Raw genomic sequence first — 57671 nt, 5'->3', positions numbered from 1 at the left:
CAGCAATACCGGAATCTGCTCCTGCCCATTGCCCGATTCCCTTGATACGTTAACGGTGTCAATTGCCAGTACCTCTGCCAGGTCGTCCTCAATACGCCAGGCGGCTGTAGCACGCAGACGTCGCCATTCGTCGCTCTTGCGCGTCCCCTGTTGAAGGCCACCAACAGGCGCCACGTAGAGCATGCTTTGCTGTACCGAGGGGTCTGGCTGAGGGTCTTCCTGCAATGAGCCCTTGGCATCGGAAGGGAGGGTAAACGTGACCTTTTCTCCATCGAGGGTCGCCGCCGATAACTTGAACTTGCCACCTGCAGCGGCTTGCATGACCATAGGTGCTACCGCAATGCTGCGAGAGGTGATACTGACCAAAGCTTTGCTGTAACTCGTTCCACGGGTGGCGGTGACAATGACCTTCTTGCCGCTGCGCAGCACGGCGCTGGCGGCCGGTGCGGTGTACTCGTTGGACGTGAACGACCCACAATCTTCACCCTCGTCACCGGGTAGATTCGCCACGCTCCATGTCACTGACGCGCCTGCACCAAGCGTGGTCTCGAACGTCCTCTTGCCTCCGGCCTCCACCAAGGTTTCGTTTGGCTCGATTTCGAACTCTGTGCGTGCCGGCGCAAGGTAACCAGGCAATGTCAGATCACCCGGAAAGCGCACAACCGATGGCTGGGCAGACTCCTTGCCACTGCGGAACAACAGGCCATTAAGGCGGAATGCATCGATTTCCGTTGCCACACCAACAATGGTTTCGATCGTCTTTTCGAGGTGCTCGGCCAAGGCTTGCTCGCCGAAGTTGATGAAGAGCTCCAATGCAAAAGGGTGGCCTGCATTAGCCGCCAACGCTTGATCGGGCCACATTTTGCTGCGAAGGCTTGGCTTCGCCCTCAACTTGAGCGTCAACTGGCCAACGTTGTCGCCGGCCGTTTCCAGATGAAACGCGTACGAGGCCTTGTATTCCCAACGGTAGGACACCATGCCCGAGCGCGTCTGCTGGCTCCCGGATCTCACCTTGAAGGTGGCGGGCGCCTTCGCTAGGCCAAACCACTCAAAGTCCAACGTTTCGTCACTGGCCTTGACTTTGAAGTTTGTAAAGTCGTCTTCGTCGCTGCTGCTGGAAAAATTCAATAGCAGCCCCTGCGGGAATTCAATTATTTCAAGTACATCAGTATCACCTTCAACGGGAATACTCAAAAGCCCCGCTGTCGCCTGAATACCGGTGACGAACGTTTCACCCTCACCGCCTGTATACGTGGCCTTGAATGGTTCAATCACGCGTTCCAACCTTTCAAACCCAAAAGACACCAGCCGTTTGATCAGAAACTTGTTCCCGAGCAACAGGTTCATCGTGTAAGGGGTTACCGCATCAGGCAGCAGATAATGCATGTTTTCATCATCTGCAGGGATGCCAGCATCGGAGTTATTGCTACCTTTCATTGTGACGAAAAGCAGAACTTCCCCTTCGCCGTACTGGTCGGAGGCTCGTACTTTAGCAAGCGGCGCAGCATGGGTTCTGACCCAAAATTTCTCCGGCTGCAAGAAGTCGCTATCCTTCATCGGCATCTCAGTGAGGACGAAAATCCTTTTGGCAGGCTCCCAGCTGTCGAAAATAGCTTTGTATCGCTGGCCACCGATCAGGTTTTCCTCATCGGTGTCGGCAAAACTCAGATAAAAGTGCTCAGCTTTCTGCAAATCCAGAGACACCGTCCCGGCCTGGGACACTGACCCTGGGCTGGCGTCCAGTGAAATCCTCACGTGCAAGGCTGGGCCATCGAGTGAATCGGCCTCTTTTACCCGAATCAGCTTCTTGACTTTGGCTCCAATGGACCTGGTCAGGGTCAATTGCTTACCGGCCGTGATACGCATGGTCAAGTCCGCGCGTGAATGCGCAATACTTGAGTTTTCAAACGATAACCGCGGCACATCCAGCGTATGATCAACTACCGCTTCCCACTGCGCCCCCGGGGTAATCGTGGTGGTAAATGACAGCGGTTCAAAATAGCTGTTATTGTCAAAACGATCGATGTACTCCTGAAGCAATAACCGGTTGGCGCGAAAACGATCGTACGCCAGAATGGCATCATACCCATACGTGCTCGGTTTATTTTTCAGATACGTGACAAATTCTTCCAGCGTTTCTTTGTTTTTCATGATTCCACCTATGGCTTTTAGCGGCATACGTGCGCGCCCCGTCACTTTCGCAATGTCATTGACGTCGGCGTGAAGAGTGTCCAGTTATCACTCCCCCCTTGGCCCTCGAAATCAACACTGACGTTGAATTCAAGTGGCGAGTTATCATCCAGATTCTCAAGGGTCTCTTTCAGCAAGATCGCGTTGATGACACCCTTGTCCACCTCCTCTTGAGTCACGGGGGAATTACGAATGGGATAAGGCCTGGGTGAGCCACCGGCGACGCCCAGCAAGGTAATGACCAGGTGTTGCCCCGGACTCATGAATGGCCAATTGGGCAGTGTCAGGTCCGCGTGAGTACCTTTGATATCTTCTACGTACAGGTCGGTGTCCCTGCGCGGGCTGCACTGCACCGTGGGGTATTTATCCCGGGCCAGGGGAAGAATGCGCAAATTTAACTTCTTGGACTCATGCCCCACGGGCGCTATCCTGTAGTAAACCGGAAACCGCTTTACACTGGTTTCACCCTGTTCCATGTTGGCTGCCACCGCCGCCGGGGGTATGTTCAAAGGTTCTGCGGGCACCGTCCCAAAAGGGAAAACAAATGTTTTATTGCCTAATTCGGAGCGCCCCTGCCAATAAACTTCCAGGGTTTCGCCCTCCCTCAAGGTGACACCGGACAGGTCGATATAAGCTCCCGCCGTTGCGTTGCCCGCAGGCAGCCTTGCATTGAACTCACCCTCGCCACCCTCACTTTCCGCGAAAAATACTTTCAAAGGGGCATCCTCACGGCGAACAACCAATTCAACCTCTCGCACGGTCGCGCTGTAGGCAACACCTTCGCGAGCGACCTGATAGCCCAGCCTGATGCGGCCCAGCCCCTTCAACTTGTCTTTTGCCAGATTGAATACAATCACCCCGCTTTCCAGGCTGCTCAAGTCAACGCGCAGTTGCTGTTCACCCCATTCATCATTGAAGTGCAGCAACAACCAATCACTCACCATGAGCTCTGCATTGGGGGGCACGCGCAATGTCAAACCGTCGGGGAACAGTTCCGGGTCGAGCAGGCCGCTTTCATAATTATCGATGTCCAGCGCCGGCAGCAGGGGCGGCGTATCAGGCACCTTATCGACCTGGAATGTCTGGGTCGGCGACTTCAAACGTTTCGGGGGGGCGGCAAATTGGATCTCATAATAAACTTCGGCGTACCCCTTTTTTATGAAATCGAAATAAGAGGATGGTACATTCCAACTCAAGACCTGCCCGACGTGCTGTGCCTGCACGTCGATAAGTTTTGACCATGTATCATCTTGCGTGCCGTCACTTTCATATCCCACGAATGTCAGCGTCACTTTGTCTGCCACTTGCATGGCTTGATACGCAGGTACCAGGAAAGTGGCACCCGCACTGCCCAGCGAGTCCGGGTCAATAAACAGATTGTGTGACTTCGGCGCCTGGGCCACCGGCATATGCTCAAGGCGGTGCGGGCGCACCCCCACGAAGCAAAAAGCGCGCATCGACTCCTCCAGCGCCGGAAACGTAGGCTGAAAAGACGCAAATGCGTAGCCGTCGGCAGCCGCCACGACAAATGCATTGGACAAACTCACTGTTGCCCGTTTTGTCCTGGGGTCGAAGTTGTGATCGGCGATATCCACATCCCCGGAAAAACCGACTGCGTTACCGAGTTTGTCGGCACCTGTCCAGTTAAAGACTATCAGTTGACCTACGGCGATACCGTCATAGGTTATAAAAACGTTCAGGGCCTCCCCGCCCAACTCATCAAGGTCAATTTCGTCATAGGGTGTGAGGCCTTCGATTATCGGGCGGGGTGGGCGATCTGCGCTGTCGCGTTCACTAGCAGTATTCTCGGTCATGGCTTCGACTCGGCATCCGATTTACGTTTGCCCACACGCTATCGCCTACCTAGCACACTGCCTACTAGCAGAAATAACAGGTCGGCATCGTCGGTCGTGTTGTGTCACCTCGCACTTACGCACCCCACCTCCCTATTATTTTTGCCAGGTGTTGCAGGCGCTGGCGCTCGCTAGACTCGATCTGCACGCAGGGCGCCATCAGCGAGGTGACGTTAATAACACTACAAAACACGTAGGCGCGAGCCATGCTCATACGGGCTGCGGCTCAAGACTGACAAGCACGCGGCCGCGAGGGTGATGAGCGCTCAGACCAGTGGTTCTATTGCACATAAGTCGGGGCAGCTGGAACAAGCCATCAATTCCCATGCATCCCACCGCCCGTAGATACCGCGAGCATCAACACGTCGCGAAGTGCGATAACCATGAAGTATTTGTGGCATGTCTCATTCCGGCAACAACCAGTACTACTGAAGCCTACTCTTCTGAGCAAAACCACGAGATTTCATCATGTCGAACCCACTCAAATACGGAATCATCGCTTTACCCCTGTTGCTGTCCTGCCTGCCTCAAGCGGTACAGGCAGCGACGCAGAACGGCACAATCCTTATACGGAACAAAGACTATGAGCAATGCTCACTGACTGTGCCCGGTGAAGGCTCAGGCAAGCTTACACAATATGAATTCAATCTTCCGGACTCGAGCTGCAAGAATATAAAACCACGCACAATACAATTTGATGGCCTCCCCAGCGCCGCGACAATCCTGATTACCGATGGCCTTGGTTGCGACTTGGAAGATGCCAAGTTCCGACTAAAACTTCGCACTACCCGCCGCGTAACATCCATGCCCGCCTTCGAATTCGAAGACTTGGTTTCATTCGAAAACTACATCGCACCCGGTGTGCTAGTGCTTGAAAAAGACTTCACGCAAGACAGCGACGCCCGGGACAGCACTGCTTGTATCCGTATAACGACCTCGCCAGCCACCAAGCGCCCTGATCCTATACCCGCAACGCAGGTTAAAGAAGCCGCATACTTCGTGGATCCAAGGGAGCGATTCACATGCGGCTTACACGAGGTGATCACGGCGCGCTTACATCGGGGCGACGAAACGGATGGCCGGACCGCCTACATATGCGCGACCTTCAAGCAGGCTTCAACTGATCTCTTGAGAGGGCCTCTCTCCTGGTCCAACAAAATCATCGAAAGCAGTGGCACTTATTATATGTGCCCTCCAGGAAAGGTCATGGTTGGCCGCGATCACTGGAATGACGAGAATGGTTCCACGACTTATGCCTGTGCCTCACTGAAAAACGGGAGTAAAGATCTGGAAATTATATGGTCTGACGGGTGGTCCGCACCACAAGGAGAGCATGAGAGCGGTTTTGCCTGCCCCACCGATAGCTTTCTGGTAGGGCGCTATCACGATGGCGATGAAGAAGGCCCTACCCGCTACCGATGTGCAACTGCACAGTGAATATTGAACTGAACTATCAAGACCATCACCCCCAACATGGAACTTCTGGGTGAGGGACTTCAACCGCCCCGGCAGATCAGAAAATTGAATTTCATGATAAATTCAGCGCCCCCCTTTTCGCTTAGCATACGCACTGGATACTAGCAAAAAAACAATAAGTCGGCATCGGCAGTCTTGTTGTGTTACCTCGAGGCCGCCCACCCCACCTACCTAGTATTTTTGCCAGGTGTTCCACGCGCTGGAACTGGCTAGACTCGACGTGCACTCTTTTTTTCTAGCCAATGAGGACCCGCTCATGAACAGTAAATGGCCCGCACCTGCGGCCGCAGCGTTGCTGCTACTGCTGTGCAACTCTGCCGTTGCAGAACTTGCAATCATCGATCCTAATGAAATTTCGCCCCCTCCGCTAGTGGAGTTTCACCATGACTTCAAGTGTAAACCCGGCAATGTAATGGTGGGGCGTGTTCGCTTGGAAGACAAAGTTGGGTACGTATGCGGAAGTGTTACTCAAAGCGGGGAGGTGCTCAATACCTACAATGAAATCAAAATTATTGCAACAGGCGCTCTCGCCGACTGCCAGAGTCCGAAGATCATGACCGGGCGTGGCCGAGACATACTTGACGCCTCAAACTACTGGATACATTGCGCTGAAGTCAGAGACATCTGGGGCCAACCATTGACCCCCTCTCATACCAGCACCCGGAAATTCAAAGAGCCTGACCACGGCATGCAATGCGCTGCAAATGAAGTACTTTCGGGCATGGCGCTTTCCAGTGACAAGGAAATGGAGACCGAGTACTACTGCAGCAAACTGTTCTGACCAAACATCCGAGGTTTCATCATGTCAAGCGCACTCAGACTCAGCATCATTGCTTTACCCCTACTGCTGGCCAGCCTGCATCAAGCGGTGCAGGCAGCCACACAAAACGGCACAATCCTTATCCGGGACAAAGACAATGCGCAATGTTCACTGACTGTTCCCGGCGAAGGCTCAGGCGAACAGGTAAACTATGAATTCAACTCTCCCAACACCTGGTGCAAAGATATAAAGCGACGCACCATACAGTTCGATAACCTCCCATCTTCCGTGAACATCCTGATTACCGATGGCATTGGTTGCAACACAGAGGATGGCAAGTTTTCGATGGAACTTCGCACCACGAGGCGCGTGACGTCCACCCCCGCCTTCGAATTCGAAGACTTGGTTTCCTACGAAGACAATACGATCATCGCCCCGGGTTTGATGATGGTTAAAAAAAGAAAAACTCAAGACAGCGACGCCAGGGACAGCACTGCTTGCATCCGTTTAATTACATCGTCACGCACCCGTCCTACCCCCCCGAATAAATATAGAGTAAAGGTAAGTGAAAACGTAGGCACCACAACTAAATTCACATGCGGGCTTCACGAGGTGATGCTGGGGCGCAAGGTAGAGGGCGGAATGCAAACTTATACCTGTGCGACTTTCCAGCTAGATTCAAAAACTCTCGGGGTAACAGATATATCTTGGTCCGATAACATCCCTGAAATGACGGGGGTTTACTTTATGTGCCCACCCGGGAAGGTCATGGTTGGCCGCCATCAATTGATTCCGGTTTTCGGAATCACCACTTACGCCTGCGGCGCACTCACACACAACGACAACAATCTGAACATTCGATGGTTCGACGGTTGGTCTGCACCACAAAATGAGAATAAGAGCAACTTTACCTGCCCAGACGATAGCTTCTTGGTAGGGCGCTATCACGATGGCGATGATGAAGGCCCTACCCGCTACCGCTGTGCAACTGCACTTTGAACCTGGAGCTGAATTGTCATGACCATCACCTCAAACACAGCGTCCAACGCCTTCAACTTCCTGAGTTTCGTCAATAACAGCGTCGACCCCCGCACCGGCCAATACACGCTGGGCATCGAGTTGCCGGAGCTCGCCGCCAACAATCTCAGCGGCCCGTCGTTGCCCCTGCACATCGGCTTCAACCCGATGAACACCCAGGACTCGGGCTTCGGCATGGGCTGGACGCTCAACCTCACCCAGTACGACCCCGCCAGCAACCTGCTGCACCTGCACACCGGCGAAAGCTATAAGGTCACAGGCAGCGACGCCAGTGACGGCACCGGCAAGGTATTCAAGGAACGCAAGCTCAGAAGCTTCCACTTCCACGACCACGGCAGCGGCTGGCGCGTAGAGCACAAGGCCGGCCTGATCGAGCTGCTGGAACTGCAAGGCCCCAGCGACAACCGCGTTGCTCTGCCCACCCGGGTCGAGGCGCCTTCGGGCCATGGCATCACCCTTAGCTACAGTAATTTCCAGGGGGCCCCTTGCCTGACCGGCATCAAGGACGACACTGGGCTCGAGCTGCTGGCCATCAACTACACCAGCGCTGAAATCATCCTTGCCCTGCACCCCAGATCCGGCCCAGGCGGCACCGCCCTGGCGACCTACACGCTCCAGCTCGACCAGCGTTTCACCCCGGCGGTTCGCCTGCCCCATACCATCGTCCTGCCCAGCGACGACAAGGCCAGCTGGGGGCTCACTTACGACAAGGTGCGTGGTGTGGTGTGCCTGAAAACCGTGCGCACACCCGTCGGCGGCACCGAAACCATCGACTACAACGATGCCGGCCACCGCTTCCCCGGCGATGCGCACGACCCGTTGCCCCGGGTTACCAGGCACACCATCAAGCCTGGCTTCGACCAGCCCGACATGGTCACCACCTACAACTACACCAGCAACAACTTCCTCGGCATGGGCAGTGGCATTTCCTGGCGCGACAATGGCGAGGACAACCTCTACCAATTCACCGGTACTAGCTTCAGCTACGGCTCGACTGCCACCTACCTCGTCGGCGACACACCGCTGCGCAGCATCGAGCGCAGCTTCAACCGCTTCCACCTGCTGACCCTGCAACGTACCGAGCAAGCCCATGAGGTATACGACGAAGGCGCCGAGCAGCCCCGTCGCGAGACCTGTATCGAAGAAGTCGAGACCATTTACCACGAAACCAATGCCAGTTTCGAGCAGCAACCGGCTTACTTCCAGATGCCCAGGCATCAGTTCAAGCGCTGGAAGATCAAGGAGCTTCCCACCCGGCTGCGTGAGGAAGTGCTCATTACCGACTACGACGATCATGGCAACCTGAAGCTGGAGTCCCAGGCCGCAGCACCGGTCTATCAAGGCGATGCGATCGACGAGCTCGCCACCCTGGCCGGCACGATCCACACCCGGCACACTTACTACCCGCACACCGGCGAAGGCAGCGATTGCCCGGCCGACCCGCAGCTGTTCACCCGTAGCCGCAAGACCAGCACCGTGCACCCGGCCACCACCGGCGAAGGCCAGGCGCAGACCCTGCGCACCCGTTTCCGTTACCAGCACCTGCCAGCGCTGAGTGGGGCAAGTGCGGCCAAGGGCTTCCTAGCGACTGGTGGCGAAGACGTGTTGCAGGTAGACGACGAGGGTGAGAAGGTCTTGCGCACCACCACAAGCCGCTTCCTCAAGGAGAGCGAGCACAATGCTTTCCTGCATGGCCGCCTGGACCAACAGACGGTGACACTGAAAGACTTGAGCGACCCTGACAGGGAAAAAACTGCGACTTCAACGTTTTTCCATTCGCTGATCAACGATGACAACCAGCAAAAGACGTTGCTGCAGGTGCGCGAGACCTTCAAAGGTCATGACCTGGCGGAACGGGCGGTTGCCCGTGCCGTGTCGATCCATACCGGCCTGCTGCACCGCGCCCAGGATTTCAACAAGGTTGAAACTCACTACCACTACGATGCCCTCAACCGCCTGACGGTCGAAACCATCGCGCCCGGAACATCTCATGAAGCAGTCCGTAGATACACCTATGAGCTTGGCGCAAAGCCAAACCAAACGGTAAAGGATGTAAACGGGGTGGTCAGCCGAACATGGTTCGATGGTTACAATCGAGCTATCCGCGAAGAACGAGAAACCGAGGATGAGAAAACCGGTAAGCGCACCTGGCACGATGTGCAAACCACGCACTACGACAGCGCAGGCCGGGTCGAGTCGCAGACCAGCTACGATTACCTGGAGAGCGAGACACGCACCCTCACCAGTACCTTCGGCTACGACGGCTGGGGCAACCGCACCAGCACCCTGATGCCAGACGGCGTGGTGGCATGCACTGAACGCTCGCCCTTCGGCAAGGAAGGGTTCATTGTCCAGCAGTGGCAGGAGCGCTTCACAGAAGCCAGACCACGCATGCGGCGGCAGTGCGTCAGCACTGAATTCAACCGTTTCGACAAACCGCTCGAAGACCGGCGCCTGGACCTGAGCGGCCAGATGGTGGGCAGCACGCGCTACCATTATGACGGTGGCGGCCGCTGCGTGCGCCAGGTGCAGCAACTGCGTGACCCACTGGACAAGGATGCAGCGCCACTGGAGCAGACCACAAGGTTCAGCTACGACGTGTGGAACCGCATGGCCAGCACCGAGCGCCCGGATGGCAGCAGCCTGCTACGCCGCTTCGCCAGCCATAGCATCAATGAGCTCACCACCGAACTGGAGCTTGCGCCAACCGAAGGCGAGGCAGGCACCATCATCTGTAAGCGTACGTTCGATGGCCTGGAACGGCTCACCCATCTAACGGTCGGCAACAGGACAGAAAGCTTCCGCTATCAAGGCCAAATGACACTGGTCGATGAACATGAGAAGCAATCGGGGCGCATCCTCAAATATGCTTACACACCGGAGCTGTCCCACCAGCCCGTCTCGATCACAATGACCCCCAAGGGTGCAACAGCCGCCAACGAAGAGTCCATCTTCGGTTACACAAGGCCCGACGCAGCGATCACTTCGGCTGGCAACGGCGCGGGTACTCGGGACTATGAGTATACCGACCAAGGCTACCTGCTGAAGGAAACCTGGACGGACAAGCAATCGGCGGGAAGCTATTTCATCGAGCATCTAGCGTCGCTGCAGGGTCGCCCGCTCACCCGCAGCAGCAGCGACGGCCCGTTGACCCGTTACGAATACGATGACAAGGGACGGCTTGAGTCCACGACACAAGGCAACCTCACCGCCACTTTCACCTATGACGACGACGGTCGCCTGCACACCACCACCACCGTTGACCGCACCAGCAAACGGCAGAGCATCAGCGCCGTTGTCTACGACGACCTGGGACGTGAATGCGAACGCAGCGTGACCCTCGATGGCGGCAGCACGCGAACGATGAAACTGGTGTGGAGAGACGACGACCTGTTGCATAGCCGGGCGACACTGCGAGACGGCCAGCAGCGCCTGCTCGAAACATTCCGCTACGATGCATTGAACCGGCTGGACAAGGTCACCTACACGGTTGAGGACGAGAACGACGCCGAGACCTACCTGCCGCGTAACCGGGCCGGACGCTCTATCGTGAGCCAGACGTTCCGCTTCGACGCCTTCAACAACCTCACACGCTGCAACACCATGTTCAGTGACGGCAGAGACGACCAAGCCCGCTTCAGCTATGGCAATGCAAGCACAGCCAACGTCCACGACATGTTCCAGTTGCGCGAGCTGACTCATTCACTGCAGCCGGATTACCCGGTAGCGCAGGCGATCTATTATGACGATGACGGCAACCAGACCAACGATGAGTGGGGACGCCGGCTCGAGTACGATGACTTCGGGCGCCTGAAGCAGGTGTCTACCAGCGATGGCACTGCTGCCCTCGTGCGTTACCGCTACGATGGGCACAATCATCTGGTGGGCGTTACCCAGGGTGGAGATACCGAACAACTGCGCCGCTACGAAGACTACCGCCTCAGCACGGTGAGCCAGGACACAGAGCGGGTGGACTACCTGCACGGCGGCGCTCATCCGCTTGGGCTTCAGAACCCGACCAAACCACAGAATACGCGCCTGCTGCTGACCGACAATACCGCCTCGGTCACTGCCGAGTATGGGGCCGCCGGGGTCAACGAAGCGTACTTGAGCCTGTATGGCGAACGCGGTGACGATGACACACTGCAGAGTCTGCTGGCGTTCAATGGTGAAGTGCGAGAACAGCAGCTCGACTGGTACCTGCTAGGGCGCGGTTACCGGGCTTACAACCCCGGGCTGATGCGCTTCCACAGCCCAGACTCGCTGGCCCAGGAAGAGGTCGGCGTGAACCCCTACCTGTACGCCCTGGGTGACCCGGTGAACTGGCGCGACCCAACTGGCCACAGGTCCTCGCCAGTACCGAGCAGGGATCCGAAACCGCCCTACCAGGACCCGCTGCCGGAACCCGAGAAGCCAAGCATTTGGGGGGCGATCTTGCCGGTCATTGCGGGGGTTGTAGGCTTGATGGTCGGCGTTGTACTGACTGCAATTCTCCCCCCTGCGGGTGCGCTGCTTCTTGGGGTTGTGGCCCTGGGCATGGGCATCACGGCAACGGCGTTAGCAGCCAAGGAGGAAGATCCAAAGAAAGCCATGATGTGGAACAGCATAGGGGGTTTCTTCCTGGGTGCCGCTACGCCCTTGATATTTAGTGGGGGGGGCGGGACGTACAAGCAGTGGAAGGCGAACCGGCCTTCAGCGCCAGGGAGCAAACTACCAAACCCAGCCAGTAGAACAAGTTTGACAGAATCGCCTGAAGTGGCAGCGGCAAGCTCAGACTCGCAGATAGGCGCAATGCCCGGGCCGACTAATTCACCACCGGTTCCGGCATCTGCGGCACCTGCGGCACCTCAAGCAGGTCAGGCACCTCAAGCAGGTCAGGCAGGTCAGGCAGGTCAGGCAACTCAAACAGCTGAGACACCCTCGGGGTCGTCAAACTGGCTGCAAGGGATGTACGTGCGTCAAATGCTTAAGAGTGCAAAGCAGGTTGGGCGACAACGCGAAGAAAACGTACAAGGCCGTTTATCGGGCGATCCTACACGCAGCAACATACATAATCAAAGTGGATTCGACTTGCTTTATTAAATCATAGCTAACAGAACTACCAGCATTTCGGGGCCGCAAAGCGGTCCCGATTCATTTCCCCTCAAAATCGTTCTGATGACAAGTTCATCAGATCATGCAGATATATCCTACATATCCCCGCGCACGCATTCCCTATCGTGCCCCTCGTAACTCAGTAGTGCGCAACATAATCGCGCCTCACTACCTGGCCCACGTGGTCTGACCGGACCGCATCGACACGCCCTTGTCAAGGATAAGATCATGCTCCTGCCCCCCACGCGCAGGCTACTGTTATCGCGCCTGCGGATTACGACGCTCGTGGCGCTTGGTTCAGGAAGCTTGCTGATTGCCCCGCAACGCCCGGCGAGCGCCTCCCCACAATTCGACGCCAGTTTCATGCGCCAAGCCCCCGACCAGCCCGCCGACGCCGGTGCCCTAGCACTTCAGGCCCTGGCTGCCGAAACCCCACTCGCCCCTGGCCGCTACCGCCTTGAGGTTTGGGTAAACCTGGTGTTCCTGGCCGAGCAAGATGTACGCCTGCAAAAAATCGACGGCCACCGCACCCTGCGCCCCTGCCTGAACGCCACCCTGCTACGCCAGGCCGGCCTGCGTGAACAAAGCCTGGCACAGCCGCTGCCCGACGATGACAGCTGCATCGACCTCGAAGCCCTCGCCCCTGGCGCCACGACCAAGCTCGACAGCGGGCGGCTGCGCCTGGAGCTGTCCATCCCCCAGGCATTCATGATCCGGCAAGCGGGGCGCATGCCCAGCGCCGAGCAGTGGGACTACGGCATAAATGCCGCCTTTATCAACTACCAGGCCTCGGCACAAATGCGCAGCCTGGCGCACGGTGGCAGCCAGAGCAGCCAGGACCTGAACCTCAGCAGCGGCCTCAACCTCGGCCCCTGGCGCTTGCGCAGCAGCCAGTCGCTGCGGGAGGACGAACACGGCAGCCGGCGCTGGACCCACACCAACACCTATGCCCAGCGCGACCTGCCCGGCAGCTTCGGCACCTTGACCCTGGGCGAAACCTTCAGCAACAGTGACGTGTTCCGCAGCCAGCCGTTCAAGGGCCTGCAGCTGGCCTCCGAGCTGGGCATGCTGCCCGATGTGATGCAAAACTACGCACCGATCATCCGTGGCGTGGCACAGACCCGCGCCAAGCTCGAAGTGCTGCACAACGGCTACCCTATCTACACCACCTATGTGGCCCCAGGCCCTTACGAAATTGATGACCTCGCCGTGGGCGGCGGCAGTGGTGAACTGGAAATCGTCCTGACTGAAGCCGACGGTCAGGTCAGGCGCTTCATCCAGCCCTATTCCAGCCTGAGCAACCTGCTGCGCGAAGGCGTATGGCGCTACAGTGCCACCTTCGGCCGCTACAACGGTGCCGAAGACCTCGACGCGCCGCTCCTGTGGCAGGCGACACTGGCCCGCGGCACCAGCTTGAACACCACCCTGTACGGCGGCGTGCAAGGTGGCGACTACTACCGCGCAGCCACCGTGGGCGCCGCTCGCGACCTAGGCACACTCGGCGCGCTGTCGCTTGATGTAACCCGCGCCGAGACCGACCTGGGCAACACCTTGGGCCAGGTTCACGGGCACAGCTTCGCCGCCCGCTACGGCAAGGCATTCGACACCGGCACCAACCTGCGCTTCGCCGGCTACCGCTACTCTACCGAAGGCTACCGCGACTACGACGAGGCCGTGCGCGAACGCAATGCCTATAGCGCGTACCGGGGGAGCCGTCGCAGCCGCCTGGAAGCCTCTGCCCACCAGCGCCTGGGCAGCCGCAGCTCACTCAGCTTTACCATGACCCAGGACGACTACTGGCAAAGCGGCCAGCAGTTGCGTCAGTACCAACTGCAGCTCAGCACCAGCTGGCACAATGTCTCCTACAACCTGTACGCCTCACAGTCCCTGAACGAGCGCAGCCAAAATGACCGCATGTTTGGCTTGAGCGTTTCGCTACCCCTAGGCTTCGGTCGCGCCTCCAGCGCCAACATCAGCCTTCAGTCACATAACGGCGAACACAGCCAGCGGGCCAGTTTTTCCAGCAGCGCAATGGACCGCCGTCTCAGCTACCTTGCCTCGACCAGCCGCGACGCACGGCGCAACCAGACATCCGCTTTCTCCGCCAACTATCGGGGAGCCAACGCCAGCCTTGGCGCCGGCTACACGCAGAGTGACGATTACCGTACGTTGTCGCTCAACGCCAGCGGCAGCCTGTTGCTGCACGAAAGCGGCTTGACCCTTGGCCGCTATCTTGGCGAAACCAATGCCTTGGTACACGTGCCCGATGTTGCCGGGGTTGGCGTGAAGAACAACCCTGAAAGCCGCAGCGACAGCAGCGGCCACATGGTGGTGCCGTACCTGCGGCCGTACCGCAGCAACTTGCTCGAACTGAACACCGATGACCTCGGCCCACAAGTGCACATCGACAACGGCGCCCAGCACCTGATACCGCGCCGCGGCGCGATCGTGCTGGCCGAATTCCAGGCGCGCAAGGTCAGCCGGCTGATCCTCACCCTGCTCCAGGCCAACGGCAGACCAATGCCTTTCGGCACCCAGGTCAACGATATCAGCGGCACGTCGCTGGGCGTGGTCGGCCAGGCCGGCCAGGCCTTGCTGGCTGTGGAAGACAAACCCCAGACGCTGCACGTGCGCTGGGGCGAAGCCAATGATGAGCAATGTCAGCTGCAGATCGAGCCCGCCAGCATGGAGCAAACCCAGGGCTACCACCAACAGACGCTGAATTGCCCCACGACTTGACCCTCGCCCACCCGGCACTGGAAACCATCACCATGAACGCTTCATTCATCCGCCGCGCGATCCTGCCCCTGGCGTTGACAAGCCTGTTCGCCAGCAGCAACGCGCTTGCCCTCTGCTACTGGAAAGACGCTCCGAGCGGCGAACTGCTGTACGACATTCATCTGGAGCCCCTCTTTGTACCGCGCGATGCACCGGTCGGTACGGTCATCCGCACCGCCAGCCAGATGAGGACGCCGAACGCCACCGGCGACATCCTCCTCTGCTCGGTGCCGGTGGCGGGCGAATATGCCGAAGTCAACCTGCTCAACTCCATGAAGCTCTTCCCGGGGCCTCTGCCCGTTATCCCGGGAATTGAAACCGATCGGGTGCTCGAAACCAACATCCCGGGCATCGGCATACACGTGGGACTCGGACAACAGTACGCTGGTGGAAACCAGACTCGCTGGATACCGCTGACCCCAGTTTCCATTCCCTACAAGGGGTACCAGGACCAGCCGGCAGGGCTGCCGATTACCACAAACTACCTGGACACCCTCATCACGGTCATCAAGACAGGCGACATAGATTCGGGGCCGCAGTACTTTCTCGGAGAGGAGATTTTCACCGGCAATTACACAGACGTGGGCAGGGTGCTGAGGGCCAATTTGCACGGGACAGTGACCCAGGCCGAATGCTCATTGCGAGCCGACGTGGTCAGCGACACCTCGGTAGACCTCGGCGAACACAAGCTGGAAACCTTCAACGACGAAGGTTCGGGCACCAGCCCGAGGCCATTCCATATCAACCTGACCAAGTGCACCGGGGGCAAGGCAGGGGTTTACGTCAAGTTGGAGGTGGCCAAGGGCGCAACCGTGATCGATGCCGACAAGGGCCTGTTCAGCCTGACACCCGACCCTAACAGCGCGTCCGGGATTGGCGTACAAGTGCTTCGAGCCGACGGCGAGACACCCGCCGCACTTGGCCAGGAACTGGAAATGGCCCAGATTTCCCCCGACCCCGACGACATACGCATCGACTTCAGCGCCCGCTACGTAAAGGTGGCACCCGTGGTCACGAGCGGGGACGCCAAGAGCGCACTCAGTTTCACGATCTATTACAAGTAAGGTCGAGAGGGAGCAACGGGCCAGTTCGGTCCGTTGCACGAACAGCAGACCGCTCTGCGGGATGAAAAACAGACGCACAAAACGAAGAAAGGGACTTTCGTCCCTTTCTTCTTTTTTCGATTTGGAGCGGGAAACGAGACTGTCATCCCCGCTCTATCTTCTTGAAATAACTGATCTCATCACGGGGATCCCCCATGATCAGAGCCGCGATCTGCTCTTCAGAGTAGCCACTACCAGCATGCACCACGCTGGGAATGACGTTGAAAGGCAGCGCCCGGAACGTCTTCAACTGCTTGGTGGACACGCCCAGGTCAATTACCCGCTCCCCTGCCAAAAGAATCCAGCGCTGGGTGATCTCCTATCTCCCTCTGCCGATCATCGCGCAACTCATGCACTCAGCTGCAATAGGGATAATCTCGAGACTTCTTTGAACATCTCACGGTTTGAGCTCATCCGACACAGGGAAACGCTCGCATCCGCGCAATCGAGATCCAACCGGCAATAAGCAAACATCTTCTTACATTTCAGTGCTCGACCGAGAGCACTTTCTCAATGCATGGTTTTTCTCTAGTTAGGAATAATTGCCCCAGCATCTTGTTTAACGAGTGAGCATACCGCGGTAACTATTCCTACAGAAATAAACATGCAAGGGGTAAAACTTCTGAATCCTTATTATTTGAGAACTTCACATGGACGATGAATCAGACAAACAGCACGTTCGTCGTGCGGCGGACATTGTGTTGAATGAGGCCTATCAATACTCGTACTTCCAGCTGCTGGAACTGCTGCATCAACTGCACGGCGATGACCTTGAGCAGCGACCGCCCTCTCGTGAAACGCGCCGGCGATTGCGCTTGAACGTAACCCCACGTCTCGCGTTCCCTGTCGCCGATGTGCTGCGTGCGGACCGCATAGCCGATGACCGCTACCGCATTCAGGCCACGTTCCTTGGTCTGCATGGCACCGATTCCCCCCTGCCTAGCTATTACCTTGACGATATTGCTTACGAGCACGCACAGGGCATTGGTCTGCGCCCAGCATTCCTCGACTTCTTCAACCATCGCCTGCATACCCTGCTGCATCAGGGCTGGCGCAAGTACCGCTACTACCGGCGGTTCCAGCCGGGTGCGACAGACGGTTTTTCCCGTTACATCTTCGCCATGATCGGCCTGGAGGATGCAGCGCTGCGTGGCGCCACCCCGCTGCCCTGGAGCCGGTTGCTCAGCTTTGTCGGCATGATCGCCAGCCGCAGCCGCTCACCCAGCATGGTGGCCGGGATGATCGCGCACTGTTTCGACCTGCAGCAGGTCAGCATCCGCGAGTTCGAGAAACGCAGCGTGTCGATTCCACAGTCTCAACGTAATGGCCTGGGCATGCGCAACTGCGCGCTCAACGACAACTTCCTGGTAGGCAGCAGCACCGAGTCACGCAGCAGCAAATTCACCATTGTGATCGCGGGCCTGGACCAGCAGCAGTTCCGCGCATTTCTCCCCAGTGGCGACAACTACCATCGCCTGGCCCGGCTGGTGGATTTTCTGCTTCGCGATGTCGGGGCATACGATCTTGAATTGCGCATGCGCGCCGAGGAAGCACCGCCCTTCAGCCTCAGAGCCGAGCATGGCACCCACCTGGGCTGGACCAGCTTCATTGCCGACCGCAAAGACCCCACACCTCCCCCTATTCGCATCACGGTACGTGCATGAGTACACAGGTTTTGTTACCCAGCATCACCCTCACCGTCCTCAATCCGCAAAGGTTGTTACATGGCAGCGAGCCGTTGCATCGGTTTGATCGTGCTGGCGGCACCATCGGCAGTCAAGGCACTTGGCAACTGCATGATCGCGAGGCGCGTATCCTGCCAGTGCACTGCGAGATCATTTGGCATGAAGGGCACTTCTGCCTCATCGACCACAGCGGCAACAGCTTCATGAATGGCAGTGACACCGTGCTGCTACCAGGCACGCGCATTCGCCTCAGGCACAATGACAGGCTGCAGATCGGTGACTACTACATTGCCATACGCCTGCTCAGCGTGGACGAGCAGGCGCCAGGGCAGTCAGGCGCACATAACCCGCTTTCGCCATTCGAAAGCCCGCCAGCGATGTGCCCACTTCAGGCTCTCGGCGCTCTGGTTACCCAAACAGCGAGCGTTCATCACGCCTCGGCGCCTGAGGCAGAAGATGAGCGCGATCCGCTGGCCTATCTCGACAAGGCCGCACACGCCCGGATTGACCCGGCGATCGCTGAAATCTTCGGCGAGGAGGTGCGATGAACAGGTTCATCGGTTGGCTGCTCGTCTGCCTGGCATTCAGTGGATGCACATCGATCAGCAAGATTTACCAAGTACTGGCGGACCCGACGCTACCTATCGGCGGCCCCAATCAGGACATCAGCCATCTGGGCCTGAGCCTATATGCCGTAGACCTGCCAGCGCCCTTGCCGGCAACACAGGTTGTCGCAAAAGCCCAAACTGCATCGCCAGCCCCTTCAGGGCAGCTCTCGGCAAGCTTGGATGCCACAGATGCACAAGGACTGACTGAGAAGCTGGGTTCACTGGCCGAACAGTTGCAGCAGAACTACCCCGCGTCCGTCGAGGGTGAGCGGGCCATCAACGAGGCGACGGCGCCTACACCCCTGGGTGGCTACACGGCAACTGCGCCCGGCCTGCCCTTGGAGACTAGCCAACGGCCACAGCGGCAACCCCCATCCTCCATCGCCTTCAAAGTCCTGCAACTCAGGGATGACTCGCTGTTGCTGGATGCCACTTATGACCAAGTTGATGAAGATCTGGAAAAAGCCCTGGGTACCACGTTGATCAGCGTCGACGACTACCGCTTGATGCCAGGCCATTTCAAGTTCATCGAACATGAAGCGCTCAACGAACGCACTCGCTACATCGCGGTCATCGCTCGATTGGCCGATGGTCCCCAAGGAAACTGGAAAGACACCATTCGCATCCAGCCGCGCGGTTACAACCATACGGTACATGTTCACTTCGAAAACAACGGCGTTGAGCTTCGGCACGACAGCGAATTACGCCGTGCCCCATAACGCCATCCATTAAAGGTTGAAACTTATGAGCTCCCGCAACGCCGTCCTGTGGAAGGAAGGCCTGTTCGTCAAACCCCAACATTTTCAACAAATGGCCTACGCCGCCGAATCGGCACTGCAACAGCGTGTCTCCAGTTTGAACGATGCGTTCTATGGGTTCAGCGAGCTGGAACTGAACGCCGAATACCTGAGCTTTGGAAAGATTGCGATCACCCGTGCCCGTGGCGTTATGCCCGATGGGACGGTCTTCGACATTCCTGGTGACATGCCTGCGCCTGCACCGCTGGAGATCCCGCCTGGAGTGGCGAACAAGGTCGTGTTCCTTGCCCTGCCCTTGCATGCAACCGGGGCAGCGCAGGTACGCTGGCCCGACAATGACGTGGACGGCCGGTTCATTGCCAAGGGTGTGCCAGTCATGGATAACCACGGTGGCAGTGGCGACTCGACGATACTCGATGTCGCCGTTCCGAACCTGCAGATCAAGCTTCAGGACGATGACAACAGCGCCTACAGCTGCCTGGCCATGACCAAGGTGCTGGACAAACGCCCCGACGGCAGCGTGCTACTCGATCAGCGCTGCTACCCCACCAGCCTCTCACTCAAGGCCGCGCCCGCTCTGTTGGGTTTCCTGGAAGAAGCGTCACAGCTGATGCGTGAACGTGCGCGCAACCTCGCAGAGCGGATTTGTTCACCGGGGCAGTCCGGTATTGCAGATGTCACTGACTTCGCGTTGTTGCAGGCGCTGAATCGGCTGCATCCGTATTTCCATCACCTGGCACGCCGCCGCAACGTGCACCCCGAGCAATTACACATTGCCCTGGAGCAAGCCTGTGGTGAGCTGGCGACCTTCACCGACGATGGCAGGCTGCCGCTGGAATACCCTGCCTACCAACACGATGACCTGGCTGGCTCATTCCATATGCTGGAGCAAACCCTGCGCCGATCGCTGAGCACCATCCTGCAACCACGTGCCGTGTCGCTGCCGATTCAGGAGCAACAGTACGGCGTCCTGACCGCAACCCTGCACGAGCGCAAACTGCTGGAGGCTGCGACCTTCATCCTGGCGGTGCGGGCCGAACTGCCGGTCGAGGAACTGCGCAAGAAGTTCCAGCAGCAAGGCAAGGTCACGTCCATCGAGCAACTACCACAGTTCATCCAACTACAGATGCCCGGCGTACCGCTTATCCCGCAACTGGTCACACCCCGCTACCTGCCCCATCACTCCGGCTTCGTCTACTTCGAGCTCGACCGGCAGCATGAAAGCTGGCAGCAGTTCAAGAACGCCAGCGGCTTCGGTTTTCATATTGCCGGGCAATTCCCGAGCCTGGAAATGCAGTTCTGGGCGATCAGGCCGGACTGAAATTTTGTCATAGCCCAGTAGAAATCCCGATCCAGATCACTGGCATTGGGATTTCTTTGTCCTGCCGACCACCTACCGCTCAGCCACTTCACTGGCAGCGTCTTCCCGCAGTAGCTTTTGCGGCAGGGCGAAGCCTGAGAAAAGCGGCCGCGTGAAGGGATTGTTCGTGCCCGTGGCATGAAACTTATAGCGCGCTGTATCGCCGGCGATTCTGAAGCTCAGGTCCACGCTGGTGGGTGTTCGGGCGTTCAAGCCACCCTGGCTGAGCAAGCGGTAGAACGACCAGGGACCGTGATAGCCCTGGCTGACAGTCGTGCCCGCTGCCTGGACCAAGGTGACACGGCTATGCCCGCTCTCCCCAGCAGGGCCTGGCCACGTCATGCCGATTGGCTCCTTGCCCCGATCTGCGAACGCATGCAGCTGACCATCCAGGCCAAAGACGCTGCCGCGCAGCCCGTTGCTGATGGCCACCGGCTCCAGCCCGAAACTCACATTCAACTCGCCGCGGTTGTCGAAGAACGCGTTACGGATGGCTTCTGCCTGTTTGAGCTGGCTCATGACCTGCGGACGAACCAGATACCCATCGTCGGCACTGGAGTACAGTGCATCGAGGTTGTCCTTCAGGAACACCGTGAGGTACTGATCCTGGAAGCGCTTGAGCTGCCCTTGCGGGCCGAAGAAGGCTTCGAAGTCCTTGAGCGAGACATCCGGCCCGGCCGGCTCGATGGGATAGCGTGATGCCAGACGCTCCTGGTAGACGCTGTACACCTCTGCGTCCCAGCGCTGTTCCAGCTCCCGCAACGCCATGACCATCAACACCTGGGAGGTCTGCTCCGCCAGTTGGCGAACATGCCGGTTTAAAGGCTCGGGCAACCCGGTGGAAATGCGCTGCAGGTTACGGATGGGGTCAGGCTCCTTTTCCGAGAAACGACTCAAGGCCACCGCCAACGCCGCCTTGCCGCGATTTGGATTGTCCTGCACCGCCTTCGCGTAGTCATAGACAGCACTAATAGCTTGCAATGTCTCGTCATAGAACGACGGCTTGTCACCCTGCACATCGAGCATCCCGGACAGGCCAGCGAAAGACCGGTAGATGCCCATGGCCTGGACGCGACCTTGCTGGTCGGCCGCTGACTGTTTCTCGCTATCCGCAACCTGCGGATAGATCAGGGTGTTGTTGCGCACGGTTTCCAGCAATCGGCGCATCGGGGCAGCAGGGCCTGTGACCTGCTCCAGCACACTCAACGCATGGGTAAGGTCGGTAAACTCGCTGACCGAGAACTGGTTCAGTACCCGCCGCCAGCTGTCAATGTAGTCAGCACTGTACAAAGCACGCAGGCGCTCGGTCAGGGCCTGGCGATCCACGTCGGAGTAGTCAAGGCTGCGACGCTCCCCCAGTACCCATTGATCGATCAGGGCCAGGTCGGCCACGTTCTGGCTGTGCTGGTCAAAGTAGTCGCGGAAGCCGCTCGCGGTCAACAACGGAGCCAAGGCCAGGTTGGCATCGACCGCCGCCTGGTGATCGCGCTCGGCCAGCGGCACATAGACAATATCAAAAGCCGGGCCAATCTCGTTACGCAAGTCCAGTTCGCCATGCAGTTGTTCCTGAGCCTGCTGCCTCAGGCTGATGTAGACACGCTGGGCCAGCGGCAACTTGCGCAACTGCTGCTGCGCATCGGCGACGACCTGCCGATAGTCGGGCAGCTCGACATCGGCGTAGGTCAGCGCGTACGTCAGGTGACGCATCAACGCGGCCTGCAGCTGGCCTTGCCCCGGGTAGGCTCTCTGCCATTCACGGGCCATCCACTGCTCGACCAACTCGGGTCGTCGATTGCTGCGCTCCTCGATCATGCGGTAAATGCGCAAAGCCGACAGTTGCGCGTCGCTACCGGGGGCGGCCTGTTTGATGGTCGCGGCCAGCCCACCCGCAATCGCTGGCAGAAAGCGCCGGGCCAAGGCGTTCAGGTAAGCCTGATCCACCTGCGGGCCGATGGCTTTGCCCTGGTACAACCCCATGTCCGTGAACACGGTCCAGCCTGAGCGATAGTCGCCATAGAGGCTGACTGCATCGCGAATTTCATTCAGCGGCAGCAACAGGCTGCGGCCTGTCGAATCGCCCTTGGCGTCTGTGCTGGTGTTGGTGAATGCGTGGCTTTTCTCCAGCACGTGCTGCGCCTTGTCGCGATTGACGCTGTAGAAGTACAGCCAACCACTGACCATGACCAACCCACAGACGCCAGCCGCCACCGCTCCGCCTTTCAACAGCCGCGCCTTATGCTGGGCGACTTTCTGGTTATCACCGGCCAACCCGGCCTCGGGGTACACCACGCGCTGCAACAGCTGCTGCGCGAAGTACACCACCGAAGTGCCCTGCGGTTTGGTCGATAGCGCAGGAGGGGTAAAGGCAAAAGCGCGGGCAGATGCATCTGCGAGCAGGTTGCGTACCTCCCCGCGCTGGTAGACCGAAGAAAAATACAGGCCACGCACCAAGGCTGGGGTGGAGTAGCGATCGCTGCCCAGTACATCGCCTAGAAAACTCAGCAACATCCTCTGCGCACCGCTCAGCTCTTTGAGCAGCGAGTAGGTGTTCTTGCGTGAAATATGAGGCACGTTGGCCGTGGCGCTCATCAGCTGGCTGCCCAGGCGCTCGATATAGCTCAGGTAGGCTGCAGCCAGCTCTTCCAGCCAGGCATCGAAGTCATTCACCGATTCCAGGGTGAACGTGAAGCCTTGCACCTGTTCCCGGTCACGAGCCGACAGCTTGGCGAACAGTTCTTCGAAGCCCTCCAGCAAGTCGAATTTGCTCATCACCACGTACAGCGGCAAGCGTGTCCCCAACTCACCGCCCAGTTCCGTCAGCCGAGCCCGCAATACGAATGCCAGGTCACGTCGCTGTTTGGCTGATTGCCCGAACAGCTTGACCATATCCACCAGCAGGACCACGCCATTAAGTGGTCGCCGACTACGATTTTGCGCAAGCCAGCCGATCATGTGTCGCCATAATCGTCGCTCAATGCCGGCGGGCAAGCCAACAGGCTCGGTAGGTTCGGCCCTTGCTGCTGGTTCTTGAGCACCCTCTGTGGTCTCGGCTTCACTGCTAGCATCACTGACTGGCGCCGACCTTGAGGGCTCGGCAACCGGCATCGGTCGTTCCGGCTGGCTGATGAACTCGCCCGGCGGGTCGATCAGCACCGCGTCATCACCAATCCACCAGTCGATGCCGAACGCCAAGTCGGGGTCGATGCTGACGCGTTGGCTTGCACCGCGCTCGGTGCGGGTCAGTGCAAAGCGTTGATCTGAACGGCTGACGAAGCTCGACTTACCTGCATTCTCCTCACCAAGAATGAGGTACCACGGCACCTCGTAACGTTGCCGACTCCCGCGCTGGTTGTCGAGCAAGCGAGCCAGGCTGCTATCGAGCGAGCGCTGCTGGGCTTGCTCGTACACCAGGCAGGGATCTTGCACTTCGCGCTGTTGGCGTTGCTGCTCAAGCAAGATCGAGCGGTTGCGCCGGTATACCAGCACACTCCAGGCCAGCAGCGGCACCACCGCGAGCATCACCGTGGCCGCGACGCGCACGGGCAGATCAGCCAGAGGCTGCTGGTCACGCCACCGCCAGTCAGGCCCCCATCCCCATAGCCAAACTATCCCGGCGGCAATACCGAGCACTACGGCGACGACAACTACGGGCATTGTCTGGCGCTGCAACAGCGATAAAGCCCGCAGCAGGTTGTCCTGTTTCACTTTCATAGTGGCAAACCTTACCGACTGCATATTCGATGATGTGAAGCACCCTCCCGGTGCGTGCCACGAAAGACAGTAGCAGCACTGCAAAACACTATTCAACGACAATAATCAAGAAATACTATTTAACACTTTCCTTGCAGACGCAGCCCGCCCATCTACCATAGAAAAATAATAGAAGCCCCAACTGAATTACATCAAATCGCAGACTCGTAGGAACTTTCCTACACCAAAAATTAAACAACTTATCTATGGTCGCGTATCGCGCCAGCTAGAGCAGGCGAACAATAAACATGAAGTTCAAAGACTGGTTCGCACAGGAAAAGCAACACCTCCAAACGCTAGGCGACGATCTGGTTGAGGACGATCCGCGCCTGGCGCGCGTCCTTGGTCGAACGGCCTCAGACCCGGACGCCGAACGCCTGATGGAAAGCTTTGCCTTCCTGACCGCCCGACTGTCGATGAAGATTGAAGACCACCTGCCCGAGCTTACCCACCCGCTCCTGCAGCTGCTCTACCCCAACTTCCTGCGCCCCCTCCCGAGCGCAACACTGATGCAGTTCAAACCTGTCGATCACGCGCTCAGCGAAACCCAGATACTGCGCAAGGGCACTCCCGTGTTCTCGCGCCCCGTTGACGACGTGAGCTGCGAATTTCGCACCTGCACAGATCTCGCCATCGCGCCGCTGGAGATCCGCAAGATCACCACGCAACCCAGCGCCGAAGCGCCCGTGGTTCGCATCGACCTGGGGGCATTGTCCGAGCAGCCACTGCGGCGCATGAACTGCGATCACTTATGCTTTCATTTGGCGGGCGGCAGCCACAATGCACTGACCCTCTATCAATGGCTGTCGCTGCACCTGGACACGCTCTATCTGCACGTTGGCCAGCACCGCTTCGCGCTGCCGGCCTCGGTACGGTTCATTGGATTCGAGGTAGATGAAGCGTTGCTACCCAGCCCTGGAGAGCACCTGGACGGCTACCGTATCCTGCAGGAGTTCTTCTGCTTCCCCGAGCGGTTTCACGGGTTCCGCATTGATGGGCTGGAGCGCTATTGGCCCGATGAAACGGCTGAGCACATCCAGCTGGAATTCCGTTTCAACGCCCCCCTGCCAGCGGATATCCAGATCGACTCCACGACAATCCTGCTCAACTGCGCCCCTGCCATCAACCTGTTCACCCGCTCGGCCGAACCCATTCATTTGACTGAGCAGACAATCGGCGAAACCGTGCGCCCAGGTCGGCGGGGCCGCGCAGAGGATGAGATCTTCAGCATCGATCGCGTCAGCAGCCAGCACCAGAGATCCAAGGATCATGTACAGGATTTCAAGCCATTCGAAACGCTGGACCGCGGCTTCCCGCTGGCCGAGCAGACACCCTCGCGCTTTTACAAACTGAATATCGAGCACGAGCCGATCAACGACAAAGTTCAGCACCGGCTAAGCCTGGTGCAGCACAACCTTGCGCCCTATCAAGGGCAGCAAGAGGTCCTGAACATCGACCTGACCTGCAGTAACGGCGCCTTGGCACAACAGTTGAACGTGGGCGATGTCGATATGACGACCCAGGACACGCCCTCGTTCGTCACCTACCGAAACCTGACCCGGCCCACCCGCAGCTACCCACCCATCCTGCAGAGCGGTGGCCACGGTGACCGCCATTGGGCGCTGATCTCCAACCTGGCCCTGAACAACCTTTCGCTGTCTTCCCCTGCCGCCCTGGCCTCGGTGCTGCGCGTTTACGACTTCGTCGGTGTCCACGACTTGCAACAAGCGCGCAGGACCACACAGCGGCTGAACGCAATCAAGCAGGTGAGCAGCGAGCCCTATGACTGGCTGATCAAAGGCGTGCCCGTGCGCGGCATGCGCACCACCCTGCACATCGACCCTGCAGGCTTCGAGTGCGAGGGCGAGATGCAGCTGTTCGGCAACGTGCTGTCCCACTTCATGGCGCTGTACGCCAGCACCCGTTCGTTTCATCAACTGCAGATCATCAATACCGCCAACGCAAACCGCCAGCTATGGTCCGCCCGGACGGGGCGGCAGCCGGTGATGTGACCAGGAGGTCCACCCTATGAGCATTGCATCCAATAAAACCTATGACAAAGATCAGCAAGATACGCGGGAGTCACCGCCGATCAGTGAGCTTTTCCCTCAGGTCGACGAACTGGGCTTCGAAACCCGCTCCAATACTAACAACCCAATCCTCGACATTGCGTCGCCCCTGCTCGGCCTCGTCGTTCGTCTGGAGGGCACCGAACGCTATGAGCACGTGGAACAGTTGTTCGCCTACGTGAAGAACCAGATCCACGTCATGGTCGAAGAGGTGCGACAGCTCGAGCACTGCGATGAGGGCGACCGTGTGGTGTTTTCCTACTGCCTGTGCTGCGTGGTCGATGAAGCTGTCATGGCTACCCCCTGGGGACGCGACTCCCCGTGGAAAGCCCAGTCGTTGCTCAGTGCCATTCATGAGGAAACCTGGGGCGGCGAGAAATTCTTCAGTGTGCTCGAACGCCTGCTTGAGGCCCCCGAGGGACGCTATGACCTGTTTGTGTTCCTGTTCTGGTGCCTGGCCCTCGGCTACCGGGGCAAGTACGCCAACCAGATCCATGGCGACGACGAGCTGGAAGTCTGGCTCAACCGTGTCCATGACCGAATCGTTGAGTTGCGCGGACCTGAGCCCGAGTTACAGCCCCTGACCGACCCGTTGAAAAATGTCGCGCCCCGAAACTACCGCATGCCTCGCCAATGGCCGTGGTGGACACCGTGGGTGGTCATGGGCGTGGTCTGTACGGGTGTCTATGTGTACCTCACCGCCCGACTCAACAGCATCACTCAGCAAGTTCTGGATTCACTGCAAACCATGCTGCAGCCATAAGTTCGATCACACCGAACTGACTTGACTCATTAGTCACTGCGCCTACAAGCGCAGCAAGTACGGCTTTGCCCATAAAAACGATAAGCAACGTATTTAAAGAAACTTCCTACAACTCTTTAGGAAGCCTCTGCGGCGACTTGGAACGGATTCCTCACTACGGTCTTGAGTGCACTTACGCCGCGCGTTCCATAACGCGTTCGGCTCCATGAACCTGCCCGAAAGGATGAACAGCAGGAGTCTGCATGAGCAACTTGAACGATGTGCGTTTCACCTTCAGCACACCCGCCGATGAAGCAATTGCGTTTGATGTGGTGTCCTTCGAACTGACCGAAGGGGTCAGCGAACTCTACCGCCTGGAAGTCGAACTGGTCAGCTTCGCCGACAACGCCGACTTTGCCACCTTGCTCGACCAACCCGCCGTGCTGACCCTCTGGCAGCAGGACGAGGCGGTGCGCCATGTGCACGGCCTGATCAGCAGTTTTGAACAGGGCACAACGGGCCACCGCCGCACCCGCTACCGCGCCGTCATCGAGCCACAGCTGGCCCGCGCCGGCCTGCAATCGGACTGGCGGATCTTCCAGCACCGGCCCGTCCCGCAGCTGTTGGAAGAGCTGTTCCGCGAACGGTTGTGGGGAGCGCTGACCCAGTACGTGACCCACCCGCACCAGAACCGCGAGTTCTGCGTCCAGGCCGGTGACCTGGACCTGGACTTTTTCTGGCGCCTGTCGGCCGAAGAAGGTTTGATTTCGATCTTCGAGCACAGCGAAGGCAGCCATGGCGTGGTCCAGGTCGACCAGATCAGCCAGTTCGGTAGCCTGGAAGGCAACCCGGTGCTGTACGTCGCCAACCCCGGCGGCGCGCAGCAGCAGCCCTGCTTGCGTCGCTTCACCTACCGCGAGCAGGTGCGCACCAGCACCCAGGTCCAGCGCGACTACAGCTTTACCCACCCGCGCTACAACCATGAGCACGCCATGTTCCCTCAGGACATGGGCAGTCAAAGCCACGACTACGAGCGTTACGACTACCCCGGCCGCTACAAGCACGACAACGCCGGCAAACCGTTTACCCAGACCAAGGCCGATGCCCTGTTCGGCGATGCCCGCGTGGCCGAGGTCGAAGGGGACGATGCGCGCCTGCAGCCTGGGATTGCCTTTCAGCTGACCGGCCACGCCCGCGAGGACATGAACATCCTCTGGCGACCGATGCACATCAAGCACAAAGGTCGCCAGTTCACGGCACTGGAAGAGGAAGCTGCCGAGGCCCAGGTCGGTACCACCTACGCGTTCACCGCGACCCTGATCCCGGCTCAGGTCGAATGGCACGCCCCTGCCCGCCCCAAACCGGTGATCGAAGGCCCGCAGATGGCCAAGGTGGTCGGCCCGCCCGGTGAAGAAATCTACTGCGACGAGCACGGCCGCGTGCGGGTGCAGTTCCCCTGGGATCGCCTGGGCCAGGACGATGACAAAAGCTCGTGCTGGGTGCGCGTCACCCAGGCCTGGGCCGGCGCGACCTGGGGCCACATGGCCATCCCCCGCATTGGCCAGGAAGTGGTGGTCAGCTTTCTCAACGGCGACCCCGACCAGCCGATGATCACCGGGCGCAGCTACCACGTAGTCAACCGCCCGCCCTACCGCCTGCCCGACTTCAAGGCCGTGAGCCCGATCCGCAGCAAGGAGCACCACGGCAAGCGACACAACGAACTGCGCCTGGACGACACCACCGGGCAAATCAGCGCGGCCTTGATGAGTGATCACGATCACTCGGCGTTGCACTTGGGGTACCTCACCCACCCGCGCCACTTCGGCGGAAAGCCCCGTGGGCAGGGGTTCGAGTTGCGCACCGATACGCACGGTGTGGTGCGTGCCGGTGGTGGCTTGTTGCTGACCACCGAACTGCGAGCCCGCGCAAGCGAACACCATACGGACCTCGCAGAAACCGCCGAGAGCCTGAAGACCGCACAGGAATATCACACCACCTTTGCCAGCGAGGCCCGCGACCATCTGGCCCAGGAGGGTGGCGATCAGGATGAGGTCGGAAATGCACTCAAGGTTCAGCACAACGCCATCCGTGGTAGCGGCGGCAACCCCGAGGCCAACCGCTTCCCCGAACTGGCCGATCCGCAACTGGTGCTCGCTAGCCCAACCGGCATCGCCACCAGCACCCCAGAATCGACCCACATCGCCAGCGGCGAACACCTAGGGCTGAGCACGGGCGGCCACACCAGCCTGGCGATCGGCAAACGCCTGCTGATCAGTGCCAGTCGTGGGGTGCGGCAGTTCGTGCAAAGCATGGGGTGGCGCTTGGTCGCGGCATCGGGTGACATCGACCTACGCGCCTTGAAAGACAACATCAACCTGCTGGCCAAGCTCAAGATCAACGTCACTGCCGAGCGCATCACCCTCAGTGCCAAGGAAGAGCTGGTCATCCAGGCCGGTGGCAGCAGCACCACCTATAACGCTGGCGGCATCGTGCACGCCACGGCCGGCCAGTACACCGCGCACGCTACGGACTTCATCTACAAGGGCTCGAAAAGCCAGGCGGCGGCGTTTCCTGAAGACATCAAATCGGGCAAAGGCAATCTGGAGCTGTTCCAGCACTACGCAAACAACCATGCATTCAAAGGCGCCAAGTACGAGGTCGAGGATGCACTTGGCCACGTGATCAAAGGTGCGCTGGATGAGAACGGCTTCGCTGTCGTATCAGGTCTCGCAGCTGGACCAGTGAAAGTGCAATTCGGTCGAGACCTTACCAGAGCGGCGTCTGCCCCCCCATTCGTGGAGCAGTCCCCTTCTCCAACAGGTGAAAGCTCGCAGCCCAGCCCAGCAGCGGCAATGCAGGAGGCTGTGAGCCAACTTATCAAGGCTGGCGAGATGCAAGCCCCAGACGCCAAAACCCTCTTGGAGACTGCCCTCAGGGCGTCGGGCGTCAGTGAGGCCAAGTTGAAAGCCCTTTCCATTCCAATGACCGCCGCCAACGCAAGGAACATTCAGCATGGATAGGTGCAGCGGGGTGGTAGCCCCTAAAGAAACGTTTGACGAAGAAGATGTGAAGGTCGGCACAGAGATGCTGGCCAAATGGCTGACCGATCTCACTGGAGACAGCGTCAACTGGAGAACCGTAATAACCGTCGGCGAGATGCTGCCAGTAGCCGGATCCATCTTTGCGGCAACAGATGCAGTGGGCGACATCATAGAGCTCGCCAAGGGCGACAATACCTACCGTGCTGATGTGTTCAACTGGGTGGGCCTGGGCATCAATTTATTTGCTATCGCGCCACTGCCGGGTATTGGCCCTGCCCGAATGGTGATGCGCCCGACATTGAAGTCGATAAGAAGTGCTAGCAAGGACGGCATAGCTCAAGCACTGCTCAGCGCCATTGAAGGCGCACTCGCCTACGTCTGCCCTGGTGACCTGGAAGCGTTCGTCGCCGAGGTCGAGATTAAGCTGCAGAGTATTCTTGCAAGCTTCGCCGCAAAAATTGTCGAGGTTTGCAAGTTCCTGGCCGACTTGATTAGGTCGGTGGCGGACGGAACAGTCAAGGATGTAGCCCTAACGGTTCTGTTCCCCGGAATACGCCTGGTAGCAGAAGCCTCTGATTTCCTCAAACGAAAGACAGGCTACGGCTTCAGTAAAAATGAACTCGGCCTCGGTGAGAGCACGAAGCTGAAACAGCTACTTGAGCCTGTTGCTCAAAGCCTCGAAAGCATTGGCGAGATGGCTGGCGGGAAGATCGTCGAGATTGGCGAGAAGACGAACCCAGGTAGCATCGCCGCCATGCTTCAAGTGCTGCGCACGGCACTAACCAAAGGCAAACGGCCATCACGGCGAGCCAATATTGCTCCCGGCTCCACTGCCCAAAGCCGCCAAGTACAAGGGCGCAACTCCACCGAAGCCGCTCCCGCCCAACGCCCCACGAGAGCGGATCCCAACTGCAAGAAGCGCGGAGTAAAAGCGGGAACCAACTGCAGCATCAGCTTCGCCACTGGCAGCGAGACGATTGTCCACACTGACTTCCAGTTGCCAGGAGCGTTTCCCATCGAATGGTACCGCACCTACCGCTCTACATTGTCTGCTTTCGACGACAGCCCCTACGGCGCACGCTGGATTACACCGTTCGCCGCTCGTTTTGATCTAAACGAAGATCAGCTCACCTACCATGGTACAGACGGCCGGAGTCAGAAGTACTCCCTGCCGAAAATCAAAGGCAGTCACTACGATCCCATCGAGAACGTAGTCATCGCTCGGATTTCCAACGATACGCTTGCCATCCTTCGGGGGCACGAAAGCCAGGAAATCTATCAACGAGACGGTAATCAGTTCCGACTGACCTCCATCAAGAAAAAAGGTGGCGCAAGCATTGCTCTGCACTATGAGCATCGCATCGCAGATATCACTGTCCTTTCAGACTTGGTGACCTATCAACACGACATCCCGCACCAGCACATTCATACGGATATCGACGATCACGGGCATGTCACCGCACTTTGGCTGATGCTTGAGGGCCAGCCACAGCGCCAATTGGCATCATACAGCTACGATGCACAGGGTGATCTGTGCAGCGCGAAGGACGAACATGGTGCCGAATGGACGTACCAGTACCAACACCACTTGGTGACGCGATACACCGACCGTACCGGGAGGGGTATGAACCTCGAATGGCTTGGCGAAGGCGCTGATGCCAAAGCTGTTCGCGAGTGGGGCGATGATGGCAGTTTGGATACCCGTCTGAGCTGGGACCCGAACATCCGTCTCACCCGCATAACAGATGCCAACGGCAATGAAACCCAGCACTTCTGCGACATCCTGGGCTATCCGTATCGAATTATCCACCCCGATGGAAATGAGGAATGGCTGTTCCGCGATGCGGCCAAGAACGTCACTCAGCACATTCACACCGATGGCAGCAGCGATGTCTATGCCTACGACGAGCGCGGCAATCTGCTGCAGCACACTCGCCCGGACGGCTCATCGATCCACCACGCCTATGACGACCTGGACCAGCGTTTCAAGAGCCGCGACGCCGAGGGTGGACTGTGGAAATACGACTACGACCAGCGCGGCAACATCATCGAAACCCAGGATCCACTGGAGAACAAGACCCTCTACACCTACAACAGTGACAACCTCCCCGTTGCCATCACCGATGCCAACGGCGGTGAGAAGAAACTGGCTTACAACCGTGATGGGCAGCTGACCAGCTACACCGATTGCTCGGGCAAGACCACGCAATGGAAGTACGATGCCCTGGGCCAACTGGCCAAACTGGTCAATGCCGCCGGCGAGGTCACCGAGTACCACTACGAGGCCGGCCAGCTGACATTGCTGGTCCACCCAGACAAGACCAAAGAAAAGTTCGAACGCGATGCCGAGGGCCGTTTACTCAAACACACCGACGCCCTTCATCGAAGTACATCCTGGACCTACAACGAAGCCGGCCTGATCCATCAGCGTCTCAACGCCAACGACACCACCCTCACCTATCACTGGGACAAACTCGGCCAGCTCGTGCGCCTGCGCAACGAGAACAACAGCGAAGCCAGCTTCAAGTACGACCCTGTAGGTCGACTGCTCAAGGAAACCGGCTTCGACAAGGAGACTACACACTACCTCTACGACAACGGCAGCAACCTGCCGACCCGCCGTGTCGATGGCGACAGGACCACGCACTTTGAATACGACCCGATGGGTCGCCTCATCCAGCGCAAGGCCGGACGCCGTGGCGGTGAAAAGTGGGAGATAGAAACTTTTGCCTATGACGGCAACGGCAACCTACTGGCGGCCAACAATGGTTCCTGCAGGTTGCAATGGTTCTACGATGCGGCGGGCAACAATACGCGCGAGCACCAGTGGCTGGACTACCTTACAAAGCCACAGGTTGCAGTGTTCACCCATGAATACGATGCCCTCAACCAACGCATCGCCACCACTCGCCCCGATGGGCACAGGGTCAGCTGGCTGACCTATGGCAGCGGACATCTACTCGCCCTAAAACTCGATGCCAAGGAGTTGATCAGTTACGAGCGTGATGACTTGCACCGAGAGATCGGGCGCGTGCAAGGCAACGGCCTGGTCCAGCGACAGACTTGGAGCCCGAATGGCCAGTTGCTGGAACAGACGCTGGCGCGACAGGGCGAGTCCAAACGCCTAGCCGCGCGCACTTACCGCTACGACGAGGCTGGCCAGTTACACCACATCAATGACCTGAACCGTGGCGATCTGCGCTATCGCTATGACCCGGTCGGCCGCTTGCTCGAAGCCAGCCACAACTATGAGAAGGAGACATTCGCCTTCGACCCGGCGAGCAACCTGCTGGACCCCGAAGCACCGCCGGGGCCCAATCCTCACTCGCCGCGCAAACTGATGGACAACGTGCTGCGCAGCTACTGCGGTACGCAGTATCGGTACGACGAGCGTGGCAATCTGCTGGAGCGGATTGAGAATGGCAACACAGGCAAATTCACCTGGGACCTGTACGACCGGCTGCGGCGCTACGAAGATGACCTGCTGGTTGTCGAGTTCGGGTATGACGCATTAGGCCGCCGGGTCTACAAGGACTCACGCTCGAAGTACCGAAACCGGGTACAAGCTGGACCGGTCTGGAACGAGAACGCCAGGCGCGCGCTGGATGAAAAGCTGGGTTGCGATTTGACGCTATTTGTGTGGGACGGCGATACGCTGGCGTTTGAGCAGCGAGGCCGGGATGGCAAGGGGCGGACCACGCATTACGTGTTTGAGCCAGGGACCTTCATTCCGGTCGCGCAAGGTGTGATAAACCATATTGATGAAATGATGCATCAGCCGAGCTATGATTTCCCATATGACATTGACCGGGATCCAGTGTGGCAACACAAACCGGTAATGAGACGTTTTGATAAGATTGGCTGGTGGCACTGCAATTATCTCGGAACACCCCATGAGTTTACTGATGAGAGCGGGAAAATCGCCTGGAATGGAATCTTTCAGGCTTGGGGGGGGAACCTGCGAAACAAATGGAAAAGCTAACCGGGCGGAAATTTGCAACCCTATTCGACTACCTGGTCAGTATTTAGATACAGAAATTGGGCTACACTACAATAGATATCGTTACTACGATCCGCGCCTGGGGCGCTTTATTGGAAAAGATCCGATCGGATTCAGCGGGGGCTGAATGTATATCAATATGCTCCAAACCCCTTACAATGGGATGACCCTAGAGGCTTATCTCCACTCAGCATAATCAAAGCAGTCGCAGAGTTGCGAAGTGGTAAAAGCGTTACCGTTTGCTCTTACAAAGAGGCTTCCGCCGTATTGTTCGGAGCCTTTCCTGACGCTCAGAAATCGGCAGGCGCGGGTGATAAAACTCCAGACAAGATTGCTAGGGATAAAGCTGCTTTCAAGTCCCTCCGCCAAAATGGTACGGGAAGAGCCAGCTATCATATGGATTTCAAAATCAATCCAGTAACTGGAGTTCTTTATGGCCATGAATCACTTCCCGACGGCCATGCGCATAAAACTTTGCCTCATATTAATATAGTCACACCAGAAGGATCTAGAGCAGACATCTTCATCGAGAGAAATCCTAATTGCCCGGGCACGAGACCAAAAAGACGATGAAAATTTATAACCATCTTCAAAAGATAAAAAAACATTTAAAGCAGAATAAAAAACTATGGCTAGAACACGAATATAATGAAAACGGAAAAATCTACAAGAAGGAATTTTTCATAATATTCCACAATAACGCCTTCCATGTTGGTCTTGACGAATATCTTGAGGACTATGAAGACGCCACCGACCTTTACAGGGTACATATACGCAAGTCATATAGCAGCCTGCCCGAAGCAATGACATTCATAACCAGCGAACTCCGCATAACGGAAGATGAGATTCTCTTTAAATGCAACAAAAGCTAGCTTGATTGAATTGACAAACACACATCGGGATTTAGAAATGCACGCACTGCTAGGAAGCCAAAGAACGATACGAACGTTGAAGCGGCACGAAGCTCACATGCTATACAACCTCGATCGAGGTCGATGAGCATACGATACCCTGGGTCAACTGCCGTAAAGGATCAATGTTGCCGGTGAGGTCACCTAATACCGGTAAGGGGTGATGGAGACTGCGCAGTTCAGCAGAATTTTTAAGAGGACTTGATGATGCCACAAATTGTAAGACTTAACGACTCAACCGATCACGGAGGTGAAGTAATTGAATCCATACCCCATACAAACCTCAACGGCAAACCAATGGCCGGCAAGGGCAACATGGTTTTCTGCCCTCTATGCAAAGGCGAGTTCCCCATCATCGAGGGCAGTGATACCTATCGGGTGAACGGAGTCCCCGTCGCTCTCGACGGCATGAAGACCGCGTGCGGCGCCAGCTTGATCGCCAGCGCATCACACGGCAGCGTTCATCGCTGAGTGAACTAGGCCAGATGGAGTAGGTGAACAACAGACATCCCAGCAGTATGTCTGTTGCCGCCGCTGCTGACCTACGAGCAAGGCGTGATCGCCCGAGGATGTATGGCATTGCCGGATGGCATCCTCCCCAAGCGCCTGGCAGCGCTATTGGCGAGGAAGAACCCGACATCAATCTCCAGCCGTTCGGAGTGCCGCTCGCTAAACAACTTAAAGGCCTGCAGCGCAACCTTTTCGATGCCGGCTTCGACTGTAACCCTGAAGAGCCTATGGCCTGCCCAGCGAACCGCTGTTGCAGACCAAACTGGTTGTCGCCCTCCCCTTTGGCGATGTTCAATCCAGCATTCCAGAGCGAGCTGCACCGGATTGTCGAGCTGCGCGGAAGCGGAACTGGCGCGTCGACTCAGCCTCGACGGCTATCCCGTGCAGCAGTCATATATCAGTCGCATGCGCGATGCCTGACCATCCTGCGCGAGCTGTGGACCGAGACCAAGGACGAGCGCTTCTTTCGCGTAGCCTGTCTGTTTCGACCTTAGCCAGCCCGTGGGGAAATCGTCGCGCTGACTGGACACCTGGCAGAAAACGAGCTGCACGGCGGACTGATATCGATGCCCAAGGCCCAGATCAGCCATCAATCCGCTACCCCAACCACCCGGAATCGCTGTACTTAAAAATGTACTTAAATTTCGTGGCTGCTGGTGGATTCTGGCAGATTGCGCTGGAACGAAAAAAGACGCCGAAGCGTCTATTTTCAAGAACTTACAGACTTCCATGGAACTCTGTAGATCGATATTTGGAGCGGGAAACGAGACTCGAACTCGCGACCCCGACCTTGGCAAGGTCGTGCTCTACCAACTGAGCTATTCCCGCATTGTAAAACTTTTACCGCTTTTGGCGTGAAGCGCCTTGACGACCTTCACCACCACTGCACCGCATAGACGCCACAGTATTTAAACTGGAGCGGGAAACGAGACTCGAACTCGCGACCCCGACCTTGGCAAGGTCGTGCTCTACCAACTGAGCTATTCCCGCAAATGGCGTCCCCTAGGGGACTCGAACCCCTGTTACCGCCGTGAAAGGGCGGTGTCCTAGGCCACTAGACGAAGGGGACACACAACACTTTTCAGTGCACCAGCACATGAACCTCACGGTTCAGACTGGATTTTCTTTTCCTGCCCCGCCGTTAAGCAGTGCCGGAGAAACTGGAGCGGGAAACGAGACTCGAACTCGCGACCCCGACCTTGGCAAGGTCGTGCTCTACCAACTGAGCTATTCCCGCATTGGCGTCCCCTAGGGGACTCGAACCCCTGTTACCGCCGTGAAAGGGCGGTGTCCTAGGCCACTAGACGAAGGGGACACGCTACAAGCATTACTGCTTGCTTTCACTCCCTGCCGCGTTTCGCTGTGTGCTTTACGCTGCAAGTGGCGCGCATTCTATGGATGGATCGGGAAGGCGTCAACCCCTTTGTAGAAATTTATTTAAATCAAAGACTTCCGGGTGGGTTGGGGTGTAAATGCGGGGCGGGTTGTCGATATAGAGAGCAGTCATCCTGCACTGGCCTCCTCGCGGCTTTAGCCGCGAAAGGACCAGCACTGGCATACAGCCGCTGTTCGCCCCTTGGCAAACTCACTACACTCAAAGCTGTAATTCTTCTTCAATGAGGCATTAACGGTGACACCACTTCTGATCACCCTGCTCATCGTGGCGGGCATCGCGTTGCTGATCGTGATCGGCTACCTCAACAATGTGGTCGAGAACGGCAAGCTGGAACGCGCCCGGACCAAGATCGAGCTGGCCGACCGCCTGCGCCGCTGTGGCGAAATCACCGAGACCTTCCCGGGCCAGTTCATGACCCCGGCCCTTAAACTGTTGCTCACCCGCCTGGAGCTGAACCTTACCCAGCGCCAGCTGGCGGTGGACAAGCATAATGCCGAACTCAAGGCGCGCATTGCCGAGCTGGACGTGCTGATTGCCCTGGGCGAAAAGATCCCGGTGAACAACCCGCCCAACCCGATCCATACCGAGATCAAGGCCAAGGACGTGCGCTTCTTGCTGGAGGCCATGCACAACCAGGTGACTCGTGCGGCCCAGGAAGGCTTCCTGACCACGCCTGAAGCCAAGCACTGGGTCAAGGAAATCCGCCACATCCTGGTCCTGCTGCATATCGAGTTCTTCAACAACCTCGGCCAGCAAGCCCTGCAGAAGAACCAGCCCGGCCAGGCACGCCTGGCATTCGAGCGCGGCGTGCAGTACTTGCGCAAGCAGCCGGAGCCGAAGGTGTATGAAGAGCAACTGACGTATCTGGAAAAGCTGCTGGCGCGGGCCAATGCCCAGGTGCTGGACCGCATGGCACCTGCGGAGGACGAGCACAACGAACTGACCGACGGGCTCAAGACCGATGCAGAAGAGACCTGGAAGAAGAAAGTGATCTACGACTGATTCGTTAGCCTGTGCTGGCCCTGTGAGAGCGGCCAGTACAGCGAACCTGTTGGTCAGCAGTCTGTCAGCTCCAGGAAGATCGCCGCCAAGCGTTCCAGCCCCGCCTGGTCTGCCTCGCTGAACCGCCCAACCTTCGGGCTATCCAGGTCCAGCACACCAATCAACCGCCCCGCCTTCACCAACGGGATCACCAGCTCGCTGTTGGACGCGCTGTCACAGGTAATGTGCCCCGGAAACGCATGCACGTCCTCTACCCGCTGGGTCTGGCGCGTTGCCGCCGCTGCACCGCACACGCCCTTGCCGAACGGAATGCGCACGCACGCCACCTGGCCCTGGAACGGGCCCAGCACCAGCTGTTCGTTGCGGTTGAGGTAGAACCCCGCCCAGTTCAGGTCGTCCACCTGGTTGTACAGAAACGCCGAAAACTGTGCGGCATTGGCGATGAAGTCACGCTCGTCGGCAAACAGCGCCTGCACTTGCGCCGCCAGCAGGTGGTAGCCGTCGAGGCCGGCGCCACTGGCATTAAGGTCGATCATTTACTTTGCTCCAGCAATTGCAGCCCGACCCAATAGCGGGCGAACTGATAGGCACAACGGCCATTACGGTTACCGCGGCCGGTGGCCCAGCGCACGGCGAGGATGTCGAGTGCTTCAGAGCGCTGCCAGGCAAGCCCGGCAGGCCGTGCCAACTGGCCAATCCAGTGCTCGACAACATTCAGGAAGTGGTCCTGGGTAAACGGGTAGAACGACAGCCACAGGCCAAAGCGGTCAGACAGGGCAATCTTGTCCTCCACCGCTTCGCTGGGGTGCAGTTCGCCATCTACGCGCTTCCAGTTTTCGTTGTCGCTTTCTTTTTCGGGCACCAGGTGGCGGCGGTTGGAGGTGGCGTACAGCAGCACGTTGTCCGGCGCCTGCTCCAGCGAGCCGTCGAGCACGCTTTTGAGTACCCGGTAGTCGCCCTCCCCGGCCTCGAACGACAAGTCGTCACAGAACAGGATGAAGCGTTGTGGCAGCTTCTGCAGCTGCTCGACCACCCGTGGCAGGTCGGCCAGGTGGTCGCGTTCAATTTCGATCAGGCGCAGGCCGGCGCTGGCATGCTCGGCCAGCAAGGCGCGCACCAGCGACGACTTGCCAGTACCGCGCGAGCCCCACAGCAGCGCGTGGTTGGCCGGCAGGCCGTTGATGAACTGGTGGGTGTTGCGGCCCAGCTGGTCGCGCTGCTGGTCGACGCCGATCAGGTCGGTCAGGCGGATGTCCAGGCTGACTTCCAGTGGCAGCAGATAACCGCTGCGGCCATCGCGCTGCCAGCGCGCGGCCAGGGTGGTGCCCCAGTCGATGTTCGGGCGCTGTGCCGGTAACAGGGGCTCAAGGCGCGCCAGTACCGATTCGGCGCGGTCCAGAAAAGCAATCAAGCGAGCGTCCATGACGACTCCTAACAATTCAGATTCGAGGCTGCTGTGCTGGCCTCTTCGCGGCTAAAGCCGCTCCCACAGGGACCGCACCAGGCCAGAGGACGGCGCAGTACCTGTGGGAGCGGCTTTAGCCGCGAAGAGGCCGGTACAGCCAGTTGAGCAATCAAGGCTGAATGTGTGACAGACCCACCAGTAGCCGGGGTTGATCGGCTATGCTTGCGCAGCGCAAGGAACGGGAAACCGGCTCGGGACTCATGGATATCAAGTTCACCAATCGCCTGTCATACAAGCAAGCCCGGTTGACAGTCCTGGTCGGCTTCATCCTGGGAACATTGCTCAGTCTCATCCAGATCGGCATCGATTATGCCAGCGAAGATGCGTCCATCAACCGTGAAGTGAATGCGTTGCTGCAAATCAGCCACAACCCGGCCTCGCGCATCGCCTACAACATCGACTCGGAGCTGGCGCTGGAGCTGACCCGCGGCTTGTTGCAGTCGCCGGCCATCATCCGTGCGCGGCTGATCGACAACAACGACACCGTGCTGGCCGACGTCGAGCGGCCCAGGCTGCAACACCGCTACCGGCCGCTGAGCGACTTCCTGTTCGGCGAGCAGCGCCAGTTCAAGGAACGCTTGTACCTGACCCACATGCCAGAGGAAAACCTGGGCACCCTGTACCTGGACGTCGACACCTTTGCCTTCGGCAGCCGCTTTCTCGAACGCGCCGGCATCACCCTGCTCAACGGTTTTGCCCGTAGCCTGGTGCTGACCGGCATTCTGCTGGCGCTGTTCTACATGATGCTGACCAAGCCACTGGTCACGGTGATCGGCGCGCTCAGCGGCAGCGACCCGCGCAAACCCCGGCAAACCCGCCTGGACTGCCCGCACGGCCACGAGCACGACGAAATTGGCGTGCTGGTGAAAGTCGCCAACCAGCAGTTCGTCAGCATGGCCACCGAGATCGAGCAGCGGCGCACCGCCGAAAACCGCCTTACCCAGTACCTGAACGAACTGGAAGACATCGTCTCGGCACGCACCAACGAGTTGAAGGCCAGCAACAACAGCCTGAGCCTGTCCAACCAGGAGCTGGAAGAAGCGCGCCGCCGCGCGCTGGACATGGCCCAGGCGCGTGCGGCGTTCCTGGCCAACATGAGCCACGAAATCCGCACCCCGCTAAACGGCATGCTCGGCATGATCGCCCTGGCCCTGGACAGCCCGCTACCCAGCGAGCAGCGCCAGCAACTGGCGATTGCCCACGACTCGGGCAAAGTACTGGTGGAGTTGCTGAACGATATCCTCGACCTGTCCAAGTTCGATGCCGGCCAGCTGGAGCTGGAACGCATTCCGTTCGACATGGGTTCGATGGTGGAGGACACCGCCAACCTGCTGTCTCAGAACACCGCACAGAGCGTGGAACTGACCTGCCTGATTGCCCGTGACTTCCCCAGCAGTGTGCTCGGCGACCCCACGCGGGTGCGGCAGATCGTCAGCAATCTGCTGTCCAACGCACTGAAGTTCACCCGCTTCGGCCGCGTCGATGTGCGCCTGGTGACTATCGTCGGCGGTGTCCGGCTAGAGGTGCGTGATACCGGCATCGGCATCCCTGAAGACGCCCAGGCACGGATCTTCCAGCCGTTTACCCAGGCCGGCGCCGGCATCACCCGCCAGTACGGCGGCACCGGCCTGGGCCTGGCGCTGACGCGCAACCTGTGCAAGGCCATGCAAGGCCATTTGCACATTCGCTCCGAAGCGGGCTTTGGCAGCTGCTTCAGCGCCGAGCTGCCGCTGGTCGTGCACACTGAAGCCATCGCACCGTTGCCGCTGCATGGGCGTGTGGCCGCCCTGAGCGATGCAGGCAGCGGGCTCAACGAACTGTTACAGGGCCTGCTGCCCGCCTGGGGTTTGACCTACCAGCGGCATGACAGCAGCGCGACGCTAGCCGCCACCGCGATGGACCTGCTGATCACCGACGACGTAGAGCGCCTGTTCGAACTGCGCCAAACGCTGAAAACCCCCATCTTGCTGGTGACCGCCTACGGCAACTTCCTGTCCAGCGAGCAATCCGCCGCCCTCGCCCCACTCCATCAACTGGCCCGGCCACTGGCGCGCAACGCCCTGTACCAGACCCTGCGCCGCACCCTGCAAGGCTTCGACCCCGAGCACCCGCTGGCCAGCCCGGCCATCAGCCTGGAGGCAGGCCGCGCGCGCATCTTGCTGGTGGAAGACAACCCCGTGAACCAGTTAGTGGCCAAGGGCATGCTGGCCAAGCTCGGCTGCCAGGTGCAACTGGCCACGCAGGGCGCCGAGGCCCTGGAGCAGCTGGAACGGGATGACTTCGACCTGGTGCTGATGGACTGCAACATGCCAGTGATGGACGGTTACGAAGCCAGCCGACGCATCCGCCAGAGCGGCCGCTGGCCCAACCTGCCAATCGTCGCCCTCACCGCCAACGCCATGCCCGAGGAGCGCGAGCGCTGCCGGACCGCGGGCATGAACGACTACCTGGCCAAGCCATTTCGCCGCGAAGAGCTACTGGCGCTGATCGATCACTGGGTTCCGCTCAGCGGCTAAGCAGGCGCTCGATGTCTGTTGCCAAGGCCTGTGGCTTGGTAGTGGGTGCATAACGCGACACCTGGCCGCTGGCCGGGTCGACCAGGAACTTGGTGAAGTTCCACTTGATCTTCTGGCTGCCCAAAATGCCCGGTGCGCGCTGCTTGAGCTCGACGAACAACGGGTGGGCGCCTGGGCCGTTGACTTCGACCTTGCGAAACAGCGGGAAGCTCACGCCAAAGTTGCGTTCGCAGAACTGCGCAATGTCCCGCGCGTCGCCCGGCTCCTGCTTGCCGAACTGGTTGCAGGGAAAGCCCAGCACCACCAGGCCGCGCTCGCGGTAGGCCTGCCACAGTTGCTCCAGGCCCTTGTACTGCGGGGTAAAGCCGCACTGGCTGGCGGTATTGACCACCAGCAACGCCTTGCCCGGGAAGTCGCCGAGCTTCTTTTGCTCGCCGCCCAGGGTCACGCAGGGGATGTCCAGCATCGATCCAGCCATGTCAGGGCTCCGGTCAGTCGCGCGGGCGCAAGTCGATGCACACCGAGTTGATACAGTAGCGCAGGCCAGTCGGTGGCGGGCCATCGGGGAACACGTGGCCCAGGTGCGCGTCGCAGCGGGCACAGGTGACTTCGGTACGGATCATGCCGTGGGAGGTGTCACGGATCTCGATCATCGCACTGTCTTCGATCGGCGCGTAGAAGCTGGGCCAGCCGCAGCCGGAATCGAACTTGGTCTGCGCATCGAACAGTTTCGCGTTGCAGCAGATGCAATGGTAGATGCCGTCTCGGCGCTCGCTGTTGTACTTGCCGCTGAACGGCCGCTCAGTGCCTTTTAGGCGGCATACCTGGTACTGCTCGGGGTCGAGCATCGACCGCCATTGCTCCAGGGTTTTTTCGATCTTTTGCATATGGAAACCTCGGCAGGCTGAATTTCACCTCGCACCGTCTTTTCCGGGGCGCGGGTGGCACGTATATTAGTTGGCTTCGTGTGCCAGGCGTTCAGTCTGGCACCCGCTTCCTGCCGTTACAAACCTTTCGGCGGGGCGTAGCGCGTTTTCTCATATCGGGATCCCATCATGCAGTTCAGCAAATCGAACAAGCTCGCCAATGTCTGCTATGACATTCGCGGCCCAGTGCTCAAGCACGCCAAGCGCCTGGAAGAGGAAGGCCACCGCATCCTCAAGCTGAACATCGGCAACCCAGCGCCGTTTGGCTTCGAGGCGCCCGATGAAATCCTCCAGGATGTGATCCGCAACCTGCCCACCGCGCAGGGCTACAGCGACTCCAAAGGCCTGTTCAGCGCACGCAAGGCCGTGATGCAGTACTGCCAGCAGAAGGAAATCGAAGGCGTCACCATTGAGGACATCTACCTCGGTAACGGCGTTTCCGAGCTGATTGTCATGTCGATGCAGGCGCTGCTGAACAACGGCGACGAAGTGCTGATCCCGGCCCCCGACTACCCGCTGTGGACGGCCGCCGTAAGCCTGGCCGGGGGCAAGCCGGTGCACTACCTGTGCGACGAGCAGGCCGACTGGTTCCCCGACCTTGAAGACATCAAGGCCAAGATCACCCCGAACACCAAGGCCCTGGTGATCATCAACCCGAACAACCCGACCGGCGCGGTGTACTCCAGGGAGCTGCTGCTGGGTATGCTGGAGCTGGCCCGCCAGCACAACCTGGTGGTGTTCTCCGACGAAATCTACGACAAGATTTTGTACGATGAAGCGGTACACATCAGCACCGCCTCGCTGGCACCAGACCTGCTGTGCCTGACTTTCAACGGCCTGTCCAAGTCTTACCGGGTGGCGGGCTTCCGTTCCGGCTGGCTGATCATCTCCGGGCCCAAGCACCACGCGCTCAGCTACATCGAAGGCATCGACATGCTGGCGAACATGCGCCTGTGCGCCAACGTGCCGGCCCAGCATGCCATCCAGACCGCACTGGGCGGCTACCAGAGCATCAACGACCTGGTGCTGCCGCCAGGCCGCCTGCTGGAGCAGCGCAACCGTACCTACGAGCTGCTAAACGATATCCCGGGTGTAAGCTGCGTGAAGCCGATGGGTGCGCTGTATGCCTTCCCGCGGATCGACCCGAAGGTGTGCCCGATCCTCAACGACGAGAAGTTCGCCCTGGACCTGCTGCTGTCGGAAAAGCTGCTGATCGTACAAGGTACGGCGTTCAACTGGCCGTGGCCGGACCACTTCCGCGTGGTGACCTTGCCGCGGGTGGATGACCTGGAAGCGGCGATTGGCCGGATCGGCAATTTCCTGCGGACGTATTCGCAGTAAATGATGGCCTCTTCGCAGCACCAGGCTGCGCCTACAGGTGTACGCGTTCTCCTGTAGGTGCAGCCTGGTGCTGCGAATGGGCTGCAAAGCAGCCCCTCGCACTCTCACAGGGTGTTTCTTACATCCTGCAACGCTCTATCCCACAGCTCCCGCGTCATCCTCTGCCATACTCCGCCGTACACAGTTTGAAATAGTCGGCCGATTGAATCGGCGCGACAGGCCCCTTATATACCCCGCAGTAAGCGACAATTCATCCGTCTGGAGAACGTAACAACCATGATGCGCATTCTGTTGTTTGTGGCCACCAACCTTGCGGTGGTGCTGGTTGCAAGCATTACCCTGAGCCTGTTCGGTTTCAACGGGTTCATGGCCGCCAACGGGGTCGACCTGAACCTCAGCAGCCTGCTGGTGTTCTGCGCCGTGTTCGGCTTTGCCGGCTCCCTCGTCTCGCTGTTCATCTCCAAGTGGATGGCAAAGATGAGCACCGGCACCCAGATCATCAGCCAGCCGCGCACCCGCCACGAGCAGTGGCTGTTGCAAACGGTCGAAGAGCTCTCCCGTGAAGCGGGTATCAAAATGCCCGAGGTGGGTATCTTCCCGGCGTACGAGGCCAACGCCTTCGCCACCGGCTGGAACCGCAACGACGCATTGGTAGCCGTGTCCCAGGGCCTGCTGGAGCGTTTCTCGCCCGATGAAGTGCGGGCGGTGCTGGCCCACGAAATCGGCCACGTGGCCAATGGCGACATGGTCACCCTGGCGCTGGTACAGGGCGTGGTGAACACCTTCGTGATGTTCTTCGCACGCATCATCGGCAACTTCGTCGACAAGGTCATCTTCAAGAACGAAGAAGGCCAAGGCATTGCCTACTACGTGGCGACCATCGTTGCCGAGCTGATCCTGGGCATCCTGGCCAGCATGATCGTGATGTGGTTCTCGCGCCGCCGCGAGTACCGCGCCGACGAAGCCGGTGCGCAACTGGCTGGCACCTCGGCCATGATCGGCGCCCTGCAGCGCCTGCGCGTGGAACAAGGCCTGCCAGTGCACATGCCAGACACCATGAAGGCCTTTGGCATCAACGGTGGCCTCAAGCACGGCCTGGCCGGGCTGCTGATGAGCCACCCGCCCCTGGAAGACCGTATCGAGGCCCTGCGCCGTCGCGGTTGATCCATCGGGTAATACAGAAAGGGCGACTTTGGTCGCCCTTTTTCGTATTACCGGCCAAGCCGGTAAACCCGCTCCAACAGACTGGAAACCCCGGCCTGCACAAACTTGGGGCTCTCCTGAATCACCTCTACCGCCTCCAGCTCATGCAGCTGCCACCCTGCAAACCCCTGCCGCACCTCTGCGTCCCCGACTGAAAACGGCGGCCCGGGCAGCAGTGACTGATCATAATCCAGGGTCACCACCAAACCCCGGCAATTGGCCGGCAGCAAAGCCGTCAGCGCCTGCATGTACATCGCGCGCATTTGCGCCGGCAGCGCAATCAGCGCCGCCCGGTCATACAGCCCCACGCAGTCGCCTATATCCTGCGCACGCAACGCAAAGAAATCACCACACCACAGCTCCACGTCACCACTGCGCCAAACTTCGAAGTCCCCGCGCTGCTGCACCTCGGCTTCAAGCCCGTGCTCGCCGAAGAAATCCTCTACCGCGCGCCGCGACAGCTCCACACCCAACACTCGGTACCCCTGCCCGGCCAGCCAGATCAAATCCAGGCTTTTGCCGCACAGCGGCACCAGCACTCGGCTACCAGACTCAAGGCCGAGTGACGGCCAGTGCGCCTGCAGGTACGAATTGACCTGCCCCTGATGAAAGCCGATCTGGTTATCGACCCACCGCTTGTGCCAGAAAGCTGGCTCCATGGTTGCTCCTTGTTTATCGAGTAAACCGATAGAAAACGCGTAAAACTTGCGATGGATATCGATCAGTTTCTGACCGAAGATGAGTGCATCTTAACCTTCAGGACCTTGCCATGCTGCCCAGCCTGTTCATTTCCCATGGTTCGCCCATGCTCGCCCTGCACCCGGGTGCCAGCGGGCCGGCCTTGGCCGGGCTGGCCAACAGCCTGCCACGCCCCAAGGCAATCGTGGTGGTGTCAGCGCACTGGGAAAGCCGTGAACTGCTGGTAACCAGCAGTGCACAGCCAGAAACCTGGCACGACTTCTACGGCTTTCCACCGGCATTGTATGCGGTGCAATACCCGGCGCCGGGCGAGCCTTCCCTGGCAGGCCAGGTCAGCGAGTTGCTGAAGGCTGCGGGGCTGCCAGCCCGGCTGGACGCCCAGCGGCCGTTCGACCACGGCGCCTGGGTACCGCTGTCGCTGATGTACCCGGACGCAAGCATTCCGGTGGTGCAGGTTTCCCTGCCCAGCCACATGGGGCCTGCGCTGCAGGTGAAGGTGGGCCAGGCGCTGGCGAACTTGCGTGCCGAGGGCATCTTGCTGGTGGGTTCGGGCAGCATCACCCATAACCTGGGGGAACTGGACTGGCATGCAGGGCCGGATGTGATCGAGCCATGGGCGCTGGCGTTCAGGGATTGGGTGGTGGAGCGGCTGCAGGAAGATGACCAAGCGGCATTGCTGGATTACCGGAAGCAGGCGCCACATGCTGTGCGTAACCATCCCAGTGATGAGCATTTGCTGCCGCTGTTCTTTGCCCTGGGGGCTGGGAGCAGGTTTGGCGTGGTGCATCAGGGGTTTACCCTAGGGGCGCTGGGGATGGATGTATATCGGTTCGACTGAAGGGCCTCTTCGCGGGCTTGCTCGCTCCCACAGGTCCTGCACAGGCATTGAAACCTGTGGAGTACCTGTGGGAGCGGGCAAGCCCGCGAAAGGGCCGGTACAGGCAAAAAAAATCCCCGACCTGGGCCGGGGATTTTTTTATAGCGCCAGGATCAATCCTCGCGGTAGCGACGCAGCTTCAGCTGCTTGCCAGCTACGCGGGTGTCCTTGAGCTTGGACAGCAGCTTCTCGAGGCCGTCTTCCGGCAGCTCGACCAGGCTGAAGCTGTCGCGAACCTGGATGCGACCGATGGCATCACGCGCCAGGCCACCCTCGTTGAGGATCGCGCCCAGCAGGTTCTTGGCAGCGATACCGTCGCGGGCACCCAGGGCGGTACGGCAACGTACACGGCCTTCGGCCAGCGGCAGCGGCGCACGGCGCTCGCGGTCACCGCGGTCAGGGCGCTCGCCACGCTCAGGACGCTCACCACGCTCACCACGCGGGGCACCAACGCCCGGCACCAGCGGCTGCTCACGCTCTACCGCAGCCAGGTCCAGCGCCTGGCCATTGGTGGCTTTGCGCAGCAAGGCCGAAGCCAGCGCACGTGCGCTGCAACCCAGGTCGGTGGTCAGGCGGTCGAACAGTTCACCGTGGGTGGCTTCTGCTTCGGCTACCAGCGGCGCCAGGCTCGAGGTCAGCTTCTTGATGCGGGCATCCAGCACGGCCTGGGCATTCGGCAGGCGGGCTTCGGCAACTTTCTGCCCGGTTACACGCTCGATCACCTGCAGCATGCGGCGCTCACGCGGGGTGACCAGCAGCAGCGCACGGCCTTCGCGACCGGCACGGCCAGTACGGCCGATACGGTGCACGTAGGACTCTGGGTCGTACGGCATGTCAACGTTGAACACGTGGGTGATGCGCGGTACGTCCAGACCACGGGCAGCGACGTCGGTGGCGACGACGATGTCCAGGCGGCCATCCTTGAGCGAGTCGATCACGCGCTCACGCTGGTTCTGGGCGATGTCGCCGTTCAGCGCGGCAGCCTTGTAGCCTTTGGCTTCCAGGGCGGCGGCCAGGTCCAGGGTGGCTTGCTTGGTACGCACGAAGGCGATCAGTGCGTCGAACTCTTCCACTTCCAGCAGACGCAGCACAGCCGGGATCTTCTGGTCGGCATGGACCATCAGGTGGGCTTGCTCGATCGCGGTTACGGTCTGGGTCTTGGTCTGGATCTTGACGTGCTTGGGCTCGCGCAGGTGGCGCTCGGCGATCGAACGGATCGACGACGGCAGGGTTGCGGAGAACAGTACGGTCTGACGGGTAGCCGGGATTGCGTCGAAGATCACTTCGAGGTCATCCATGAAGCCCAGCTTCAGCATCTCGTCGGCTTCGTCCAGTACCAGGTACTGCACGGTGGACAAGACTTTTTCGTCACGACGCAGGTGGTCGCACAGGCGGCCCGGGGTGGCGACGACGATTTGCGCGCCGTTGCGGATTGCACGCAGCTGTGGGCCCATCGGGGCACCACCGTATACGGCAACCACGTTCACGCCCGGCATCTGCTTGGCGTAGGTTTCGAAAGCGGTAGCTACTTGCAGCGCCAACTCACGGGTTGGCGCCAGGATCAGGGCTTGCGGTTCGCGCTTGCTCACATCGATCTTGTTGAGGATCGGCAGGGCGAAGGCAGCGGTCTTGCCGGTGCCCGTCTGCGCCTGGCCGATCATGTCGTGACCGGCGAGGATGATCGGGATCGATTGTTGCTGAATGGCGGACGGCTCTTCGTAGCCGGTAGCCACAACAGCAGCAACAATGTTCGGATTAAGATCGAGAGCGGCGAAGCCGCCGGTTTCCTGGGTCATGGGTCTGCCTCTAGGTGCATCCGCAAAGACCCATGCTCCAAAGCTGCACATGCCTTGAAAGACCGTCAGGTCACCCAGGCAGCTTTGGCGGCGGGGATTTGCGAAAACGATTGAAAAAGAAAACTTGGGAAGGTCCGCCTAGCGGACGCGCAGCCGAAGCTGGACTCGGAGGATTTGCACCACCTGATTTTGAGGTCCGCTAAAAGACCGGCGCGTACTATACCTGAAATAGCGGCAACCGTGAGGAATATTTTCAGGGGGCAAGGCCATTATCGGGCCATCAACCAATCCGCGCTGAATCGATAATTCCCTGAAGCCTCACCCGATCTGTGTGGGAGCGGCCTTGCGTCGCGAAAGGGGTGCGAAGCGCCCCCAGGATTTAAGCCACGCCGCATAGATTGCCGGGGCCGCTCTGCGGCCCTATCGCGACACAAGGCCGCTCCCACAAATGGCCGCGTCAGGCGTTCAAGTTGCTGGCCGAATCTCTTTGATCAACCCATCCAGGCTATAACCCAGCTGCGGCGCCAGTGCCTCGGCCCGGGCACGCAACCCCTCCAGATCCAGCACCTGCTCAAGATCAGCCGGCACCAGCAAGATCACATTACCCTCCTTCACCGGCAGCTCCCAGTAATGCCGATGGTACAGCCCGCGCAGCAATGCCGCGCCCAGCGGCTTGCCGTCGTCGGTAGCCCACTGGTTGATTACCAGCCAGCCGCCCGGGTTCAGTTGCTGCTGGCAGTTTTCCAGGAATTTCCATGCCAGGTGCCCCACGCCCGGCCCATGGTCGGTGTACAGGTCGACAAACAACAGGTCGGCCTTCTCCGCCGTGGGCAGCAACTCGATGGCATCACCGATGCGCACGTACAACCGAGGGTCATCATCCAGGCCCAGGTGCTCCATGGCCAGGCGCGGTACGTCCGGGCGCAGCTCGATGGCCTCGATGTCTTCAAGTGGCAGGAACTTCATGCAGGCCTGGGTCAGCGTGCCGGCACCCAGGCCAAGAAACAGCGCGCTCTCCGGCTGTTCATGGCACAACGCCCCCACCAGCATGGCGCGGGTGTAGTCGTACTCCAGCCAGCTGGGGTCGGCCGTGAACACACAGCTCTGCTCGATGGCATCGCCGAATTCCAGAAAGCGGTAGTCGTCGACTTCATACACGCTGATGACGCCAAAAGCGTCCTCTACCCGTGCCAGTAGCCGCTCTTCCCGTTCCGCCGTCATGCTTACCACCCACCCGCGCAAAACGCGCATTGTCCGTCAACACCCTTGATGCAACAAGCGCAGCGCCAACTGTTACCATGGCCTATAGCCTACAACCTACAAGACCGAGCCCGAGATGAACCGACCGTGGAGCCCTGACAGCTGGCGCGCCCTGCCGATCCAGCAGCAACCGACCTACCCCGATGCTGCGCACCTGCTGAAGGTTGAACAGACCCTCGCCAGCTACCCGCCGCTGGTGTTCGCGGGCGAGGCACGCGAGCTGCGCAGGCAGTTTGCCGAGGTTACCGAAGGCCGCGCCTTCCTGCTGCAAGGTGGCGACTGCGCCGAGAGCTTCGCCGAGTTCTCGGCGGCAAAAATCCGCGACACCTTCAAGGTGCTGCTGCAGATGGCCATTGTGATGACCTTTGCTGCCGGCTGCCCGGTGGTGAAGGTGGGGCGCATGGCCGGGCAGTTTGCCAAGCCGCGCTCCTCGGGCGATGAAACCATTGGCGACATCACCCTGCCCGCCTACCGCGGCGACATCGTCAACGGCATCGGTTTCGACGCCAAAAGCCGCATCCCCGACCCGGAGCGCCTGCTGCAGGCCTATCACCAGGCCACCGCCAGCCTCAATCTGCTGCGCGCCTTCGCCCAGGGCGGGTTTGCCGACCTGCACCAAGTGCACAAGTGGAACCTGGATTTCATCGCCAACTCGGCACTGGCCGACAAGTACCACCAACTGGCCAACCGCATCGACGAAACACTGGCATTCATGCGTGCCTGCGGCCTGGACAGCGCGCCGCAACTGCGCGAAACCAGCTTCTTCACTGCCCACGAAGCGCTGCTGTTGAACTATGAAGAAGCCTTCGTGCGCCAGGACAGCCTGACCGGCGACTACTACGACTGCTCGGCGCACATGCTGTGGATAGGCGACCGCACCCGCCAGCTCGACGGCGCCCACGTGGAGTTTTTGCGCGGCGTGCACAACCCGATCGGGGTCAAGGTCGGCCCGAGCATGAACCCCGAAGAGCTGATCCGCCTGATCGACACGCTGAACCCGGCCAACGACCCCGGGCGCCTGAACCTGATAGTGCGCATGGGCGCGAGCAAGGTTGGCGACCACCTGCCGGGGCTGATCCGCACCGTCGAGCGCGAGGGGCGCAAGGTGCTGTGGAGCTCCGACCCGATGCACGGCAATACCATCAAGGCCAGCAGCGGCTACAAGACGCGCGACTTTGCGCAGATCCTGGATGAGGTGAAGCAGTTCTTCCAGGTGCACCAGGCCGAGGGCAGCCATGCTGGCGGCATTCATATCGAGATGACCGGGCAGAATGTCACCGAATGCATCGGTGGCGCCCGGCCGATTACCGAGGATGCGTTGTCTGACCGGTATCACACCCATTGTGATCCGCGGATGAATGCCGATCAGTCGCTGGAACTGGCGTTTTTGATTGCCGAGACGTTGAAGCAAGTCCGGCGGTGAGGCTGGGGCGCATGCCTTGAGAAGCCAGGCGCCCGGCCCACACTCACTTCCTCAGCGGATCATCCCAGAAATGCCGCTCGGCCTCTTGCTGGATATCCGCCCGGCTCAACCCCAAGTCGTGCAAGGTTGCGTCACTGAGGCTGGCCAGCTCCTGGCGCTGGCGGTACAGCTGCAGCCAGCGCGCCGGACGCTGCAGGGCCGCATGCCACAGGTGGTTCAGGGAAAAGGCAGGTTGCTGGATGCTGCTGACATGACCTTTCATCGTGAAGCCCTCCGTGTTGGATGGCCTCAGTCTCGCGCCGGGCTTAAGATCAATCCAACGAATGTTTCTGATGCCATGCATCTCGGAGATTGATGCAATGTCCCAGTACCAGAGCCTCGATGCGGACGTATTGCGCACCTTCGTCGCCATCGCCGAGCAAGGCGGCTTTACGCGCGCCGGCGAAGTGGTCAACCGCACCCAATCGGCGGTGAGCATGCAGATGAAACGCCTGGAAGAAGACATCCTGCAGCGCCAGCTGTTCGAGCGCGACGGCCGCCAGGTTCGCCTCACCGCCGAGGGCCAGGTGCTGCTGGGCTATGCCCGACGCATCCTCAAGCTGCATGGCGAGGTGTTCAATACCCTGCGCATGCCGCACATGGTCGGGCTGGTGCGGATTGGCACGCCTGACGACTACGCCATGCGCTTTCTGCCGACCATCTTGTCGAGCTTTGCCCAGGCCTACCCGCTGGTGCAGGTGGAAGTGCATTGCGACTCTTCCAAGCAATTGATGCTGCGCCAGGACCTGGACCTGACCATTGTCACCCGCGAACCAGGTAACGAGGTGGGCCAATTGCTGCGCCAGGAACGCTTGGTGTGGGCCGCCGCCGAAGGCTTTTGCCCACAGGAACAGCGGCCGATGCCCGTGGCACTGTTCAATACCGACTGCTTCTGCCGGGCCTGGACCTGCAATGCACTGCAAGCACAAGGTATCGACTACCGCATTGCCTATACCAGCCCCAGCCTGGCGGCGATCTTTGCCATCGTCACGGCAGGGTTGGCAGTGACGGCGCAACTGCAAAGCCTGATTGGTGGCAATATCCGCATACTGGGTGAACAGGACGGGCTGCCGCAGTTGCCCTTAGCCAATGTGATGCTGGTGCGCAGTACGCAGAACCCCTCGCCGATTACCGACTGTATGGCCGACTACATCGTTGAGGGTTTCAAATAATTGGGGCTTGTGGGAGCGGGCTTGTCCCGCGAATGGGCCGCAACGCGGCCCCACAATCTCACAGTTCAAACCCCAGCATCACCGCACACACCACCAAAAACACACAGAACATCGCCCGCAGTACCTTCTCCGGCAACGCATGAGCCAGCTTCACCCCCCAGCTGATGCTGAGCAAACCACCCACCGCCAACGGAATCCCCACCGCCCAGTCGACACTGTGGTGCACCCCATAGGTCACCAACGTCACCAAAGTACTCGGCGCGGCCAGCGCCAGCGACAGCCCCTGCGCCACCACCTGGGTGGTGCCGAACACACTGGTCAGGATCGGCGTGGCCACCACCGCCCCGCCCACGCCGAACAAGCCGCCCATGGTGCCGGCAAAACTGCCCAGCACGCCCAGCCAGGGCCAGGCATAACGCAGTTCGGCACTGGGCGGCGATGCCTTCATGAACATGCGCGCCACGTTCCACACCGCCAGGGCGACCAGAAAGCCGACAAAGCCCAGGCGCATGGATTGCGCATCCAGCCCCACTGCCCAGATCGACCCCAGCCAGGCAAACAAAAAGCTGCACGCCGACAGCGGCAAGGCATGGCGCAGCTCGATGCGGTTGCGCTGGTGATAGCGCCATAACGCCAGCAGCACGTTCGGCACCACCATCACCAGCGCCGTACCCTGCGCCAACTGCTGGTCCAGACCAAACAGCACGCCCAGCGCGGGGATTGCGATCAGCCCCCCACCAATACCGAACAAGCCCCCCATGGTGCCCAAGGCAGCGCCCAGCACGATATACAACAACCACTCGATCATCAGGGCCTCGTTTGCCTGTACAGATAATGCGAGCATGCTAACGACTGTGTGCTGGCGGGGAAACGCACAGCAGCGCACAATGGCTATGCGTTATTCGCAAAAGCAAGGCAGCCATGAGCCCCGATACCCTGACCGACCAGTTGAGCCTGTTCCTCGATGTGTTGGAGGCTGGCAGTTTTTCCGCCGCCGCCCGCCGTCACCCGCTGACCCCGTCCGCTGTGGCCCGGCGCATCGACAACCTGGAAAGCGCCGTCGGCAGCCGCCTGTTCACCCGCAGCACCCATGCCGTGCGTGCCACACCCGCAGGCAATGCCTTTGCCGAACGGGCCAGGCGCATCATCGAGGAGCTGCGCCTGGCCCGGGCTGAAGCGGTATCGCTGAGCAACGCCCCCGAAGGCCTGATCCGCATCGACGCCCCCGCCGCGTTCGGCCGCCGCCATCTGGCCCCGGCCATCGCCGACTTCCTGGTGGCCTACCCCGGCCTGGATGTGCAACTGCGGTTGATCGACAGCTTCGTCGACCTGCAGGGCAGCCACCTGGGCGAGGTCGACCTGGTACTGCGTGCCGGCCCCTTGGCCGATACCCGGTTGGTCGCCACGCCGCTGGCTTACATGGTGCGCGTCGCCTGCGCCAGCCCCGCCTACCTGGCCAGCCGCGGCATGCCCACCTGCCCCAGCGAACTGCCTGGGCATGACGGCCTGGACTGGGACGGCCTGGCCCCGCCGTTCGCCTGGCGCTTCAACGTGGCCGGGCAAACGCGCCTGTACCGCCCCGCGCGCATGCGCATGGCCGCCAACAATGCCGAAACCTTGCTGTTCGGTGCGCTCGCCGGCTTAGGTGTTGCCCACCTGCCTACCTGGCTGATCAGCGAATACCTGCTGCGTGGCGAACTGGTTCCGCTGTTTTGCGACGGCGGCCTGCCAGCAGCCGAGACCAGCGGCATTTACGCACTACGGCTGGAACATGAAACGAACTCTCGCAGCCGTTTGCTGCTCGAATTCCTCAAGAGCCGCTACAGCCCGATTCCACCCTGGGACCTGGCCTTGCGCAGTGAACTGCGTGAGTAATGCGCGCACTAAAAATAAGCGTGCCAGAATTCCCCATTGATCAATTTCAAGGACCTGCATGAACGCCGACACCCAAGCCTCTTGCGACGAGCTGCTGCTGGACAACCAGGTCTGCTTCGCCCTGCACTCCACCTCGTTGCTGATGACCAAGGTCTACAAACCGCTGCTGCAAGCCTTGGGCCTGACCTACCCACAGTACCTGGCCATGCTGGTGCTGTGGGAGCGCGACGACCTGACAGTGGGCGAAATCAGCCAGCACCTGCTGACCGACCCGGGCTCCCTGACGCCACTGCTCAAGCGCCTGGAAAGTGAAGGCCTGCTGCAGCGTAACCGCAGCAGGGAGGACGAACGGGTAGTAATGGTGCAGCTGACTGAAAAGGGCCGCGCCCTGCAACAGCAGGCCAAAAAAGTGCCGCAGTGCATCCTCAAAGCCAGCGGGCGCAGCCTGGAGCAGTTGCAGCAACTGCAGGCCGACCTGCTGAACCTGCGCGAGAACCTGCAGAAAAACCTCTGACAGCTATGCTGTGCACTGGCCGTTCGGATGGACGGCAATGATTTATCTTGCGCGCAAACTAATTGCGCGCTAATTTAAATCCCACACCAATCCGCGCCCTCCTTGACCGGGAGCGCACAGCACATTAGCGAGGCTCAAGATGCAAAAGGTCACTCCGCTGTACATCGCAGAAGCTACCTCCACCGGTGGGCGCGACGGAAAATCGAAATCCAGCGACGGCAAGCTGGCAGTCAGCCTGAGCACGCCCAAGGAACTGGGCGGCGCAGGCGGTGACGGCACCAACCCCGAGCAGCTTTTCGCTGCCGGATACTCAGCCTGCTTCATCGGCGCCCTGAAGTTCGTGGCCGGGCAAGAGAAGAAGGCCCTGCCGGCAGATGCCTCGATCACCGCCAAGGTGGGCATTGGCCAGATCCCAGGCGGTTTCGGCCTGGACATCGACCTGCACATCAACCTGCCAGGCCTGCCCCAGACCGATGCCGAAGGCTTGGTGGAAAAGGCTCACAAAGTTTGTCCGTATTCCAACGCTACCCGCGGGAACGTGGATGTGCGCCTGCATGTGACGGTTTAAGTCGCAGGCACAAAAAACCCGGCCGAGGCCGGGTTTTTTGTGCACATTGCAAGAAGAATTACTTCTTGGCACGGCCTTTGTACGAACCGCCTTCGCGGGTATCGATTTCGATCAGGTCGTCGATTTCGATGAAGTCAGCAACGCTGAGTTCAGTACCGTTTGCCAGCTTGGCAGGCTTCATGACTTTGCCCGAAGTGTCGCCACGAGCCGAACCTTCGGTGTAGGCAACCTTACGCACGATGGTGGTCGGCAGCTCTACCGATACCAGACGGTCTTCGAAGAACACAGCTTCGCAGATGTCTTCCATGCCTTCTTCGATGAACGGCAGAACGGCCTCGATGTCTTCGGCGTTCAGCTCGTACATGGTGTAGTCGGTGGTGTCCATGAAGGTGTATGTGTCACCGCTGATGAACGACAGGGTCGCTTCTTTGCGATCCAGGATCACGTCGTCCAGCTTGTCGTCCGCACCGTATACGGTTTCGGTCTTGTAGCCGGTCAGCAGGTTCTTCAGCTTGGTCTTCATGATCGCGCTGTTACGGCCCGACTTGGTGAACTCAGCTTTTTGAACCAGCCACGGGTCGTTGTCGATCCGCAGGACGGTACCGGGTTTCAGTTCTTTACCAGTTTTCATTACGAAGTATCCGAATCTGGATGGATTTATAAAAATCGAGGCCGCGTATCATAGCGAATTTCGGTAAAAGTGTACTAGCGCTGTGGCAAGGTCCGGCTGAGCGGCCTGTCGCACCGCCCAAAGCCGGGCATGCCGTTGCAGTTCTGGCCAGTGCTGGCGGGCTGCCTGCCACGCCTGGCCCATGTCGCAGTCCATGTTCCAGGCACGCCACAGGCCCAGCAGGGCGGCATCGGCTTCATCTGACAGGCCGCGTCGATAATGCGCCAGAAACGCTTCGAGCTTTTCCCAGTGGGCGTTCTCGTCCTGCACATAGATGTGCCACAGCATCGGCTGCCCGGCCCACTGCGCCCGCACGAACGAGTCTTCACCACGCACCGCGTTGAAATCGCAACTCCACAGCAGCCGGTCGAAGTCGTCCTGGCTGACGAACGGCAGCACCTGCACGGTCAGCGCGCCCCGCTTGCGCACGCTGCCCACCTGCAGCGGCACCTCGCCAAGCCACTGGCTCAGCCCCGCCACGATACGCCCTTGCGGTACCAGCAGGTGGCACGGTTGCGCGCCTGTGGCCAAGGCATTCAGCCAGCTGGCCAACTGCGTGTTTTCGTAGGCAAACAGCGATATCAGCAATGCCCCCTGCTCGGGCGCTACCCCAAGCTCCTGCAGAAACGCCTGGCGTGCCCCGGCCGACTGCTGGAAGGCATCACGCCGCGCCAGCAGCGAGCCCTCGCGTAGCAGGCCGCCGGTTTTTTCGGTAAAGCCGGGGAAGAAAAACACCTTGCGCAGGCCATTGGGCTGCGGCGAAGGCAAGCCATGGCAGCCCTCCACCCAGTCCTCGGCACTGAGGTATTCAAGGTTCAGCCACAGCGGCGGCGTGGCGCAGGCACGCATTGCATCTACATAGGCCGCCGGCAACTGGCACGCGAAGGCGCCGATCACCCCATCGGCCGGTGCCACCGGCAGCCAGGCCGCAGGCCACTGACGCACATCCACACCGTGCTGCCACTGCTGCGCGGCGCTGGCATCAGCCCCTGGGCACATGGGCGTGAACGCGTTCAGGTCATCTACCCACAGGCGCACCGCCAGGCCATGCTCAGCCACCAGTTGCCGGGCCAGGCGCCAGGTCACGCCTATGTCGCCGTAGTTGTCGACGACGCTGCAGAAAATGTCCCAGGTGGCTTTCACCCGCCCCTCCCGTTCTGGTGCAAAAAACGCGAATTCTGCGGATAAATTGTCGCCGACAAA

The 57671-nt window shown here is 59.6% G+C and carries 42 protein-coding genes, 5 tRNA genes and 1 pseudogene (1 of these 48 only partly in view); 27 read left to right on the top strand and 21 right to left on the bottom strand.

Going from position 1 to position 57671, the window contains the following annotated elements:
- Both OZ911_RS07090 and OZ911_RS07085 read right to left on the bottom strand, forming a co-directional pair.
- On the bottom strand, positions 1–2151 hold the 5' portion of the coding sequence (locus tag OZ911_RS07090; RefSeq protein WP_070086968.1) for a hypothetical protein. Its footprint begins 357 nt before the window's first position; 2151 of the gene's 2508 nt are visible here — the first part of the coding sequence; its start codon is at positions 2149–2151; its stop codon lies beyond the left edge, outside the window.
- A gap of 41 nt (positions 2152–2192) precedes the next feature.
- Positions 2193–4004 carry a hypothetical protein gene (locus OZ911_RS07085; protein ID WP_023048925.1) on the bottom strand — a complete coding sequence of 604 codons (1812 nt, stop codon included), beginning with the start codon at positions 4002–4004 and terminating at the stop codon, positions 2193–2195.
- Positions 4005–4511: 507 nt separating this feature from the next.
- Between OZ911_RS07085 and OZ911_RS07080 the strand changes: the two genes are divergently transcribed.
- From OZ911_RS07080 to OZ911_RS07055, 6 genes are all read left to right on the top strand, one after another.
- Positions 4512–5480: a hypothetical protein gene (locus OZ911_RS07080; protein ID WP_023048927.1), complete on the top strand. Its 969-nt coding sequence runs from the start codon at positions 4512–4514 to the stop codon at positions 5478–5480.
- A gap of 295 nt (positions 5481–5775) precedes the next feature.
- A complete protein-coding gene (locus OZ911_RS07075; RefSeq protein WP_023048928.1) occupies positions 5776–6300 on the top strand; it encodes a hypothetical protein in 525 nt (174 codons plus the stop codon).
- A gap of 21 nt (positions 6301–6321) precedes the next feature.
- On the top strand, positions 6322–7278 hold the full coding sequence (locus OZ911_RS07070) for a hypothetical protein (protein ID WP_023048929.1): 957 nt from the start codon (positions 6322–6324) through the stop codon (positions 7276–7278).
- Between the two features lie 18 nt (positions 7279–7296).
- The gene (locus tag OZ911_RS07065; RefSeq protein ID WP_268968588.1) at positions 7297–12399 is read left to right on the top strand and encodes an RHS repeat-associated core domain-containing protein; all 5103 of its coding nucleotides are present in this window, start codon (positions 7297–7299) and stop codon (positions 12397–12399) included.
- A 240-nt stretch (positions 12400–12639) separates the two neighbouring features.
- The gene (locus OZ911_RS07060) at positions 12640–15150 is read left to right on the top strand and encodes a fimbria/pilus outer membrane usher protein (RefSeq protein WP_070086962.1); all 2511 of its coding nucleotides are present in this window, start codon (positions 12640–12642) and stop codon (positions 15148–15150) included.
- Positions 15151–15182: 32 nt separating this feature from the next.
- Complete coding sequence (locus tag OZ911_RS07055) at positions 15183–16253, top strand: fimbrial protein (RefSeq protein WP_060518435.1); 1071 nt, start codon at positions 15183–15185, stop codon at positions 16251–16253.
- A gap of 142 nt (positions 16254–16395) precedes the next feature.
- Here OZ911_RS07055 and OZ911_RS07050 read toward each other — a convergent pair whose 3' ends face one another.
- Positions 16396–16557, bottom strand: a complete 162-nt coding sequence (locus OZ911_RS07050) for a hypothetical protein (RefSeq protein WP_158002896.1) — start codon at positions 16555–16557, stop codon at positions 16396–16398.
- A gap of 385 nt (positions 16558–16942) precedes the next feature.
- Here OZ911_RS07050 and tssG point away from each other — a divergent pair, with 385 nt between their 5' ends.
- Genes tssG through tssK form a run of 4 tightly spaced genes read left to right on the top strand, consistent with a single transcriptional unit; the run spans position 16943 to position 20664 of the window.
- Positions 16943–17956 carry a type VI secretion system baseplate subunit TssG gene (gene tssG, locus OZ911_RS07045; RefSeq protein ID WP_023048935.1) on the top strand — a complete coding sequence of 338 codons (1014 nt, stop codon included), beginning with the start codon at positions 16943–16945 and terminating at the stop codon, positions 17954–17956.
- Entirely contained in the window at positions 17953–18525 is a 573-nt protein-coding gene (locus OZ911_RS07040; RefSeq protein WP_031312390.1) for an FHA domain-containing protein, read from the top strand. The genes tssG and OZ911_RS07040 overlap by 4 nt, the downstream gene beginning before the upstream one ends.
- Positions 18522–19304, top strand: coding sequence for a type VI secretion system lipoprotein TssJ (tssJ, locus tag OZ911_RS07035; protein ID WP_023048937.1), 783 nt, complete (start codon positions 18522–18524; stop codon positions 19302–19304). Before OZ911_RS07040 ends, tssJ begins: the two co-directional genes overlap by 4 nt.
- A gap of 25 nt (positions 19305–19329) precedes the next feature.
- Positions 19330–20664: a type VI secretion system baseplate subunit TssK gene (gene tssK, locus OZ911_RS07030; RefSeq protein ID WP_023048938.1), complete on the top strand. Its 1335-nt coding sequence runs from the start codon at positions 19330–19332 to the stop codon at positions 20662–20664.
- A 72-nt stretch (positions 20665–20736) separates the two neighbouring features.
- Here the strand turns inward: tssK and tssM are convergent, their stop codons facing one another.
- Positions 20737–24414 carry a type VI secretion system membrane subunit TssM gene (gene tssM, locus OZ911_RS07025; protein WP_268968587.1) on the bottom strand — a complete coding sequence of 1226 codons (3678 nt, stop codon included), beginning with the start codon at positions 24412–24414 and terminating at the stop codon, positions 20737–20739.
- Positions 24415–24701: 287 nt separating this feature from the next.
- Here tssM and tssF point away from each other — a divergent pair, with 287 nt between their 5' ends.
- The 5 genes from tssF to OZ911_RS28860 all read left to right on the top strand — a co-directional run bounded on the left by tssF (position 24702) and on the right by OZ911_RS28860 (position 34432).
- Positions 24702–26465, top strand: coding sequence for a type VI secretion system baseplate subunit TssF (gene tssF, locus OZ911_RS07020; protein WP_023048941.1), 1764 nt, complete (start codon positions 24702–24704; stop codon positions 26463–26465).
- Between the two features lie 16 nt (positions 26466–26481).
- Positions 26482–27285 (top strand): type IVB secretion system protein IcmH/DotU, encoded by an 804-nt coding sequence (gene icmH, locus OZ911_RS07015; RefSeq protein ID WP_023048942.1) that lies wholly within the window; start codon positions 26482–26484, stop codon positions 27283–27285.
- Between the two features lie 242 nt (positions 27286–27527).
- A complete protein-coding gene (locus tag OZ911_RS07010) occupies positions 27528–30284 on the top strand; it encodes a type VI secretion system Vgr family protein (RefSeq protein WP_023048943.1) in 2757 nt (918 codons plus the stop codon).
- Positions 30277–34287, top strand: a complete 4011-nt coding sequence (locus tag OZ911_RS07005) for a DUF6531 domain-containing protein (RefSeq protein ID WP_311124160.1) — start codon at positions 30277–30279, stop codon at positions 34285–34287. Before OZ911_RS07010 ends, OZ911_RS07005 begins: the two co-directional genes overlap by 8 nt.
- A complete protein-coding gene (locus tag OZ911_RS28860; protein ID WP_369014968.1) occupies positions 34199–34432 on the top strand; it encodes an RHS repeat-associated core domain-containing protein in 234 nt (77 codons plus the stop codon). Before OZ911_RS07005 ends, OZ911_RS28860 begins: the two co-directional genes overlap by 89 nt.
- Before the next feature lie 50 nt (positions 34433–34482).
- On the opposite strand, the gene OZ911_RS07000 is transcribed toward OZ911_RS28860, so the two are convergent.
- Complete coding sequence (locus tag OZ911_RS07000) at positions 34483–34746, bottom strand: hypothetical protein (protein ID WP_256550936.1); 264 nt, start codon at positions 34744–34746, stop codon at positions 34483–34485.
- 677 nt (positions 34747–35423) lie between these two features.
- Here OZ911_RS07000 and OZ911_RS06995 point away from each other — a divergent pair.
- Both OZ911_RS06995 and OZ911_RS29110 read left to right on the top strand, forming a co-directional pair.
- Positions 35424–35687 carry a PAAR domain-containing protein gene (locus OZ911_RS06995; protein ID WP_031312394.1) on the top strand — a complete coding sequence of 88 codons (264 nt, stop codon included), beginning with the start codon at positions 35424–35426 and terminating at the stop codon, positions 35685–35687.
- A 455-nt stretch (positions 35688–36142) separates the two neighbouring features.
- Positions 36143–36304 (top strand): annotated as a pseudogene (locus OZ911_RS29110) (ParB family protein); the annotation flags it as partial.
- Positions 36305–36478: 174 nt separating this feature from the next.
- Here the strand turns inward: OZ911_RS29110 and OZ911_RS06990 are convergent.
- The 5 genes from OZ911_RS06990 to OZ911_RS06970 form a co-directional block, all read right to left on the bottom strand.
- A tRNA-Gly gene (locus OZ911_RS06990) sits at positions 36479–36554 on the bottom strand.
- Positions 36555–36640: 86 nt separating this feature from the next.
- Positions 36641–36716, bottom strand: a tRNA-Gly gene (locus OZ911_RS06985).
- Positions 36717–36719: 3 nt separating this feature from the next.
- Positions 36720–36795 (bottom strand) — tRNA-Glu (locus tag OZ911_RS06980).
- A gap of 92 nt (positions 36796–36887) precedes the next feature.
- Positions 36888–36963 (bottom strand) — tRNA-Gly (locus OZ911_RS06975).
- A 2-nt stretch (positions 36964–36965) separates the two neighbouring features.
- Positions 36966–37041 (bottom strand) — tRNA-Glu (locus OZ911_RS06970).
- 315 nt (positions 37042–37356) lie between these two features.
- On the opposite strand from OZ911_RS06970, the gene OZ911_RS06965 reads away from it, so the two are divergent.
- Positions 37357–38124, top strand: a complete 768-nt coding sequence (locus tag OZ911_RS06965; protein ID WP_016485458.1) for a hypothetical protein — start codon at positions 37357–37359, stop codon at positions 38122–38124.
- Between the two features lie 53 nt (positions 38125–38177).
- On the opposite strand, the gene msrC is transcribed toward OZ911_RS06965, so the two are convergent.
- A complete protein-coding gene (gene msrC / locus OZ911_RS06960) occupies positions 38178–38660 on the bottom strand; it encodes a free L-methionine (R)-S-oxide reductase MsrC (RefSeq protein ID WP_023048947.1) in 483 nt (160 codons plus the stop codon).
- Positions 38657–39547, bottom strand: a complete 891-nt coding sequence (locus tag OZ911_RS06955) for an ATP-binding protein (protein ID WP_016485456.1) — start codon at positions 39545–39547, stop codon at positions 38657–38659. Before OZ911_RS06955 ends, msrC begins: the two co-directional genes overlap by 4 nt.
- Positions 39548–39747: 200 nt before the next feature.
- Between OZ911_RS06955 and OZ911_RS06950 the strand changes: the two genes are divergently transcribed.
- Positions 39748–42105, top strand: a complete 2358-nt coding sequence (locus OZ911_RS06950; RefSeq protein ID WP_016485455.1) for a hybrid sensor histidine kinase/response regulator — start codon at positions 39748–39750, stop codon at positions 42103–42105.
- Here OZ911_RS06950 and OZ911_RS06945 read toward each other — a convergent pair.
- The gene (locus tag OZ911_RS06945; protein WP_016485454.1) at positions 42095–42583 is read right to left on the bottom strand and encodes a glutathione peroxidase; all 489 of its coding nucleotides are present in this window, start codon (positions 42581–42583) and stop codon (positions 42095–42097) included. The genes OZ911_RS06950 and OZ911_RS06945 overlap by 11 nt on opposite strands.
- 13 nt (positions 42584–42596) lie before the next feature.
- On the bottom strand, positions 42597–42992 hold the full coding sequence (gene msrB / locus OZ911_RS06940; protein WP_016485453.1) for a peptide-methionine (R)-S-oxide reductase MsrB: 396 nt from the start codon (positions 42990–42992) through the stop codon (positions 42597–42599).
- A gap of 168 nt (positions 42993–43160) precedes the next feature.
- Between msrB and OZ911_RS06935 the strand changes: the two genes are divergently transcribed.
- On the top strand, positions 43161–44372 hold the full coding sequence (locus OZ911_RS06935; RefSeq protein ID WP_016485452.1) for a pyridoxal phosphate-dependent aminotransferase: 1212 nt from the start codon (positions 43161–43163) through the stop codon (positions 44370–44372).
- A gap of 276 nt (positions 44373–44648) precedes the next feature.
- Positions 44649–45536, top strand: a complete 888-nt coding sequence (gene htpX, locus OZ911_RS06930) for a protease HtpX (RefSeq protein WP_012271122.1) — start codon at positions 44649–44651, stop codon at positions 45534–45536.
- Positions 45537–45583: 47 nt separating this feature from the next.
- Here htpX and OZ911_RS06925 read toward each other — a convergent pair whose 3' ends face one another.
- On the bottom strand, positions 45584–46234 hold the full coding sequence (locus OZ911_RS06925) for a thiopurine S-methyltransferase (RefSeq protein ID WP_016485450.1): 651 nt from the start codon (positions 46232–46234) through the stop codon (positions 45584–45586).
- Between the two features lie 110 nt (positions 46235–46344).
- On the opposite strand from OZ911_RS06925, the gene OZ911_RS06920 reads away from it, so the two are divergent.
- Entirely contained in the window at positions 46345–47112 is a 768-nt protein-coding gene (locus OZ911_RS06920; protein ID WP_023048948.1) for a DODA-type extradiol aromatic ring-opening family dioxygenase, read from the top strand.
- 152 nt (positions 47113–47264) lie between these two features.
- On the opposite strand, the gene OZ911_RS06915 is transcribed toward OZ911_RS06920, so the two are convergent.
- Together OZ911_RS06915 and OZ911_RS06910 are read right to left on the bottom strand one after the other, a co-directional pair.
- On the bottom strand, positions 47265–48947 hold the full coding sequence (locus OZ911_RS06915; RefSeq protein ID WP_016485448.1) for a DEAD/DEAH box helicase: 1683 nt from the start codon (positions 48945–48947) through the stop codon (positions 47265–47267).
- A gap of 465 nt (positions 48948–49412) precedes the next feature.
- Positions 49413–50168 (bottom strand): spermidine synthase, encoded by a 756-nt coding sequence (locus OZ911_RS06910; protein WP_016485447.1) that lies wholly within the window; start codon positions 50166–50168, stop codon positions 49413–49415.
- Positions 50169–50283: 115 nt separating this feature from the next.
- Here OZ911_RS06910 and OZ911_RS06905 point away from each other — a divergent pair, with 115 nt between their 5' ends.
- The gene (locus OZ911_RS06905) at positions 50284–51630 is read left to right on the top strand and encodes a class II 3-deoxy-7-phosphoheptulonate synthase (protein WP_016485446.1); all 1347 of its coding nucleotides are present in this window, start codon (positions 50284–50286) and stop codon (positions 51628–51630) included.
- 43 nt (positions 51631–51673) lie between these two features.
- On the opposite strand, the gene OZ911_RS06900 is transcribed toward OZ911_RS06905, so the two are convergent.
- Positions 51674–51892: a DUF1127 domain-containing protein gene (locus OZ911_RS06900; RefSeq protein WP_013971536.1), complete on the bottom strand. Its 219-nt coding sequence runs from the start codon at positions 51890–51892 to the stop codon at positions 51674–51676.
- A 97-nt stretch (positions 51893–51989) separates the two neighbouring features.
- On the opposite strand from OZ911_RS06900, the gene OZ911_RS06895 reads away from it, so the two are divergent.
- Positions 51990–52841: a LysR substrate-binding domain-containing protein gene (locus tag OZ911_RS06895; RefSeq protein ID WP_024717728.1), complete on the top strand. Its 852-nt coding sequence runs from the start codon at positions 51990–51992 to the stop codon at positions 52839–52841.
- Between the two features lie 58 nt (positions 52842–52899).
- On the opposite strand, the gene OZ911_RS06890 is transcribed toward OZ911_RS06895, so the two are convergent.
- On the bottom strand, positions 52900–53649 hold the full coding sequence (locus OZ911_RS06890; RefSeq protein ID WP_024717729.1) for a sulfite exporter TauE/SafE family protein: 750 nt from the start codon (positions 53647–53649) through the stop codon (positions 52900–52902).
- A 113-nt stretch (positions 53650–53762) separates the two neighbouring features.
- Here OZ911_RS06890 and OZ911_RS06885 point away from each other — a divergent pair, with 113 nt between their 5' ends.
- The 3 genes from OZ911_RS06885 (at position 53763) to OZ911_RS06875 (ending at position 55798) form a co-directional block, all read left to right on the top strand.
- Positions 53763–54716 carry a LysR family transcriptional regulator gene (locus OZ911_RS06885; RefSeq protein ID WP_070086822.1) on the top strand — a complete coding sequence of 318 codons (954 nt, stop codon included), beginning with the start codon at positions 53763–53765 and terminating at the stop codon, positions 54714–54716.
- Between the two features lie 58 nt (positions 54717–54774).
- Positions 54775–55230 carry a MarR family winged helix-turn-helix transcriptional regulator gene (locus tag OZ911_RS06880; protein ID WP_023048337.1) on the top strand — a complete coding sequence of 152 codons (456 nt, stop codon included), beginning with the start codon at positions 54775–54777 and terminating at the stop codon, positions 55228–55230.
- 139 nt (positions 55231–55369) lie between these two features.
- The gene (locus tag OZ911_RS06875; RefSeq protein ID WP_023048336.1) at positions 55370–55798 is read left to right on the top strand and encodes an organic hydroperoxide resistance protein; all 429 of its coding nucleotides are present in this window, start codon (positions 55370–55372) and stop codon (positions 55796–55798) included.
- Between the two features lie 58 nt (positions 55799–55856).
- On the opposite strand, the gene OZ911_RS06870 is transcribed toward OZ911_RS06875, so the two are convergent.
- Together OZ911_RS06870 and earP are read right to left on the bottom strand one after the other, a co-directional pair.
- A complete protein-coding gene (locus OZ911_RS06870; RefSeq protein ID WP_016485440.1) occupies positions 55857–56429 on the bottom strand; it encodes an elongation factor P in 573 nt (190 codons plus the stop codon).
- 48 nt (positions 56430–56477) lie between these two features.
- Complete coding sequence (earP, locus tag OZ911_RS06865) at positions 56478–57611, bottom strand: elongation factor P maturation arginine rhamnosyltransferase EarP (RefSeq protein ID WP_070086823.1); 1134 nt, start codon at positions 57609–57611, stop codon at positions 56478–56480.
- Positions 57612–57671 lie beyond the last annotated feature (60 nt).

The sequence above is a fragment of the Pseudomonas fortuita genome, from assembly GCF_026898135.2.
GTDB lineage: Bacteria > Pseudomonadota > Gammaproteobacteria > Pseudomonadales > Pseudomonadaceae > Aquipseudomonas > Aquipseudomonas fortuita.
Note: the sequence above shows the minus strand (reverse complement) of the source record. Positions and strands in the feature narration are given on the sequence as shown.

Bases quoted from the DNA above. Each gene is read 5' to 3' on its own strand.
- icmH (WP_023048942.1), top strand. From the start codon at position 26,482: ATGAGCATTGCATCCAATAAAACCTATGACAAAGATCAGCAAGATACG.
- OZ911_RS06915 (WP_016485448.1), bottom strand. From the start codon at position 48,947: ATGACCCAGGAAACCGGCGGCTTCGCCGCTCTCGATCTTAATCCGAAC.
- OZ911_RS06950 (WP_016485455.1), top strand. From the start codon at position 39,748: ATGCTTGCGCAGCGCAAGGAACGGGAAACCGGCTCGGGACTCATGGAT.
- OZ911_RS07075 (WP_023048928.1), top strand. From the start codon at position 5,776: ATGAACAGTAAATGGCCCGCACCTGCGGCCGCAGCGTTGCTGCTACTG.
- msrC (WP_023048947.1), bottom strand. From the start codon at position 38,660: ATGATCGACCTTAATGCCAGTGGCGCCGGCCTCGACGGCTACCACCTG.
- tssJ (WP_023048937.1), top strand. From the start codon at position 18,522: ATGAACAGGTTCATCGGTTGGCTGCTCGTCTGCCTGGCATTCAGTGGA.
- OZ911_RS06955 (WP_016485456.1), bottom strand. From the start codon at position 39,547: ATGGACGCTCGCTTGATTGCTTTTCTGGACCGCGCCGAATCGGTACTG.
- OZ911_RS06870 (WP_016485440.1), bottom strand. From the start codon at position 56,429: ATGAAAACTGGTAAAGAACTGAAACCCGGTACCGTCCTGCGGATCGAC.
- OZ911_RS07080 (WP_023048927.1), top strand. From the start codon at position 4,512: ATGTCGAACCCACTCAAATACGGAATCATCGCTTTACCCCTGTTGCTG.
- msrB (WP_016485453.1), bottom strand. From the start codon at position 42,992: ATGCAAAAGATCGAAAAAACCCTGGAGCAATGGCGGTCGATGCTCGAC.
- OZ911_RS06875 (WP_023048336.1), top strand. From the start codon at position 55,370: ATGCAAAAGGTCACTCCGCTGTACATCGCAGAAGCTACCTCCACCGGT.
- tssG (WP_023048935.1), top strand. From the start codon at position 16,943: ATGGACGATGAATCAGACAAACAGCACGTTCGTCGTGCGGCGGACATT.
- OZ911_RS06945 (WP_016485454.1), bottom strand. From the start codon at position 42,583: ATGGCTGGATCGATGCTGGACATCCCCTGCGTGACCCTGGGCGGCGAG.
- htpX (WP_012271122.1), top strand. From the start codon at position 44,649: ATGATGCGCATTCTGTTGTTTGTGGCCACCAACCTTGCGGTGGTGCTG.
- OZ911_RS07000 (WP_256550936.1), bottom strand. From the start codon at position 34,746: ATGGCCATAAAGAACTCCAGTTACTGGATTGATTTTGAAATCCATATG.
- OZ911_RS07055 (WP_060518435.1), top strand. From the start codon at position 15,183: ATGAACGCTTCATTCATCCGCCGCGCGATCCTGCCCCTGGCGTTGACA.
- OZ911_RS07040 (WP_031312390.1), top strand. From the start codon at position 17,953: ATGAGTACACAGGTTTTGTTACCCAGCATCACCCTCACCGTCCTCAAT.
- OZ911_RS06880 (WP_023048337.1), top strand. From the start codon at position 54,775: ATGAACGCCGACACCCAAGCCTCTTGCGACGAGCTGCTGCTGGACAAC.
- OZ911_RS06925 (WP_016485450.1), bottom strand. From the start codon at position 46,234: ATGGAGCCAGCTTTCTGGCACAAGCGGTGGGTCGATAACCAGATCGGC.
- OZ911_RS07060 (WP_070086962.1), top strand. From the start codon at position 12,640: ATGCTCCTGCCCCCCACGCGCAGGCTACTGTTATCGCGCCTGCGGATT.
- OZ911_RS06935 (WP_016485452.1), top strand. From the start codon at position 43,161: ATGCAGTTCAGCAAATCGAACAAGCTCGCCAATGTCTGCTATGACATT.
- OZ911_RS06920 (WP_023048948.1), top strand. From the start codon at position 46,345: ATGCTGCCCAGCCTGTTCATTTCCCATGGTTCGCCCATGCTCGCCCTG.
- OZ911_RS07010 (WP_023048943.1), top strand. From the start codon at position 27,528: ATGAGCAACTTGAACGATGTGCGTTTCACCTTCAGCACACCCGCCGAT.
- OZ911_RS06905 (WP_016485446.1), top strand. From the start codon at position 50,284: ATGAACCGACCGTGGAGCCCTGACAGCTGGCGCGCCCTGCCGATCCAG.
- OZ911_RS28860 (WP_369014968.1), top strand. From the start codon at position 34,199: ATGAGTTTACTGATGAGAGCGGGAAAATCGCCTGGAATGGAATCTTTC.
- OZ911_RS06895 (WP_024717728.1), top strand. From the start codon at position 51,990: ATGTCCCAGTACCAGAGCCTCGATGCGGACGTATTGCGCACCTTCGTC.
- OZ911_RS06910 (WP_016485447.1), bottom strand. From the start codon at position 50,168: ATGACGGCGGAACGGGAAGAGCGGCTACTGGCACGGGTAGAGGACGCT.
- tssK (WP_023048938.1), top strand. From the start codon at position 19,330: ATGAGCTCCCGCAACGCCGTCCTGTGGAAGGAAGGCCTGTTCGTCAAA.
- OZ911_RS06885 (WP_070086822.1), top strand. From the start codon at position 53,763: ATGAGCCCCGATACCCTGACCGACCAGTTGAGCCTGTTCCTCGATGTG.
- OZ911_RS07070 (WP_023048929.1), top strand. From the start codon at position 6,322: ATGTCAAGCGCACTCAGACTCAGCATCATTGCTTTACCCCTACTGCTG.
- OZ911_RS07005 (WP_311124160.1), top strand. From the start codon at position 30,277: ATGGATAGGTGCAGCGGGGTGGTAGCCCCTAAAGAAACGTTTGACGAA.
- tssM (WP_268968587.1), bottom strand. From the start codon at position 24,414: ATGAAAGTGAAACAGGACAACCTGCTGCGGGCTTTATCGCTGTTGCAG.
- tssF (WP_023048941.1), top strand. From the start codon at position 24,702: ATGAAGTTCAAAGACTGGTTCGCACAGGAAAAGCAACACCTCCAAACG.
- OZ911_RS06900 (WP_013971536.1), bottom strand. From the start codon at position 51,892: ATGAAAGGTCATGTCAGCAGCATCCAGCAACCTGCCTTTTCCCTGAAC.
- OZ911_RS07085 (WP_023048925.1), bottom strand. From the start codon at position 4,004: ATGACCGAGAATACTGCTAGTGAACGCGACAGCGCAGATCGCCCACCC.
- OZ911_RS06995 (WP_031312394.1), top strand. From the start codon at position 35,424: ATGCCACAAATTGTAAGACTTAACGACTCAACCGATCACGGAGGTGAA.
- OZ911_RS06890 (WP_024717729.1), bottom strand. From the start codon at position 53,649: ATGATCGAGTGGTTGTTGTATATCGTGCTGGGCGCTGCCTTGGGCACC.
- OZ911_RS07065 (WP_268968588.1), top strand. From the start codon at position 7,297: ATGACCATCACCTCAAACACAGCGTCCAACGCCTTCAACTTCCTGAGT.